At 68.9% G+C, this 49,997-nt stretch carries 47 protein-coding genes and 1 pseudogene; 28 read left to right on the forward strand and 20 right to left on the reverse strand.

The annotated features are described in order from the left end of the window. Window positions 1-530: DUF6542 domain-containing protein (locus tag H5J31_RS27700; protein WP_328701636.1), on the reverse strand; the 530-nt coding region annotated here is incomplete at its 3' end. 548 nt (window positions 531-1,078) lie between these two features. Then, window positions 1,079-1,993, reverse strand: a complete 915-nt coding sequence (rmuC, locus tag H5J31_RS27705; RefSeq protein ID WP_181775589.1) for a DNA recombination protein RmuC — start codon at window positions 1,991-1,993, stop codon at window positions 1,079-1,081. A gap of 236 nt (window positions 1,994-2,229) precedes the next feature. Here rmuC and H5J31_RS27710 point away from each other — a divergent pair, with 236 nt between their 5' ends. Together H5J31_RS27710 and H5J31_RS27715 are read left to right on the forward strand one after the other, a co-directional pair. After that, on the forward strand, window positions 2,230-3,381 hold the full coding sequence (locus H5J31_RS27710) for an exonuclease SbcCD subunit D (RefSeq protein ID WP_181775590.1): 1,152 nt from the start codon (window positions 2,230-2,232) through the stop codon (window positions 3,379-3,381). After that, window positions 3,378-6,329, forward strand: a complete 2,952-nt coding sequence (locus H5J31_RS27715; protein ID WP_181775591.1) for an AAA family ATPase — start codon at window positions 3,378-3,380, stop codon at window positions 6,327-6,329. Before H5J31_RS27710 ends, H5J31_RS27715 begins: the two co-directional genes overlap by 4 nt. An 83-nt stretch (window positions 6,330-6,412) precedes the next feature. Here the strand turns inward: H5J31_RS27715 and H5J31_RS27720 are convergent, their stop codons facing one another. Together H5J31_RS27720 and H5J31_RS27725 are read right to left on the reverse strand one after the other, a co-directional pair. Further along, window positions 6,413-6,913 carry a methylated-DNA--[protein]-cysteine S-methyltransferase gene (locus tag H5J31_RS27720; RefSeq protein ID WP_181775592.1) on the reverse strand — a complete coding sequence of 167 codons (501 nt, stop codon included), beginning with the start codon at window positions 6,911-6,913 and terminating at the stop codon, window positions 6,413-6,415. A 10-nt stretch (window positions 6,914-6,923) separates the two neighbouring features. Beyond that, complete coding sequence (locus H5J31_RS27725; RefSeq protein WP_181775593.1) at window positions 6,924-8,375, reverse strand: DNA-3-methyladenine glycosylase 2 family protein; 1,452 nt, start codon at window positions 8,373-8,375, stop codon at window positions 6,924-6,926. 114 nt (window positions 8,376-8,489) lie between these two features. Here H5J31_RS27725 and ychF point away from each other — a divergent pair, with 114 nt between their 5' ends. Then, window positions 8,490-9,572 (forward strand): redox-regulated ATPase YchF, encoded by a 1,083-nt coding sequence (gene ychF, locus H5J31_RS27730; protein ID WP_181775594.1) that lies wholly within the window; start codon window positions 8,490-8,492, stop codon window positions 9,570-9,572. 52 nt (window positions 9,573-9,624) lie between these two features. Further along, on the forward strand, window positions 9,625-10,719 hold the full coding sequence (locus H5J31_RS27735) for a transcriptional regulator (RefSeq protein ID WP_181775595.1): 1,095 nt from the start codon (window positions 9,625-9,627) through the stop codon (window positions 10,717-10,719). Window positions 10,720-11,614: 895 nt separating this feature from the next. On the opposite strand, the gene H5J31_RS27740 is transcribed toward H5J31_RS27735, so the two are convergent. Beyond that, window positions 11,615-12,010 carry a hypothetical protein gene (locus tag H5J31_RS27740; protein ID WP_181775596.1) on the reverse strand — a complete coding sequence of 132 codons (396 nt, stop codon included), beginning with the start codon at window positions 12,008-12,010 and terminating at the stop codon, window positions 11,615-11,617. Then, window positions 12,004-12,720, reverse strand: coding sequence for an SDR family oxidoreductase (locus H5J31_RS27745; protein ID WP_181775597.1), 717 nt, complete (start codon window positions 12,718-12,720; stop codon window positions 12,004-12,006). The genes H5J31_RS27740 and H5J31_RS27745 overlap by 7 nt, the downstream gene beginning before the upstream one ends. A gap of 101 nt (window positions 12,721-12,821) precedes the next feature. Between H5J31_RS27745 and H5J31_RS27750 the strand changes: the two genes are divergently transcribed. Further along, complete coding sequence (locus H5J31_RS27750; protein WP_181775598.1) at window positions 12,822-13,658, forward strand: helix-turn-helix transcriptional regulator; 837 nt, start codon at window positions 12,822-12,824, stop codon at window positions 13,656-13,658. Window positions 13,659-13,777: 119 nt separating this feature from the next. Then, window positions 13,778-14,575: a phosphatase PAP2 family protein gene (locus H5J31_RS27755; protein ID WP_181775599.1), complete on the forward strand. Its 798-nt coding sequence runs from the start codon at window positions 13,778-13,780 to the stop codon at window positions 14,573-14,575. Here the strand turns inward: H5J31_RS27755 and H5J31_RS27760 are convergent. The 4 genes from H5J31_RS27760 to H5J31_RS27775 form a co-directional block, all read right to left on the reverse strand. Next, a complete protein-coding gene (locus H5J31_RS27760) occupies window positions 14,572-14,910 on the reverse strand; it encodes a hypothetical protein (RefSeq protein WP_181775600.1) in 339 nt (112 codons plus the stop codon). The two genes, H5J31_RS27755 and H5J31_RS27760, sit on opposite strands and share 4 nt — an antisense overlap. Before the next feature lie 101 nt (window positions 14,911-15,011). After that, window positions 15,012-16,373, reverse strand: a complete 1,362-nt coding sequence (locus H5J31_RS27765; RefSeq protein ID WP_181775601.1) for a M20/M25/M40 family metallo-hydrolase — start codon at window positions 16,371-16,373, stop codon at window positions 15,012-15,014. 104 nt (window positions 16,374-16,477) lie between these two features. Then, window positions 16,478-16,852, reverse strand: a complete 375-nt coding sequence (locus tag H5J31_RS27770) for a hypothetical protein (protein WP_181775602.1) — start codon at window positions 16,850-16,852, stop codon at window positions 16,478-16,480. Window positions 16,853-16,935: 83 nt separating this feature from the next. After that, entirely contained in the window at window positions 16,936-17,400 is a 465-nt protein-coding gene (locus H5J31_RS27775; RefSeq protein WP_181775603.1) for a DUF2716 domain-containing protein, read from the reverse strand. 50 nt (window positions 17,401-17,450) lie between these two features. Between H5J31_RS27775 and H5J31_RS27780 the strand changes: the two genes are divergently transcribed. From H5J31_RS27780 to H5J31_RS27790, 3 genes are read left to right on the forward strand one after another with little or no spacing between them, the layout of a single operon-like run. Then, window positions 17,451-17,654 (forward strand): hypothetical protein, encoded by a 204-nt coding sequence (locus H5J31_RS27780; RefSeq protein WP_016337139.1) that lies wholly within the window; start codon window positions 17,451-17,453, stop codon window positions 17,652-17,654. Beyond that, window positions 17,651-18,025 (forward strand): type II toxin-antitoxin system death-on-curing family toxin, encoded by a 375-nt coding sequence (locus H5J31_RS27785; protein ID WP_181775604.1) that lies wholly within the window; start codon window positions 17,651-17,653, stop codon window positions 18,023-18,025. The genes H5J31_RS27780 and H5J31_RS27785 overlap by 4 nt, the downstream gene beginning before the upstream one ends. Window positions 18,026-18,056: 31 nt before the next feature. Continuing rightward, window positions 18,057-18,395, forward strand: a complete 339-nt coding sequence (locus tag H5J31_RS27790) for a winged helix-turn-helix transcriptional regulator (protein WP_181775625.1) — start codon at window positions 18,057-18,059, stop codon at window positions 18,393-18,395. Window positions 18,396-18,779: 384 nt separating this feature from the next. On the opposite strand, the gene H5J31_RS27795 is transcribed toward H5J31_RS27790, so the two are convergent. After that, window positions 18,780-19,070 carry a 4a-hydroxytetrahydrobiopterin dehydratase gene (locus H5J31_RS27795; protein ID WP_181775605.1) on the reverse strand — a complete coding sequence of 97 codons (291 nt, stop codon included), beginning with the start codon at window positions 19,068-19,070 and terminating at the stop codon, window positions 18,780-18,782. A 74-nt stretch (window positions 19,071-19,144) separates the two neighbouring features. Between H5J31_RS27795 and H5J31_RS27800 the strand changes: the two genes are divergently transcribed. The 4 genes from H5J31_RS27800 (at window position 19,145) to H5J31_RS27815 (ending at window position 24,024) form a co-directional block, all read left to right on the forward strand. Beyond that, a complete protein-coding gene (locus tag H5J31_RS27800) occupies window positions 19,145-20,197 on the forward strand; it encodes a thiamine ABC transporter substrate-binding protein (protein WP_181775606.1) in 1,053 nt (350 codons plus the stop codon). Between the two features lie 11 nt (window positions 20,198-20,208). Then, window positions 20,209-21,822 carry an ABC transporter permease gene (locus H5J31_RS27805; RefSeq protein WP_207898895.1) on the forward strand — a complete coding sequence of 538 codons (1,614 nt, stop codon included), beginning with the start codon at window positions 20,209-20,211 and terminating at the stop codon, window positions 21,820-21,822. Beyond that, window positions 21,822-22,844: an ABC transporter ATP-binding protein gene (locus H5J31_RS27810; protein WP_181775607.1), complete on the forward strand. Its 1,023-nt coding sequence runs from the start codon at window positions 21,822-21,824 to the stop codon at window positions 22,842-22,844. The genes H5J31_RS27805 and H5J31_RS27810 overlap by 1 nt, the downstream gene beginning before the upstream one ends. A 73-nt stretch (window positions 22,845-22,917) precedes the next feature. After that, window positions 22,918-24,024 (forward strand): serine hydrolase domain-containing protein, encoded by a 1,107-nt coding sequence (locus H5J31_RS27815; RefSeq protein WP_181775608.1) that lies wholly within the window; start codon window positions 22,918-22,920, stop codon window positions 24,022-24,024. Between the two features lie 495 nt (window positions 24,025-24,519). Here the strand turns inward: H5J31_RS27815 and H5J31_RS27820 are convergent, their stop codons facing one another. Further along, complete coding sequence (locus tag H5J31_RS27820; RefSeq protein WP_407925069.1) at window positions 24,520-24,678, reverse strand: hypothetical protein; 159 nt, start codon at window positions 24,676-24,678, stop codon at window positions 24,520-24,522. A 22-nt stretch (window positions 24,679-24,700) separates the two neighbouring features. Between H5J31_RS27820 and H5J31_RS27825 the strand changes: the two are divergent. Beyond that, window positions 24,701-24,922, forward strand: a pseudogene (locus tag H5J31_RS27825) (helix-turn-helix transcriptional regulator); the annotation flags it as partial. 69 nt (window positions 24,923-24,991) lie between these two features. On the opposite strand, the gene H5J31_RS27830 reads toward H5J31_RS27825, so the two are convergent. The 3 genes from H5J31_RS27830 to H5J31_RS27840 are packed head-to-tail and all read right to left on the reverse strand — an operon-like array spanning window position 24,992 to window position 27,959. Further along, window positions 24,992-25,879 carry an ABC transporter permease gene (locus H5J31_RS27830; RefSeq protein WP_181775609.1) on the reverse strand — a complete coding sequence of 296 codons (888 nt, stop codon included), beginning with the start codon at window positions 25,877-25,879 and terminating at the stop codon, window positions 24,992-24,994. Beyond that, on the reverse strand, window positions 25,876-26,871 hold the full coding sequence (locus tag H5J31_RS27835; protein WP_181775610.1) for an ABC transporter ATP-binding protein: 996 nt from the start codon (window positions 26,869-26,871) through the stop codon (window positions 25,876-25,878). The genes H5J31_RS27830 and H5J31_RS27835 overlap by 4 nt, the downstream gene beginning before the upstream one ends. Next, window positions 26,868-27,959 carry a LolA family protein gene (locus H5J31_RS27840; protein WP_181775611.1) on the reverse strand — a complete coding sequence of 364 codons (1,092 nt, stop codon included), beginning with the start codon at window positions 27,957-27,959 and terminating at the stop codon, window positions 26,868-26,870. Before H5J31_RS27840 ends, H5J31_RS27835 begins: the two co-directional genes overlap by 4 nt. Window positions 27,960-28,103: 144 nt before the next feature. Between H5J31_RS27840 and H5J31_RS27845 the strand changes: the two genes are divergently transcribed. Genes H5J31_RS27845 through H5J31_RS27855 form a run of 3 tightly spaced genes read left to right on the forward strand, consistent with a single transcriptional unit; the run spans window position 28,104 to window position 30,557 of the window. After that, window positions 28,104-28,832, forward strand: a complete 729-nt coding sequence (locus H5J31_RS27845; protein WP_181775612.1) for a response regulator transcription factor — start codon at window positions 28,104-28,106, stop codon at window positions 28,830-28,832. Beyond that, a complete protein-coding gene (locus tag H5J31_RS27850; protein WP_181775613.1) occupies window positions 28,829-30,157 on the forward strand; it encodes an ATP-binding protein in 1,329 nt (442 codons plus the stop codon). The genes H5J31_RS27845 and H5J31_RS27850 overlap by 4 nt, the downstream gene beginning before the upstream one ends. A gap of 10 nt (window positions 30,158-30,167) precedes the next feature. Further along, a complete protein-coding gene (locus H5J31_RS27855) occupies window positions 30,168-30,557 on the forward strand; it encodes a (deoxy)nucleoside triphosphate pyrophosphohydrolase (RefSeq protein WP_181775614.1) in 390 nt (129 codons plus the stop codon). 49 nt (window positions 30,558-30,606) lie between these two features. On the opposite strand, the gene trpS is transcribed toward H5J31_RS27855, so the two are convergent. Beyond that, on the reverse strand, window positions 30,607-31,572 hold the full coding sequence (gene trpS, locus H5J31_RS27860) for a tryptophan--tRNA ligase (RefSeq protein ID WP_181775615.1): 966 nt from the start codon (window positions 31,570-31,572) through the stop codon (window positions 30,607-30,609). A 270-nt stretch (window positions 31,573-31,842) separates the two neighbouring features. Between trpS and H5J31_RS27865 the strand changes: the two genes are divergently transcribed. After that, the gene (locus H5J31_RS27865) at window positions 31,843-32,142 is read left to right on the forward strand and encodes a YciI family protein (RefSeq protein WP_181775616.1); all 300 of its coding nucleotides are present in this window, start codon (window positions 31,843-31,845) and stop codon (window positions 32,140-32,142) included. Between the two features lie 7 nt (window positions 32,143-32,149). Here H5J31_RS27865 and H5J31_RS27870 read toward each other — a convergent pair whose 3' ends face one another. Then, the gene (locus tag H5J31_RS27870; protein WP_181775617.1) at window positions 32,150-32,308 is read right to left on the reverse strand and encodes a hypothetical protein; all 159 of its coding nucleotides are present in this window, start codon (window positions 32,306-32,308) and stop codon (window positions 32,150-32,152) included. A 206-nt stretch (window positions 32,309-32,514) separates the two neighbouring features. Between H5J31_RS27870 and typA the strand changes: the two genes are divergently transcribed. Then, complete coding sequence (gene typA, locus H5J31_RS27875; protein ID WP_181775618.1) at window positions 32,515-34,437, forward strand: translational GTPase TypA; 1,923 nt, start codon at window positions 32,515-32,517, stop codon at window positions 34,435-34,437. 240 nt (window positions 34,438-34,677) lie between these two features. Here the strand turns inward: typA and H5J31_RS27880 are convergent, their stop codons facing one another. Continuing rightward, window positions 34,678-36,051, reverse strand: a complete 1,374-nt coding sequence (locus tag H5J31_RS27880) for an MFS transporter (RefSeq protein ID WP_328701637.1) — start codon at window positions 36,049-36,051, stop codon at window positions 34,678-34,680. 229 nt (window positions 36,052-36,280) lie between these two features. On the opposite strand from H5J31_RS27880, the gene H5J31_RS27885 reads away from it, so the two are divergent. The 4 genes from H5J31_RS27885 (at window position 36,281) to H5J31_RS27900 (ending at window position 42,197) form a co-directional block, all read left to right on the forward strand. Beyond that, complete coding sequence (locus H5J31_RS27885) at window positions 36,281-37,990, forward strand: ABC transporter family substrate-binding protein (RefSeq protein WP_181775628.1); 1,710 nt, start codon at window positions 36,281-36,283, stop codon at window positions 37,988-37,990. 286 nt (window positions 37,991-38,276) lie between these two features. Beyond that, entirely contained in the window at window positions 38,277-40,082 is a 1,806-nt protein-coding gene (locus H5J31_RS27890) for an ABC transporter family substrate-binding protein (RefSeq protein WP_181775619.1), read from the forward strand. A 182-nt stretch (window positions 40,083-40,264) separates the two neighbouring features. After that, entirely contained in the window at window positions 40,265-41,281 is a 1,017-nt protein-coding gene (locus tag H5J31_RS27895; protein ID WP_181775620.1) for an ABC transporter permease, read from the forward strand. Next, window positions 41,274-42,197: an ABC transporter permease gene (locus H5J31_RS27900; RefSeq protein WP_407925070.1), complete on the forward strand. Its 924-nt coding sequence runs from the start codon at window positions 41,274-41,276 to the stop codon at window positions 42,195-42,197. The genes H5J31_RS27895 and H5J31_RS27900 overlap by 8 nt, the downstream gene beginning before the upstream one ends. A 158-nt stretch (window positions 42,198-42,355) precedes the next feature. Here the strand turns inward: H5J31_RS27900 and H5J31_RS27905 are convergent, their stop codons facing one another. Beyond that, window positions 42,356-44,137 carry an ABC transporter ATP-binding protein gene (locus H5J31_RS27905; protein ID WP_181775621.1) on the reverse strand — a complete coding sequence of 594 codons (1,782 nt, stop codon included), beginning with the start codon at window positions 44,135-44,137 and terminating at the stop codon, window positions 42,356-42,358. 157 nt (window positions 44,138-44,294) lie between these two features. On the opposite strand from H5J31_RS27905, the gene mshB reads away from it, so the two are divergent. From mshB to H5J31_RS27920, 3 genes are read left to right on the forward strand one after another with little or no spacing between them, the layout of a single operon-like run. Continuing rightward, window positions 44,295-45,137, forward strand: a complete 843-nt coding sequence (gene mshB, locus H5J31_RS27910; protein ID WP_181775622.1) for an N-acetyl-1-D-myo-inositol-2-amino-2-deoxy-alpha-D-glucopyranoside deacetylase — start codon at window positions 44,295-44,297, stop codon at window positions 45,135-45,137. Then, window positions 45,134-45,562, forward strand: coding sequence for a hypothetical protein (locus tag H5J31_RS27915; RefSeq protein WP_181775623.1), 429 nt, complete (start codon window positions 45,134-45,136; stop codon window positions 45,560-45,562). The genes mshB and H5J31_RS27915 overlap by 4 nt, the downstream gene beginning before the upstream one ends. After that, complete coding sequence (locus tag H5J31_RS27920) at window positions 45,555-46,346, forward strand: hypothetical protein (protein WP_181775624.1); 792 nt, start codon at window positions 45,555-45,557, stop codon at window positions 46,344-46,346. The genes H5J31_RS27915 and H5J31_RS27920 overlap by 8 nt, the downstream gene beginning before the upstream one ends. A gap of 1 nt (window position 46,347) precedes the next feature. Here the strand turns inward: H5J31_RS27920 and H5J31_RS27925 are convergent, their stop codons facing one another. Beyond that, on the reverse strand, window positions 46,348-47,109 hold the full coding sequence (locus H5J31_RS27925; RefSeq protein ID WP_181775630.1) for a site-2 protease family protein: 762 nt from the start codon (window positions 47,107-47,109) through the stop codon (window positions 46,348-46,350). 171 nt (window positions 47,110-47,280) lie between these two features. Here H5J31_RS27925 and H5J31_RS27930 point away from each other — a divergent pair, with 171 nt between their 5' ends. After that, window positions 47,281-47,664: a WhiB family transcriptional regulator gene (locus tag H5J31_RS27930; RefSeq protein WP_007028952.1), complete on the forward strand. Its 384-nt coding sequence runs from the start codon at window positions 47,281-47,283 to the stop codon at window positions 47,662-47,664. A gap of 132 nt (window positions 47,665-47,796) precedes the next feature. Further along, a partial coding sequence (locus H5J31_RS27935; RefSeq protein WP_207898889.1) for a glycosyltransferase occupies window positions 47,797-49,997 on the forward strand: 2,201 nt, incomplete at its 3' end.

Genomic DNA, 49,997 nt, shown 5'->3' on the forward strand with positions numbered 1-49,997 from the left:
CGGGCGGCGGCGGGTTTGGCCTCTTCACGACGTTCCGGCTTGGCGTTCGACTTCACCTTCGCCGGTGCGTCGGGATCGCGTTCGCGGTAGATGCGGAAGACACCGATCGCCAAGGTGACGCCGGTGGTGATGGCCATCGTCGGGAAGCCGTTGATCAACGGACCGCCGACGTCGACGGCTCTCGACAGCAGGTCGGTGCCCTTGCTGCCGTCCGAGGTCAGGAGGATGACCCCCGGGACGGTCACGGCCAGGACCAGGGGCGGCTGCACCATCGGGCCGAACAGCCCGCGGCGCTGGACGGCCACCACGGCGGCCACCGCGCCGAGCGCGTAGCACGCCTTGAACAGCAGCCCCAGGTCCTTCTGCATCATCATGTCGACGAAGGCGCCAAGGATGGCGAGCCCGAAGCCCACCAGGACGGCCGCCCACCAGGGCAGCCCGCGCCTGGCGCCGACGAGGGGACGCTCGTCCCAGGAAACGGGAACGTCGTCGGCATCAGGATCGCTCTGGCGATCGCGAATCGCGGTCACAGGCCCCACCGTATATCCAAGCTGCGGACATACCGCCAACAGGCGGTATGTCCATCGCCTGGTAGTGGTCATTCCGGATCACCCGAACGCTCCGCCCGGGTCCTTTCCAGAGGTAGTACGCGCGACCGGCCGACAAGGTTGTCAGGGGAGCCGAAGTGGAGCCTCTGGTTCCGGAAACCGCAGGTGGTGAAGGCTCCGTCCGAGTGGCTGAAGGTGGCGGCGGGTGGTGGGCCGGGGTTGTCGTGAGTGGCGATTCGGGTTCTGACGGACCCGTACTTGGTACCTGCTGGGTCCGTCACGTCGTCTGCCACTGAACGTCGACGGCATGGCCTTGAGCGGCCCGGCGCAGGTTGCGAAAGGCACTTTCGCAACGTTGAAGGTTGCGAAAGTGCCTTTCGCAACACGAGCACCACGTCTTAGCGGGCCTGACCCAGCGGTCCCGACACCACCCTCGCACAGGTCGGCGGCGGGTAGGCGAATGCCGGTCCGCTCCAACCCGAATCGCCACTCACGACCCAGACGCCCTCCTCGACCTTGGTCGCGTTCGGTCAGCTCGCGGGGAGTTCGTCCGCCTTCCGGATCAGCGGCACCGGCGCAGGACTGCCCGCGGCGTCCGTGAGCGGCGAGACGGTGCTCCGGAAGCTTTCGAGCGCTTCGAGTTCTCGTCGCCGTGCCGAGATGAAGCGCTGAAGGTGGGTACTCGACAGATTCACCGCGTCGACCGCGTTGCCCGCGGCCCGGTGCGCGGCCGCGGCTCCGGCACGGACCTGCTCGACGTCCTCGACCAGCGCGCGTTCGGTCGCCGCGAAGAGCGCGGCGGAGGCCAGGACGGCGAAGCCGGTCGGCCCGCAGACGAACACCCGCCGGTCAAGCATCCAGCGCAGCAGTTCCGGGTCGGTGTCCAGCGCGGCCACGACGGCGGCGTCGGACGGGACGAACATGATCGTGCCGTAGATCGCGTCCGCCCAGCGCTGATAGCCCTTGCCCGCCAGTTCGGCCGCGCGCGACCGCAGTTGCCGCACGTGGACGCGCAGCGCGTCCAGCCGTTCTTCGGGGTCGTTCGTCTCGACCGCTTCGGCCCAGCAGGCCATGCTCGCCTTGGCGTCGACCGGCACGGTGCGCCCGCCACCGACCCGCAGCACCATGTCGGGTTTCGCGGCGCCGCCGCCCGCCAGGTCCGTTTGCAGGGTGAAGTGCAGTTCCTCGCGGAGGCCGAGCGCGCGGGCGGTTTCGAGCAGCACCTGTTCACCCAGTTCGCCGCGGCCGCTGATCGAGGCGAACGCCACCTCGTACCGGCGCAGCGCGAGTTGTTGCTGATCCCCCTTGGCCCGTTCGGCGGCGACCAGTTTCGCCGCCGCGTCCGCCCTCCGCATGCCGTCGTTGTACAGCCGCCACAGCAGCGCGACGGCCGCGAGCAACAGCAACGCGAGCACGACGGCCGCGGTGGTGATCACCGTCGCCACCGGTACCTCCCCTCCGGATCCGAGTCGGGAACATCATGGCGGAACCCACCGACAAAAACGCCACGGTCCGGTCGCGCTCCGTATCTGACCTGCGCCGTCCCCGGCGTGTCGGAATCGCGTCACTCGAATGGCTCGCAGACACCGGCGAACGATCCTGATGTACTAGAACACGCGTTCGAGCAGGCTCTCGGCGCGCCTCCCCTCTTCGGTCGGTGCGCGGCCCTACCTTGGGCTGCGTGAAGCTCCTGCACACGTCCGACTGGCATATCGGCCGCACCTTCCACGGCGCCGATCTGCTCGCCGAGCAAGAAGCCGTGCTCGGTCATCTCGCCGACCTCGTGGTCGCCGAGTCGGTCGATGTCGTGCTCGTGTCCGGGGACATCTACGACCGCGCGGTGCCCTCGGCGGAGGCCGTCCGCGTGGCCACCACCGCGCTGGGCAGGCTCCGTCGGGCCGGCGCGCAACTCGTGATGACGCCCGGCAACCACGACTCCGCGCCGCGGCTGGGCGCGTTCGCCGACTTCGCCGCGGCGGGCGGGCTGCACCTGCGCGCCACGATCGACGGTCTCGCCGAGCCGGTGCTGCTGCCCGACGAGCACGGCGAAGTCGCCCTCTACGGCATCCCGTACCTCGAACCGGAGCCCGCGCGCCACGCCCTCGGCGTGCCCGAGAGCCGTGGCCACACCGGCGTCCTCACCGAAGCGATGCGTCGGATCCGGGAGGACCTCGCCGCGCGGCCGTCCGGAACGCGGTCGGTGGTGCTCGCGCACGCGTTCGTCACCGGCGGGGAGCCGACCGAATCCGAACGGACCATCGCGGTCGGCGGCGTCGAGCAGGTGCCGGGTTCGGTGTTCGACGGCGTCGATTACGTCGCACTCGGCCATCTGCACGGTCCGCAGACCCTCGCCGAGCACCTGCGCTATTCCGGCAGCCCGCTGGCGTACTCGTTCTCCGAGACGCGCCAACGGAAATCGGTCTGGCTGGTGGAGCTGGACGCCGCCGGGCTGGGCGAGGTCCGGCGGCACGAACTGCCGGTGCCGCGCCCGCTCGCGATGCTGCGCGGCGAGCTGGCGGAACTGCTGGAGGACCCGGAATACGACGGCCTCACCGAACACTTCCTCTCGTTCACGGTCACCGACCGGGTCCGCCCGATCGACGCCATGCGCAAGCTGCGCGAGCGGTTCCCCCACGCCGTGCACCTGGACTGGCAGCCCGAAGGCGGTCACGACGGAGCCGCGCTGAAGTACGCCGAAGCCGTCCGCGGCCGCTCCGATGTCGAGATCACCCGCAGCTTCCTTGAAGACTGCCGTGGCTCCGCGCCCTCGGAGAGCGAGGAGCGGCTGGTGCTGGCCGCCTTGGGCGCCGCGGGCAGGGAGCGCGAAGTATGAGGCTGCACCGGCTGGAGGTCGCCGCTTTCGGTCCGTACGCGGGCCGCGAGGTGGTGGACTTCGACGCGCTCGGCGCCGACGGTCTCTTCCTGCTCCACGGCGACACCGGGGCGGGCAAGACGACCTTGCTCGACGCCATCGCGTTCGCGCTGTTCGGCACCGTTCCCGGCGCGCGCGGTGAGGTCAAACGGCTGCGCTGCGATCTCGCCGACCACGACCAGGTCACCGAGGTGGTCCTCGAACTGACCGTGCAGGGCCAGCGGATGCGCATCGCGCGCAACCCCGAGTACCAGCGGCCGAAGCGGCGCGGCGAGGGAATGACCACGCAGCAGGCGAAAGCGGTGCTGAGCTGGGTCGGCACAGTACCCGCGGGGCACGTGGCCGAAGGCATCACGCGGATCGACGAGGTCGCGCGCACGGTCGAGCGGCTGATCGGGATGACGCACGAGCAGTTCTTCCAGGTGGTGTTGCTGCCACAGGGCGAATTCGCGCGGTTCCTGCGCGCGAACACCGCCGAGCGGGAAGAGCTGCTGGAGCGGCTGTTCGGGACCGAGCGGTTCTCCGACGTCGAGAACTGGTTCGCGAACCTGCGGGCCGAACGCGGTCGCGAACTGCACGCGCGGCAGCAGTCGTTGCGGGAGTGGGTCGCGCGGTTCGCGCAGGTCGCCCGGCAGGAGGCGCCCGAAGAGGGACAGGCCGAGTGGGTCGACGCGATCCTCGCCGAGTCGGCCGAGCGCGTCGCCAACGCACAGGAACGTGAGGAAAAGGCCCGCAAGGCGGCGAAAACCGCCGAGGCGATCTGGCAGGAGAACCAGTCCACCGCCGAACGCATCCGCCGGGTGCGCACCGCGTACACGCGACTGTCCGCGATCGCCGAGCAGGCGGGTCAGCGCGCGGAGTGGGCGGACGAGGTCGCGGCCGCCCGTCGCGCGGCGGGTGTGGTCGCGGAGGCGGATCTTCTCGAACGCCGGTTGGATCAGCTCGCCGAGGCCGAAGCCGTCGAAGCGCTCCGGGCTCAAGAAGTGCCTGATGCCGCCGACAGTCCCGCCGCCGAGCTTCGCGCTCGTGCCGGCGGCGTGCGCGAAGAAGCCGGAGCCCTCGCTGAACTGGTGTCGGAAAGCGAGCAGCAGCAACGGGATCTGGTTCGCCGCGAGGAGTTGAACGCCGCCGCCGAGAAGGCGAAGGAGCAGGCTGAGGAACTCGCCGACGAACTCGCCGCGGCGCCGGAGAAGGTCAGCGCGCTGCGTACCGAGGTGGCCGCGGCCGCCGAAGCCGAAGCGAAACTCGACGGTGCCCGCACCCGTGTCGACGAGCTGACCGCGCTGGTCCGGGACGCCGACGAGGTTCCGAAGGTGAAGCAGGCCGTCGAGCAGGCGCGTGTGAAGGTCAGCGAGGCCGTGGACGCCCACCAACTTGCCCGTCAGCATCGGCTGGACCTGCGGGAACGGCGTCTCGAAGGAATGGCGGCCGAACTCGCCGCCGGGCTCAACGCGGGTGACGACTGCCCGGTGTGCGGGTCGGCCGAGCATCCGGCGCCGGCCACGCATACCGGCGGCCTGGTCGATCCCGAGGACGAACGCCGCGCCGAAATCGCGGAGCAGCAGGCCGACGTCCGCCGCGAGAAGGCGAAAGCGGCGTTGCAGGAGGCCGAAAACCGGCTGACGACCTTGGTGGAACGGCTGGGCGTGCGCACCGCCGAAACACTGCGGTCCGAATTCGCCGAGGCGCGGCAAGTGGTCCTCTCGTTGTCGGAGAACGCCCGTCGCAAGCCCGCACTGGACAAGCAGTTGCTCGATCTGGAAACCACCATCGAGCGACTGGCCGAGCGGCGGCGTTCGTCCGAGCAGCGTGCCGTCGAGGTCGCGGCCGAGGTCCGCGGGCTCACCGACAGGCTGGCCGAACGGGAACGACGCCTGGAAGCCGCACGAGGTGAGTTCGCCGACGTGTCGACGAGACGGCGGCATCTGCTCGGCTTCGCGGCTCGCCTGGACTCGCTCGCCGAAGCGCGGCTCGCCGTCGCAGGCGCGGCCGAGCGGCGCGACGAGCAGGCGAAACTGGTCAAGGAAGCGTTGCGGGCCAAGGGTTTCGCGGATCTCGACGAGATGCGCGCCGCGTCGAGGCCCGACGAGCTCATCGTCAAACTGGAGAGCAGCCTCGCCGACGCGAAGGTGATGGAGGAGAGCGAGCGGCGTGCTCTCGCCGAACCCGAACTCTTCGGCATCTCGCCGGACGACGAGATCGACGTCGCCGCGTCGGCCGATGCCGCGCAGGACACCCGGGGCGAAGCCGAGCAGGCGCTCGTGGCGCTGCGGACGGCCACGTCCCGGCACGCCGACCTGACGAAGGTCGCCGACCGGATGACGTCCCTGATGGCGGACCTGGCCCCGGTCGAGGAGCGGTACCTCGAACTGAAGGCGCTCGCCGAGGTGGTCAACGGGCGCGGGCAGAACGCGCGGAAGATGTCGCTGCGCTCGTACGTCCTGGCCGCGCGGCTGGAGGAGGTCGCGGTGGCCGCGACCGCCCGTCTGCGGACGATGAGCCAGGGCCGCTACTCGTTCGTGCACTCCGACGCGGCAGGTGCCCGCGGCACTCGCGGTGGCCTCGGGCTCGACGTGCTCGACGACTACTCCGGCACCGTCAGGCCCGCGAAGACGCTGTCGGGCGGCGAGTCCTTCCTCGCGTCACTCTCGCTGGCCCTGGGCCTCGCGGACGTTGTCGCCGCCGAAACCGGCGGAGCGCTCCTGGACACCCTGTTCATCGACGAGGGCTTCGGGACGCTGGACGCCGAAACGCTCGACATCGTCATGAACATCCTCGACGAGCTTCGCGCCGGTGGGCGCGTCGTCGGCCTGGTTTCGCACGTCGAGGAACTGCGGCAGCGGATCCCGACCCGCCTGCGGGTCCGGAAGGCGCGCACCGGCTCGACCGTGGAGATCCACGCCGCCTGACCCGCTCCTCGGGTGTTATGAACGGACCTTTCATAACAGGATTTGTTATGAAAGGTCCGTTCATAACACGCGCGAGAGGGGGATCAGGCGGCTTCGTGGGTCAGCAGCCACTGCTTCGCCGGCATACCCCACCGGAAGTTCCCCAGCGCGCCACCGGTCCGCACCACCCGGTGGCACGGTACGAACAGCGCCGCGGCGTTCTTCGCGCACGCCGACGCGGCCGCCCGCACGGCCGACGGATTCCCCGCCATCGCCGCGTACTCCGCGTAGCTCACCGGCTCCCCGGCGGGCACCTTCCGCAGGATTTCCCAAGCGTGCTCACGGAAAGCGCCGGACCGCTGCCGCACTTCGATGTCGGCGACGACGTCGAGTTCGCCGTCGTGGTAGCGGCGGATCGCGGTGCTCACCGGCCCGAGATCCCGTCGGTGCTTCACTTCGCCGGGGGTCAGCGACGGCGAGATCAGCGGTGTCAGTTCGCCGACCTCACCGGTCCAGCCCGAGGCGAGCACGGCCCCGTCTCCCGCCACCACGGCGGTGAACGGCCCGATCTTAGTGTCCATTGTGGACCAATACGCGATGCTCATCGTCTCCCTTTCAAGCTCGCCACAGGTACATGCCGGCGTACGAGGACCAGGGCTGCCAGGCCCGCCCTCGTTCGGCCAGCGTCTTCTCGTCGTCGGCGATCCCCAGCGCGGTCGCGCCGCGGCGCAGCGCCGGATCGCCGGTCAGCAGGACGTCCGGCGCGCCCAGTACGCGCATCAGGACGTAGTCCGCGGTCCACGGCTCGATCCCGGGGAGATCCAGCAGCTCCGCCCGCAGTTCGTCGGGGTCGCGGCCGACGTGGACCGAAACACCGTCCGCCAGTGCGCGGGCCACCGCGGCCACCCGCTCGGGGCCGTGTTCGGTGACCTGGGCCGCCGTCGGGAACAGCGTGGTCAACCCTTCCAGTGACTCGTCGCAGCTGGGCATCCGCTCGCCGAGGGTGTCGGCGAGCGACGCGGCCTCGGCAGGGGACAACAGCGCGCGCAGCACGAGTTCGTCCCCGTCGACCGTGCCCGGCACCCGGATGCCGGGGATCGCCTCGACCAGCGGCGCGAGCGCCGGGTCGGCGCCGAGGACCCGCGTGACCGCCTCGGGATCGGCGTCGAGGTCGAGCAGCCGCCGCATCCTGGCCACCGCGCTGCTCAGGTCGCGCAGATCGGTGAGGCGCAGGTCGCAGAGGACGTGGTCGTCCTTGGCCGTCAGCCACACCACGCCGGAGCCGTGCGCGAGCCGCAGCGTGCGCCCGTAGCCGGTCACCCGGGCTTCGTCGCGCGTCACGTGCTCGACGCCGGGGACGGCCCGGTCGGCCAGGAAGCCCAGCACGCCGTCCGCGTCGAACGGTTTGCGGAACGGAAGCCGCAGGCTCAGCCGGGTCCCGGTCGGCGTCTCCTCGGCCTTGCGACGCCCGCGACGCAGGCTCGCGGCGCGTAGCTGCGAAGGCGTCGTCGCGAACACTTCGCGGATCGTTTCGTTGAACTGGCGGACGCTGGAGAAGCCGGCCGCGAACGCGACGTCGGTCAACGGGAGCCCGGACATCTCGATCAGCAGCCGCGCGGAATGCGCCCGGTGCGCGCGGGCCAGCGCGAGCGGTCCGGCGCCGAGTTCGGCGGTGAGGACGCGCCCCAGTTGCCGCTCGGAGTACCCGAGCCGCCGTGCGAGCCCCGGGACGCCGTCGCGTTCGACGGTGCCGTCCGAGATCAGCCGCATCGCCCGCGCGGCCAGGTCGGCCCGGATGTCCCAATCGGGCGAGCCGGGCACGGCGTCGGGGAGGCAGCGGCGGCAGGCGCGGAACCCGTTGGCCTGCGCGGCGGCCGACGTCGGGTAGAAACGGACGTTCTGCTGCTTCGGCGTCGACGCGGGGCAGGACGGACGGCAATAGATCCCGGTGGTGGCCACGGCCATGATGAACTGGCCGTCGAACCGGGAATCACGGGCGGCGACGGCGCGGTAACACCGCTCGGTGTCGCGCCACACGGCCCGTTCGGCCAGGATCTGCTGGGTCATGACATCGATCGTGCCACCAGGTCGCGGGCTCGGCTGGCGGAAAACCGACACGGCGATCCGGCCCCCGGCGACCGGCGCCGGTCCGCGCGCGGGCGGCACGTAGACTTCTGGCCCGTGAGTCTCACCCTCGGCATCGTCGGCCTGCCCAACGTCGGCAAGTCCACCCTGTTCAACGCGCTGACCCGCAACGACGTGCTCGCCGCGAACTACCCGTTCGCGACGATCGAGCCCAACGTCGGCGTCGTCCCGCTGCCGGACCCGCGGCTGGACAAGCTCGCCGAGGTCTTCGGCTCCGAGCGGACCGTGCCCGCCGTCGTGTCCTTTGTGGACATCGCGGGCATCGTGAAGGGTGCCTCCGAGGGCGCCGGACTCGGCAACAAGTTCCTCGCGAACATCCGCGAGGCCAACGCGATCTGCCAGGTCGTCCGGGTCTTCGACGACCCGGACGTGATCCACGTCGACGACCGGATCGACCCGGGCAGCGACATCGAGACGATCAACACCGAGCTCATCCTCGCCGACCTGCAGACGCTCGACAAGGCGCTGCACCGGCTCGAGAAGGAGGCGCGGACCAAGAAGGAAGCCAAGCCCGCCCTCGACAACGCGGTCAAGGCCAAGGAGATCCTCGACTCGGGCCGGACCCTGTTCCAGGCGCAGAAGGAGGTCGACTTCGAGGCGCTGCGCGAGCTGAGCCTGCTCACCACGAAGCCGTTCCTCTACGTCTTCAACGCCGACGAGGGCATCCTCACCGACGACGCCCGTCGCGAAGAACTGGCCAAGATGGTCGCCCCCGCGGACGCGGTGTTCCTCGACGCGAAGGTCGAATTCGAGCTGCTGGAGCTGGACGACGAAGACTCCGTGCGCGAGCTGCTGGAGTCCGTCGGCCAGCACGAGCCGGGCCTCTACTCGCTGGCCCGTGCCGGTTTCCACACCCTAGGTCTGCAGACCTACCTCACCGCCGGCCCCAAGGAATCCCGCGCCTGGACGATCCCGCAGGGCGCGACCGCCCCGCAGGCCGCCGGCGTCATCCACACCGACTTCGAGCGCGGCTTCATCAAGGCCGAGGTCGTCTCGTACGACGACCTGATCGAGAACGGTTCCATGGCCGCCGCCCGGTCCGCGGGCAAGGTGCGCATGGAGGGCAAGGACTACGTCATGTCCGACGGTGACGTGGTGGAGTTCCGCTTCAACGTCTGATCGATCGAGGCAACTTTGCGGTCTGCGGTTCACCGCATGGAGTGGCTGTTCGGTGTTCGGTATTGACCGAACGCCGAACAGTATGGAACATATGCTCGTGGATCCCCTTCAGCGAGCGCGGAATGCTCTGGATGCCCTGACCAGCGCGGTCGGGTCACTGGGGCTCTCCACACGTCAGGGAGATGTCGATGCGCCCCCCGGCCGCGATCTCGTCATCGCGTTTCCTGACGGCAGGGAAGTCGGCCTTCAGGTCAAGACGGTCGCGTTGATCACGACCGACAGCTTGCCCGGTCTGCTCCGTCGCTGGTCGACGAGCGAGATCGAGGGAGGCAGCGTGGTGGTGGCGGACAGGATTACGGCGGAGGCGCGGAGCACCCTCAACCAGGCTGGTTGGGGATGGCTGGACCTACGCGGCCATCTGAGGCTTACCGGTCCCGGGCTGTTCATAGACTCGGATGTTCCCGTCCTCGTAGGGCCGGAGACGGACCGGCAGGGGATCATCGGCCGGGTCGGTATCGAGCTCGCCGCTCTGCTGCTGCTCGACCCCGCTCGGCGGATCGGTGTTCGTGCGGCTGCTGCCGCGTTGTCTCGCGCGCCCAGTTCGATCTCCGAAACCTTCGCGGCATTGCGAGGCGCGGGACTCGTGGATGAAGACAACAAGCCGGTTCTGCCTGCACTTTTCTGGGAGCTCGCCGAGCACTGGAAGCCGGTCAGCCGTGATGTGGCGAGTGTCCCTGCTCCGGACGGAGGACGGGAAAACGCCGCGCTCCGGTTGGGCATGGACGACGTCGAATCGAACGTTGGATGGGCCTTGACCGACACTGTCGCGGCCGCGGCCTACGGTGCACCTGTATCCATCCGTGCTGATCACCCGCCGGATTTCTACGTTCCTGATCAGGGCACGCTGAGACGATCCGTGCAACTGCTGGGGACGGCCACGACGGCCACCATGCGGGCGGGTCGTGTCCGTATCGCCCCGGTGCCGCTGGTGTGCGCTCGTCGCATAGATGCCACAGAGTGGTCGGACGAGAAGTGGCCGCTGGCGAATCCGCTGTTCGTCGCCCTGGATCTGGCGCAGGATCCGGGGCGAGGTGCGGAAATCCTTGACGGCTGGACTCCTGAGACGGTCGGGGCCCGTGTCTGGTGAACCGGCGGTCGTGGTTCTCGCTGGCAGGTCGATGACCCAGATCGTCAGCGCGATACCCGTGGTCGCCGAGCAGACGGGACGTCCGGTAGTGCTTGTGGGCGGTCTTGCCGTCATGTGCCGGCTGACGACGCCGTACCGGGTGACAACCGACCTCGACACGGTTGATCGTCGGGCCGAGAACGAGGACTCTCAGCTGCAACTCCTCGTGGCGGCCGGTGCGACGCCGAGCGGGCCGGCCGGTGCTTTGGTCCGTACCCCGTGGGGTGAGGTGCAGGTCGACGTGCTTGAGGTTACCGACGCAGACATCGATGAACTTCCGGATGACCCGACCGATCGCCTTCATGTCCAAGCTCCTGCTCAGCGCGGAGGGGATTCCGCCCCTCGCAGTGCGAGTAGCCGAACCGGGTCCCATTATCGCGATGAAACTGCAGTCGATAATGAATCGCGGCGCCGCCAAAGAGGGGACGGATCTCCTGGACGTCGTGCGCATCACGCTTGACCGCACCTGCGGGCCGGTGTCGCGAGATCAGCTTGAGTCCGCTGAAGCGCAGTTACGCGCCGACGCACTCCTTCATACTCGACAATGGTTCGATCGGTTTGAAGCTCAATCGCTGAGAAGATCAGAGCCGTGCCCGAGGGTCGGGATGTGGAGATCGACGACTTGAGGTTGGTCGGTGACCTGCTCGCCGGGGCGCTCGACCGGCCATGAGACCGCTTGGTCGGTGGCCGGCTGACGCTGTTCCGGCGGGCAATTCGGTGGAGTTCCGCTTCAACGTCTAGTCGGGCGTTCCTGCCATCGAGCTCCCCAAGCCGGCGCATACGCGACCTCGAAGGTGACGACGAGTTCAGACGCTCGGCCTGTTCGCGGTGACTTCGAGGAATCTCTGATGGAGATTCACCGGCGTTCTGATCGAGAAGGCCGCACCCAGCGGCGCAGCGCGTCGATGGTGGTTTCCGGTGAGGTGTTGAAGCAGAACACGATCCCGGGGACGAGGTCGTTGAGCAGGTTCACGACCCGTTCGAACAGCAGGGTGTGCTCAGGCGCCATCCGCAGGCCCGCGCCGATCATCACCACCCCGACCGGGTCGGCGGCGACGGTTTCGCGGATCGTCTTCTCCGCCTCCTCCGGGTCGGCGGAGACCTGGCAGGACACGATGTCGAACCCCGCGTCGCGCAGAGCCGCCTCGCCCGCCGCGATCCGGGCTGTCAGCGCCGCTTCGTCGATGCCGGGGTAACGGCTGTAGTCGATGGCGCTCGGGTGCAGCCCGAGCGACAGGATGCCGGTCACCATGGGGCCGTCCCCTCTCTGTCGAAGAAACCGCCGGTCGGCCCGTCCGGGCCGATCCCGGCCAGCCGGACGATCGCGTCGCTGCCCTCGGTCACCGTCTGGAAGCCGGCGTGGCCGGTGAGGTCGGTCGCGGTGTAGCCGGGGTCTACGGCGTTGACCCGGATCCCGTCCAGGGCGCGGGCGTACTGCACGGTGATCATGTTCAGCGCGGCCTTCGAGGCGGGGTAACCGAGTTGCGGGGGCACCAAGCCGGACCAGCGTGGATCGTTCGACACGGTGAATGATCCCATCCCGCTGGTGACCATCACGATTCTGGGATTCTCGGCGGCGCGCAGAAGCGGCAGGAAGGCGTTCGTCACCCGGATCGGGCCGAAGACGTTCACCTCGAACACGTCACGCAGTGAACCGGCCGTCGTTTCCGCCGGCGGGCTCGTCGGGCCGCCGACACCGGCGTTGTTCACGAGCACGTCCAGGCGGCCGGCTTCTCTCTTCACGAAGTCCGCGGCCATCGCCACGGACTCGCCGGAGGTCACGTCGAGCGGAACGAACCGCACGTCCAACCCTTCCTCGGCCAGTTCCGCCACCGCCGAACCGCCGCGTCCGGGATCACGGGCCGCGAGGAACACGTCCCATCCCCGGGCCGCGAACCGGCGCACGGCTTCCCGGCCCAGTCCTTTGTTCGCCCCGGTGACCAGGGCGATCGTCGTTGTCATGGCCGTAGCCTCGCCGCCGCACCGCCTGGGTGCCAGGACCGCCGACGCATGGGATCGGCCGTACCACCCCGAGCGGCCGCCCGTCGGGCAGGATCGAGGTGATGGACAGATCCGAACTCGCCGCCGTGCTGCGTACGGCACGGTCACGCGTCAAACCCGCCGATGTCGGCCTGCCCGCCGGTCCGCGCAGGCAGGTGCCGGGACTGCGCCGCGAGGAGGTCGCCCAGCTCGCGGGCCTCGGTGTCGACTACGTGATCCGGCTCGAGCAGGGCCGGGGTCCCAGGCCGTCGACTCAGGTGCTCGGCGCGCTGGCCAGGGCACTGCGGCTGTCCGACGACGACCGCGACACGCTGTTCCGGCTCGCCGGCTCGGCGCCCCCGCAGGCCGGCCGTGTCCCGATGCATGTCCGGCCGAGTGTGCTGCGGCTGTTGGACCGGATGTCGGATCTGCCCGCCCTCGTCCTTTCGGCGAAATCCGACGTGCTCGCCTGGAACCCGCTCGCGACCGCGTTGTTCGGCGACTTCTCCGAGTTGCCGCCCGCGCGACGGAACCTCATCCGGCAGCGGTTTCTCGGCACCGGCGTCGGCCGCGTCACCCTGTCACCCGACTCCGACTCGGCCGCCGACTGCGTCGGCTGCCTGCGGACCGCCCGAGCCCGCTACCCGGACGACCCCGACCTCGCCCGCCTCATCGCCGACCTGCGCACCGGCAGCGCACCGTTCGACAGCCTGTGGCAAGCCGCGCGCTCCGGGCGGCTACGCGCCGGCAGTACCACCATCAAGCACTCGGAACTCGGCCCGCTCACCCTCGACTGCGACGTCCTCCTGGTTCCCGAGACCGACCAGACCGTCCTGGTCTACTCGGCCGAACCCGGTACGTCCTCGGCGTCGGCGCTGGAACTGCTCCGCGTCACCGGCCTCGAACAGTTCACCTACTGACGTTCGTCTCCGCGAGCTTGATCACAGTGGTGAGGACCATGTCGATCAGGCTCGTTCCAGCAGGATCCGCCCCCGTAACCTGTCGGGGTTCTCTTCTCTCTTCCGGAACCGGGGTCGTCTTGGTCAGCTTGGAAACCCGGCGGAAAACGCCGGGTCGTTCGTCGTGGGCGCTGTTCTCGGCCTTGGGGTTCCTGGCTCTGTACGCGCTGTCCAACCTGACGCCTTTCGGCCAGCGGGCCGAGAACCTGCTCCTCGACGGCACCACGGATCAGACCTTGATCTACGAGGTCTACCGGACCGGGTTCCTCCCCGCCTTGAGCCTCGAATACGAGACCATGGCCGTCGGTATCGGCGCCGCGGTGCTGATCGCCGCCTGGCGCCGCCGGTGGCGGGATCTGGCGACCGTGATCGTCGCGACCCCCGTCGCCGTCTACTCGACCCGGATCTTCAAGGACGCCGCGCCCCGGCCCGATCTCGTCGGCGCCGTCCACGGTCTCACCGAGCGGAGCTACCCGAGTGGACATTTCGCCGTCGCGGCCGCGGTTTCGGTCGCGTTGCTGATCGTCGTACCACGGACCTGGCTCCGGTGGGTCGCTCCGGTGCTCCTCAGCTGGACGTCGGCGGTCGGCGGCGCGGTGCTGACGATGATGTGGCACCGGCCCAGTGACGTCCTGGGCGGCGCGTTGCTGGTGGCGGCGGTCTTCCTGCTGGCCGGCGCGGTGCTCTCGAAGACGACCGAAGAACGGGAAAAGGTGTGGCGGCCGTCCGTCCCGGTCGTGGTGGTGGGTATCGGGATCACCGTCGCGAGCGCCTGGCGGGATCCGTACACCTGGACGGTCCCGTTCTCCGTGGTCACCGCGGTGCTCGCGACCGCGTTCCTGGGGTACGTCGCGCTGCGGTGTCGGACCGAGAGCTAGAGAACCGCCCGCAGGAGCGCCACGAAGCCGGCGATCCCGAAGAGCGCCAGCCCGCCGGTCCAGATCCGGTATGACCGCAGCCGGATCAGCCGACGGCGTGACTGGCCGGCGTTCCGCGCCCTGACTTCGCCCGTCGCGAAGATCTCTTGCCAGCCGTGGTTCTGCTCGATGCGATGCAGCACCACCGAGTCGGTTACCTCGTTCTGTCGCTGGCGAAGCAGTAGCTGGATCGACATCGCCGACACGATCATCGAGAGCAGCCCCGCGACGGCGGCGGCGAACGGCGTCGATCGTGCCCCGTAGGCGAGTGACAGCAGGAAGGACTGCGCTGTCAAGGAGAGCGTCGGAACCTGCCACTGGATCAGATTGGCACCTCGGGTGAGATCTCGTGAGTGGTAAGGACGGTTAGAACCGTCCTTACCACTCACGACGTCCGCTACTTCCGCAGCAGGCTGTACGCCGCCGACCCGATCAACTCCAGCGAAACCTGAAGCCGCTCAAGGGAGACGTTGTCCTTGATGGTGTCTTCCGGCGTGTGATAGGTCGGCTCCAGCAGCGCCGGGCCGCTCTCGCCGCGCCAGCTGAAGTTGCCCGACGCGATCCCGCGCTCGAAGAACGGCACGTGGTCGCTCGAACCGCGCGCGACCGGGCCCTTGACCCGCGGGTCGTACCCGAGTCGCTTGGCCGCGGCGTTGACGGCCGCGGTCGTGGCGTTGTCGGCGCCGTCGACCGAAAGCAGCCAGTAGGTGATCGCCGGGTCCCAGCTGGTGGCGACCATGTCGTTCTGGAAGCAGCCCGCGATCCGCTTCGCCTCCGGGTCGGTCAGGTTCGAGACGTAGTGCCGCGAACCGATCAGCCCGTACTCCTCCGAACCCCACAGCGCGAACCGCAGCGTCTTGTTCGTCGGCAGGTATCGCAGGACGCGCGCGAGTTCGAGGCACAGCACGGTTCCGCTGCCGTCGTCGTTGGCGCCGGGGGAGCCGGGGACGCTGTCGTAGTGCGCGGTCACCATGACCACACCGTCGTCCTTGCCGGGGAAGGTGGCCGGGCGTTCGGCGATGACGTTGTACGACGTCAGGTTCTTGTGGTGGACGGCTGACGCCTTCACCTTGACCGAGCCCTTGGCGAGCCGTTCGCGCAGGCGTTCCACCTGCACCTGGGCCAGGCCGAGCACCGGGACGGTGACCGGGGTGGTGAGGGTCGGGGAGAACGCCGACAGTTTGCGCGCGGGGTCGGCGCCGACCCGGCCGAGCAGGACCGCGACGGCGCCGCGCTGCGCGGCGGTGAGGTACGCGTCGGCCTTGTTCGTGACGGCCGCGATCAGCACGATCTTGCCGGTCAGATCATCCGGAAGGGTGGTCCCGTCACCGGCATCGACGACGACGGCCTCGCGCGTGACGTCCTGCGCGCCCTGCGGCGACGAGCCGGTCTGCCAGCTGTCGCGGCCGACGGTCAGGCCGCCGAGGAACTTGTCGGCGATCGGGAACGGCTGCAGCGTGACCTGGTAACGCAGCTCGCGCAGCACCTTCGCGATGTAGTCCCTGGCGCGCAACTCGCCTTCGGTACCGGCGATCCGGGGGCCGATCTTGTCGCTGAGCACCCGCAGGTGCTCCAGCGCCCGCCGCGACCGGACCCGCGCGATCACGGGGTAGTCGCCGAAGTCCAGCGACGGCGGGAACTGCGCGCCCGGACGCTGCTGCGTGGCCGCGGCGGCGGTGCCGGGGTTCAGCCCGATCGTCGCCGCGCCCGCCAGTGCCACCGCGCCCGCGAGCACCTCACGCCTGCGCAGACCAGCCATGGAAAACCCCTCACTTCTCGGAGAACCTTCGTTCGAGTAGCTAAGAGTCGCGCGGCGCGGAGAGCAACCTCCGATCGTCCCCTTTTTCCGGAACGTCCCCCGGTTCAGCGCACGGTCACCCGGCGGTAGGCCTGCGAGACGGCGACGCCGCCACAGGCGATGGCCGCGATCACCCCGCCGATCAGCAGCGCGGTCCCGATGAAGGGCCCGAAGTCGCCCGGGTCGGCGAGCCGTCCCCGGAACGAGCCTTCGAGCAGGGCACCGACCAGGATGAACGTCGGTGCGGCGATACCGGCGAACAGGATCCAGCGGAACCGGGCGGCCGACGTCAGTACGAGGATCGCGGTCAGGCCGAGGATGAACGGTCCGGGCGGGATGTCCGGGAAGCCGGGGACACCGGAGACGATCTGGACGAGCAGGCCGGCGACGCCGACGAGAAGGAAGGCGGCGTTGGCGACGACGGCGGCGGAACGGTTCATGACAGGACTCCTCACTGGTTATGACCCCTGAAGAGTCCCGCTCACGGTGGCGGCGGGCGTCGGCCCGGAGGCGGCAGTCCCGCCTACGCGGACCGGCGTAGTGGTTCCCCGAGGATCTCGGTCAGATCGGCCGAAATCGCCGTCACCAGTTGGTCGCCGAACACGCAGATCGTGTACTCCCAAGGGTGCCCGAACGTGCCGAGCCGGAAGTCCGATGTCAGGTAGATGTAGTAGTCGCCGTCCGGGAACGGGCTGAGCGGCCAGCGTTCCGCCGTGGTCGCGAACCGGTACGACTGGTGGTGCCAGTCGAGCGCGAACAGTTCGTCGGCGCAGGACGCCAGGCCCCGCTGAACCACGGAGACCAGCCGGTCGAGCAGTGCGTACTCCGGGTCGTCGTCGAGGGCTGTCAGGCTCCAGGTCGCCGATCCGGCCGGCTCCGCGATGCCCGGCCACGCGAACCGGTCCGTGCTGGGCCGGAAGGCGAACTCCGTGTGGAAACGGGCCCACACGCGCCGATATTCGGCGTGCCCCAGGGTCTCGATGCTCACCCCGGGAAAATACGCCCCAGGGAGTGATACCAGAGTGGTAGCATCGAAGTATGGCTATGACCCTGAGGCTGAACGACGAGCAGGAGCGCGCCCTCGCGCTGCTGGCCGAAGCCGACGGCGTGAGCAAGCACGAAGCGACCGTTCGCGCCATCACCGAGGCCGCCGCGCGCCGCGTCCGTGATGATCGCGTCCGGGCACTGTCGAAGGACGGCCGGGAGCGCTACGCCGCTCTGCTCGACCGTCTCGCCCAGTGATCGAGTATCTCGCCCTCGAAGACCTGCTGGCCCTCTCGGAGGATCTCGGCGTCCCCAAGATCCGCGATCTCGGGCTGCTCGACTCGGCCGCGCACCGGCCGCGGACGTCGTTGATGGGGCGGGACGCGTATCCGACGCTGCACGAGAAGGCCGCGGTGCTGCTGGAGTCGCTGGTGCGCAACCACGCGCTCATCGATGGCAACAAACGCCTGGCCTGGATGGCCACGTTCGTCTTCTACGGGCTGAACGGCCACGATCTCGACGCGCCGGAGGACGACGCGTACGACCTGGTGATCGCGATGTCCACCGGTTCGCGCACGTACGCCGACGCCGCCGCGGAACTCGCGGTGTGGACGAAGCCGCTCGGGTAACTTCGAACGGGTGAAGCCACTGGAAGCGGACATGTTCGCCCCCGGCTGTCCGTCGAACCTGACGCCGTTCCGGATCGGCGACAAATGGGCGGGTCTGGTCGTGCTGTGCCTGGAAGAGGGCCCGCGCCGGTTCTCCGAACTGCGGGTTCCTCTGAAGGGCGTCACCGCGAAGGTCCTGACGGAAACCCTCAGGGCCTTGGAGCGCGACGGCATGATCACGCGGACGGCGTACGACGAGACGCCGCCACGGGTGGAGTACGAGCTCACCTCGCTGGGCCGGACGTTGTTCGAGCCGATGGAGGCGTGCCGCGAGTGGGCGGCGAAGCACCTTCCGGAGCTTGTCGCCGCCCGCGAGGCGTACTCGAACTAGAAGGACTAGCCGAGCAGGCCCAGCACGACGATCGTCAGCAGCGTGACAGCGGTGGCGAACACGGCCACCCAGGTGCGCTGGGCGGCGGTGATGGAGGCGTTGTTCACGGCGGTTCCCCTGGGGAGAGAAGCGACAGTTCCGCCGGTACAGCGCGTTGATCAGGGCCGGCGTTACCGTCACCGCCCCGGTGTGGCCAAGATCACTGATCGTGCTGGTGGTGCCGGTCGCGCGCGGTGTACCAGAGCACTCCGGCAGCGGCGGCCACCATCGCGCCGAATGCGGAAAAGCCCACCACGATCGCCTGCGTCATCATTCGTCCTTTTCTCGTTGGTCGTACTGGGTAGACGTCCGAGAAGGGGAGACGTGGCGCGATCGTTGCGGACGTCACAGGGCGCTCAGTACCCCGTCGATCTGCGACGCGAGCGCGAAGTCCTTCTCCGTCAGCCCTCCGGCGGAGTGCGTACTGAGCCGGAACGTCACCGTCCGCCAGCGGATGTCGATGTCGGGATGGTGGTCGGCCGCCTCCGCCAGTTCCGCCACCTTGTCCACCGCTTCGATGGCCTTCGGGAAGCTCGGCAGCTTCGCCGTCCGCTCGATGGTGACGCCGTCGCGAGTCCAGTCTGAGAGCTTCGCCACGGCCTCGTCGGCCTGCGTGTCGTTCAAGATTTCCGCCATGACTCCATGGTGGTACGCCGTCGGCTACGCTGCACGTTTGCCACGGGTCCCCCCTTGAAAACGCAGGAGGCTAGATGAAACGCGCCCTCCGCACGGTGGTTGCGGCCGGCACGGTGGCCGCACTCGCCGCGGGCTGCTCGCTCTCCGGGACTTCGGGGAACGACCCGCAGGCGCCGGCGACGGTCACGCTCGTGACGCACGACTCGTGGCTCGCCCCGCAGGAGGTGCTCGACGCGTTCGAGCGCCAATCCGGGATCAAGATCGCCGTCCTCAAACAGGGCGACGCGGGCGCGCTGACCAACAAACTGGTGCTGACCAAGGCGAATCCGATCGGTGACGTCGCCTACGGCATCGACTCGACGTTCGCTTCCCGCGCGCTCACCGAGGGTGTCTTCGAGCAGTACACCAGCCCTGAGGCCGACCGCGGCCCGCAGCGCTACTCGGTCGACCCCGGGCACCGGCTTTCCGCGGTCGACCTCGGCGACGTCTGCGTCAACATCGACTCCCGGTACTTCGCGGACAAGGGGATCGCGGAGCCGAAGTCGTTCGCGGACCTCGCCGACGCCAAGTACAAGGACCTGATGGTCGCCGAGAGCCCCGCGACGTCGTCGCCGGGCCTGGCGTTCCTGCTCGGCACCGTCGCCCAGTTCGGCGAGCAGGGCTGGCAGGGGTACTGGACGCAGCTGAAGGCCAACGGGCTCAAGACGGTCAGCGGCTGGGAAGAGGCCTACACCAAGGAGTTCTCCGGTTCCTCGGGGAAGGGACCGCGCCCGATCGTCGTCTCCTACGCGTCGTCGCCCGCCGCCGAGCTCGGCGAAGACGGCAAGCCGCGCACCAAGGCGCTGCTGGACACCTGCTACCGCCAGGTCGAGTACGCGGGCGTGCTGGCGGGCGGCAAGCAGGTCGAGAAGGCCCGCAAGGTGGTGGACTTCCTGCTGTCCCAGCAGTTCCAGGTGACCGTGGCGAGCAACATGTACGTCTACCCGGCACGGCAGGGCGTCGAACTCCCGCAGGGCTGGGCGCAGGCCGCGCCGCTGCCGCAGCAGCCGAAGACGCTCGAACCGGCCAAGATCCAGGCCGGACGCGAGCAGTGGATCGCCCAGTGGCGCACGCTACTCGAAGGCTGAGTGCGCCGAGGCTGACTTCCCGAGGAGCCGGGCTGGCCGCACTCGCCGTGCTGCCGCTCGGGTTCCTCGTGGTCTTCTTCGCCTGGCCGGTCGCGGCGATCATCGCCCGCGGTTTCGGTTCCGGCGGGGTCGGCACGGCCATCGGCGACCCGCTGACCTGGAGGCTGGCGGGCTTCACCCTCGCCAGCGCCGGGGCTTCGACGGTGGTCGCGGTCCTCGCGGGCCTGCCGGTGGCGTTCCTCCTCGCCCGCGTGCGGCTTCCCGGCGTCTCGCTGGTCCGGACGCTCGTGCTGGTGCCGTTCGTGCTGCCGACGGTCGTGGTCGGTCTGGCGTTCCGCGCGCTCTGGCCGGACGGCGGGCTACTGCCCCTGGTGCTGGCCAACGCCTTCTTCAACGTCGCAGTCGTCGCGCGCACGGTTTCCGGGCTGTGGAGCCATCTCGACCCGCGCACCGTGGACGCGGCACGAGCGCTCGGCGCGTCGCCGTGGCGTGCTTTCCGCACGGTGACGCTGCCCGCGCTCGCACCGGCCGTCGCGTCTTCCGCGGCGGTGGTGTTCCTGTTCTGCGCCACCAGTTTCGGTGTCGTGCTGATCCTCGGCGGGGCGAAGTACCGGACGCTGGAGACCGAGATCTACCTGCGCACGGTCGAATTGCTCGACCTTTCCGGCGCGGCCGCGTTGTCGCTGGTGCAGTTCGCCGCCGTCGTCGCCGCGCTCGCGGTGGGCGCGCTGGCCAGGCGCCGCCGGGAGAACGCCGTCCGGCTGCGGTCCGGCAGCGAGACGGCGCGGCGGCCGAGGGGCGGCGAGTGGTGGGCCGTCTCCGCCGGTCTCGCGGTGATCGCGCTGCTGATGACGCCGATCGTCGCGTTGCTCGTCGAATCCGTGTCCACTTCGGACGGCTGGAGTCTCGCGGGGTACGCGGCTCTCGGCGGCCAGGGATCTCGTGGCGCGTTGCAGGTTTCCGGCTGGGACGCGGCGTCGATGTCGTTGCGGACGGCGTTCGACGCCACGATCCTGGCGATGATCGTCGGCGTGCTGGCCTCGGTCGTCCTGGTGGCGTTGCGGCGCACGCCGGGCAGGTTGGCGCGGGGGATGGGCGAGACGATGGACGCGGCGCTGATGTTGCCGCTGGGCGTGTCCGCGGTGACCGTCGGTTTCGGATACCTCATCACGCTCGACGCGCTCCCGGGCGACCTGCGGACGTCGCCGCTGCTGGTGCCGCTCGCGCAGGCCTTGGTGATCATCCCGTTGATCGTGCGGATGGTGCTGCCGGTGCTGCGGTCGGTCGACGTCCGGCTGAGGCAGGCGGCGTCGACGCTCGGCGCGAGTCCCGGCCGGGTATGGCGGGAGATCGACCTCCCGCTGACCGCGCGTTCGCTGGTCGCGGCGGCCGGTTTCGGTTACGTGGTCGCGCTCGGCGAGTTCGGCGCGACGAGTTTCCTGGCCAGGCCGGACGCGCCGACGCTGCCGGTCGCGGTCGCGACGCTGATCTCGCGGCCGGGTGAGCTCAACAACCAGATGGCCTACGCGGCCTGCGCGCTGCTCATGATCGTGACCGTGGTGGCGGTGGTGCTGATCGACCGGTTCGGCGCGGTCCGCGGGCAGAATTCGGTAGGGGAGTTCTAGTGTCGCTGTCGGTACGGGATCTGACCGTCCACTATGGATCTTTTGCGGCCGTGCGGGACGCCCGGCTGGACATCGCCGACGGCGAGGTGCTGGCCCTGCTCGGCCCGTCCGGTTCGGGGAAGTCGACGCTGCTGCGGGCCATCACCGGACTGGAGCCGCTGACCTCGGGCACCGTGCGCTGGGACGGCGAGGACCTCTCGGGCGTACCGGTGCACCGGCGGGGGTTCGGCCTGGTCTTCCAGGACGGGCAGCTGTTCCCGCACAAGGACGTCGCCTCGAACATCGCGTTCGGCCTGCGGATGCACGACGTCCCTCGCGCCGAGCACGCGGAGCGGGTCCGCACGCTGCTGGAACTGGTCGGCCTCAAGGGTTATGAACGGCGGCGGGTCACCGAGCTGTCCGGCGGGCAGGCGCAGCGGGTCGCGCTGGCCCGCGCGCTGGCGCCGGAACCCCGCTTGCTGCTGCTGGACGAACCGTTGTCCGGTTTGGACGCCGGACTGCGGGAGCAGCTGGCGATCGACCTCGCCGCGTTGCTGCGGCGCAGCAAGATCACCGCGCTGCTGGTCACGCACGACCAGGAAGAGGCGTTCACCCTCGCCGACCGGGTCGCCGTGCTCGACGACGGTGAGATCCGGCAGGAGGGCGCGGTGCGCCGCGTCTGGCGGCAGCCGGTGGACGAGGGAGTGGCACGCTTCCTCGGCGTCACGACGTTCGTCGACGGCGAGGCGTCCGGTGGCGTGGTGCGGACCGCGCTCGGCGACGTCACGCTCCCCGACGTCGCCGATGGCGCGGTGCGGCTGGGCCTGCGCCCACACGGTGTGCGTGTGGCGTCTTCCGGTGTGGTGGGCGAGGTCACGGCGGTGGTGCACCGGCGGGAACACGTCCGGCTGGTGGTCGCCCTCGACGACCGGTCCACTGTGGACGCCGTCGCGCCGGTGACCGCGGACCTCCGGCCCGGCGACACCGTGCGGCTCGCCCTGGACCCGGACGGCATCGCCCAACTCCCGCATTCAGTCCTCTAGTTGCGGTAATCCGGCCGGAACCCTGCGGTTTTCCCCAGGGCTCGCCAAGGCCCACCCGAATACCGTCGCCGCCATGCTCCTGAAGACGATCTTGTCCTTCGTTCTCGCCGTCAGCCCGGCCGCCGCACCGGCCACGCCGGACATCCCCGTCGCCGAGTTGCACAACCGGCTCGCCGCCCTCGCCGCCGACCGCCACATCACAGCCGGGCTGATCCACGTCCGGACCGGCACCGGCCAGTGGTCGCACGCGGTGGGCGTGCGTGACCTGGCATCAGGGGCCCCGGCCGCCGCCGACGGCCACTTCCGGATCGGCAGCGTCACCAAGACCTTCGCGGCGACGGTGCTCCTGCAGCTGACCGACGAGGGACGGCTGACACTCGACGATCCGATCGAGCGGCACCTGCCGGGTGTCGTGCCCGATGGCGAGCGCATCACCGTCCGGCACATCCTGCAGCACACCAGCGGCCTGCACGACTACATGAGCGAACCGGGCTACTCGACCAACCGTTGGCGAGCCGATGCCCGCTTCGACGACTACACGCCTTCGCAACTGCTGAAGGTGGCGTTCGCGGAAGGGCCGGACTTCGAGAACCCCGGCGAGTCCTGGCACTACTCGAACACCAACTACGTCGTGGCCGGCCTGCTGGTCGAGAGGCTGACCGGGCGCCCCTACGGCGAGGAGGTGGCGCGACGAATCCTTCGCCCGCTCGATCTCGGGCACACCAGCGTGCCGGGCCACCGCCCCTCCTTGCCCACCCCGCACGCCCGCGGCTACGAACCGCTGCCCGCGACCCCGCCGGCGATCGTGGACGCCACCGACATGGACCCGTCGCTGGACTGGGCGGCGGGCGAGATGATCTCCACCACGCGCGACCTGACGACGTTCGTCACCGCTCTGCTCAAGGGGCGGTTGACGAGCCGGGCGAGCCTCACGGAAATGCGGCGAACGCGGGAGGCGGTTCCGCTGTTCCGCTACGGCCTGGGACTGCAGGAGTTCGCGATCCCCTGTGCGGACGGCCCGAAGCCGGTGTGGGGGCACACAGGACAGCTGATCGGCTACGTCACCGTCGCCTTCACTGACGGAAAGGGCAAGTCGATGACCCTGTCGCTCAACCCGTACGAGCAGGACCCGCCCACTGAAGCGGTGCTCCCCATGGCGAAGGCGGTCTTCTGTCGCTGAGAAGACCCCAGTCCTCGGCGATTTCGCGTGACTGGATATAGAAGCGGTGGCGCGGCGGACTCGCCGGTGAGTCCAGGCACCCCTTTGCTGTCCACAAAGGACATCCTTCGCGACATTCGTGCCCGTTTTGAGCTGTTCGCACCATTTTAGAAAGGGGTCGTGAGTGATAAGGAGGGTTAGAACGACACTTGCCACTCACGACCCCGATCATGAATTGCACATTTCGGCATCAATCGGACATCTTCTCGGCGGAAATCGTCCTTTGTGGACATTCGGCGGTTGTGTGGACTCCACAGTCAGTCCGGACCCGCGCCGCGAAGAACTTCTGCAACGAAGCGCCGATGTGGGCCTTATGGCGGAGACCCTGCCCGCCGCATTTGTCTTGCCTCTCGATAGAACGACACTTGCCACTCACGACCCCGGCCGCGACCTGCAGATCAGGCGTCAATCGGACATCCGCCGGCCAGTCCGGGTCCGCACTGGGAAGACCCTCACTTACATCAGGTAGCGGCTGACGGTCCCCGGGTGGATAACGAGCCGTACCAGGTCCGTGGCCAGTATTCCGGCGAGGGTTTCCGCGTGGGCGGGGTCGCCGAGGTCCCAGTAGCGGGCGGCGAGACGGGACGCCAGTTCGTTCGCGCCGTCGGGTTCCACCGTGGTGCGGCCGACGATCGAGACCCAGCGGTTCGCCGAGCTGGTCGGCGAACCGCCGTTGACCTACCTGACCCGCTGGCGCATGACCCTCGCCGCGGACCTGCTGGTCGAGAAGGAGGCCGCGACCGTCGCGGACGTCGCCCGCACCGTCGGGTACTCCGACCCGTTCGGCTTCAGCGTGGCGTTCAAACGCGTCCGGGGCGTCAACCCGAGCGAGTTCCGGCGCACCGCGACCGCCCCCTGACGCGTTTCGTCCTCTGAATGCGGTAGTCGGCAGTGCGAACCACCGCATTCAGAGGACGAAACGCGGGGGTCAGCCGTCCCGGGTCGTCAGGCGTGCGTAGGCGACCGAGAGCCCGATGACGATGTAGCAAGCGGCGCGCAGCGCGCCTTCGCCTAGCAACGCCGTGTCGATCGGGTCCATCAGCACCGAAGCCGGTGTCTGGGACCAGTTCTCGTTGAGCAGGAACGGATGCAGCCATGAGACCGCGTCCAGGAAACCGAGGATGGTGAACACGATCGTCCCGGCCAGCACCGAGGCGACGACCAGCATCGGATGTTCGGTGAACGACGAGATCGCGAGCGCGACCGCGCCGACCGCCCACAGTTGCAGCGTCACCCACAGGGCCACGAGCAGGATCCGGCCCAGTGCGTCCCAGACGCTCAGCGTCGAGCCGGTGAGGGTGAACATCGAGTCGGTGCCGCTGATGGTGAGCCCGGTGACGAAACCGGTGAACGTCATGGCCAGCACCGCGATCACCGAAACCGTGGCGACGCCGAAGGCCTTGATCGCGAGCAGCCGTCCGCGGCCGACCGGGGCGACCAGCCAGCCCCGCAACGTCCCGTGCGCCGCCTCGCCGGCGATCGCGTCCGCCCCGGCCATCGCCGAAGCGAGGGGGAGCAGCAGCGCCAGCGTCATGGTCAGCGCCGCGACCGGCAGGATGAACCCGTTGTTGACGGCGGAGGCGAGGAGCGCGCCGTCCCCGCTGGGGCCACCGCCGGATCCGGCCGGTTCGTCGACGAGCGTCAGCGCGACGCCGATGATCACCGGGATCAGCGCGAGCAGTCCCAGCACCGCCAGGGTGCGGGGCCGCCGGAAGATCCAGCGCAGTTCGGCACGGTACAACCGAAGCAGGCCGACACTGTCGTGGCCGGTCCTAGCCGCGGGAGCCGCGGGTGCCGCGGCCAGAGCGTGGGTCACGACTCCCCCTCAGTATCCACAGTGGACTCCGGCTGGGTCAGGCGGGCGAACAGGTCTTCCAGACCGGTCCGCGCCCTGGCCGCCTCGTGGACGGCCACCCCGGCCGTCACCAGATGCCGCAGCACGTCGGGCGCTTCGGCGGCGGTGAGGTCCACGCGGACGCCGTCCGGCGTGAGCCTGCTGCCGATCCTGTTCTCCCGCAAAGTCTCCACCGCGAGTTCGGCGTCCGGCGTCCGGACCAGCAGTGCCGCGTTCCCCGACTCCAGCAGTTCGGAGAGCTCGCCCTGGGCGATCACGTTCCCCGACTGGAGTACCGCGACGTGCGTGCAGGTCGCTTCGACCTCGGCCAGCAGATGCGACGACACCAGCACGGTGACGCCGTCCGCGTGCAGTTCGGCGATGATCCGGCGGATCTCCCTGGTACCGGCCGGATCGAGACCGTTGGTCGGTTCGTCGAGGATGACCATCCGCCGCGGCACGAGCAACGCGCTCGCGAGCCCCATCCGCTGCTTCATGCCCAGCGAATAGCCCTTGTAGCGCCGGTTCGCGGCGTCGGTCAGGCCGACCCGCTCAAGCGCCGAGTCGACCGCGCCGGGGATCCCGGCCGAAGCCAGCCTCGGTTCGGCCGCGGCCACTCGCAGCAGGTTCTCCCGCCCGGAAAGAAAAGGGTGGAAACCGGGCCCTTCGACGAGCGCGCCGACGTCGGGCAGCGCGTGCGCCGCCTGATCCGGCATCCGCTTGCCGAACAGTTCGACCTCGCCCTCGGTGGGACGGACGAGTCCGAGCAGCATCCGGATGGTCGTCGTCTTGCCCGAACCGTTGGGGCCGAGCATCCCCAGCACGGCGCCTTCGGGAACGTCGAGGTCGACGTGGTCCACGGCCACCGTGCGGCCGTAGACCTTGCGCAGGCCCCTGGTGCGGGCCGCCATGGGTACCGCCGGAGCGGACGCCTCCTGGGAGACGTCCGCGCCGGCTTCGAACGTGGTGGTCACTTCGCGGCCAATGCCTCGAAGAGGACCTGCTCCGGCACCGCGCCGATGGCGTAGCGGCCGTCGTCGGTCAGCACGCCGCTGCCGACCTTGGTGGTCACCAGCCAGCCGCTGCCCCAGGCGCCGCTGACCGGCTTCGCGAACCGCGAAAGCATCGCCTTCGGGTCGACCTGGCGGCCTTCCTCGTCCTTGGCGCTACCGGCCTTGGCCAGCGCGTCGGCCGGGATCTTGCCGGTGACGGCGGTGTCCCAGCCGTCGCCGACGATCTTGACGTCGGACTTCGCCTGCTCCGCGAGTTCACGGTTCTTCGGGTCGGCCTCGGCGGTCTTCTCGGTCACCTTCGCGCCCTTCGGCGGGGTGAACTCGAAGTTCGACGCGGGCTGCCCGGTGAAGTTGATCTCGCTGAACGAAGCCTCGAAAGCGGGCGAGGACGTGCCGTTGGCCAGCACCGTCACCCGCAGCGGCATCCGCGTCTGCTCGTCGATCGCGACCCGGATCTCGCGCAGGAGGGTCCGCTCGGTCGGCTTCGGCGTCAGCACCAGCTCGTACGCCGAGCGGTTCGCCACCGAAGACGTCCCGTCGACGGCGATCGTGCTGCTCTCACGCACCTTGCCGAGCAGTTCCGAAGCCACCGTCGCCGGGTCGACGGCCTGGCCCTCGACCTTGTTCTGGTGCTCCTTGGCCAGTTCGGCCGGGATGGTGATCTTGGTGGCGGAGTTGTCCTTGGAGTTGTACTCCCAGACGGTCTCGCCGTTCTTGACGATGGTCTGCTGGCTGGAGCCCTCGGTGAGCGACACCTTGCTCTTGCCCGCACCGTCGGTCGAGACCTGCGCCGAGTCGATGCTGAGCGCGGACGCGCCGGGCAGTGTGCTGCCGACCTGCGGCAGGCCGAGGTCGTTGTTGACCTTGACCTTCCCGTCGAACGCCGACGGTTTGGCGTTGAGCGTGGACTGCACCAGCTCTTCGGCGCTGATCTGCGGCAAGACCGGCGCGTCACCCGCGGTGGCCGGCATCGCGACGACGGCGAGCCCGCCGACGCCCAGTGCCGTCCCCACCACCGCCGCGGTGATGGCCTTCCTCTTCGGTTCCATGCTGTCTCTCCCTGTTTTCCCCGGCACCAGTGTGCTCGGGTCCCGGCGACAACGCTTCACCGGAAACGCTGAGATACCACTCAGACTCCGCCTCCCAGCCTGAGATGGCGCTGAGAGCTCGCGCGTGAGCTGGTGAAACCGTGAATGATGAAAGGCGTGAAACCTCGAGTACTGGTGGTCGACGACGAGCCGGGTGTCCGCAAGGCGCTGCTGCGCGGGCTGCGCGCGGAGGACATGGACGTGGTCACCGCGCCCGACGGCCCCAGTGGCCTGCGGCTGGCGCAGACGGGCTCCTTCGACGTCGTCCTGCTCGACATCATGCTTCCGGGGCTTTCCGGCTACCGGGTGCTCGAACGGCTGCGCGCGCTCGGCGTCACCACGCCGGTGCTGATGATCTCCGCGAAGGACGGCGAGGTCGACCAGGCCGACGGCCTCGATCTCGGCGCGGACGGCTACCTCGTGAAGCCGTTCTCGTTCGTCGTGCTGGTCGCGCAGGTGCGCGCGGTACTGCGGCGGGCGTCGCCGGACGCGATCCGCGGGCCGCTGCGGATCGGCGCGCTCGAAGTCGACCGGAGCCTGCGGCAGGTCCGCTACGACGGCGTCGAGGTGGCGTTCAGCCCGCGCGAATTCGCGCTGCTTGAGGTCCTCGCGGGCCGGGCGGGCACGGTGGTGACGAAGGACGAGCTGCTGCGCGCGGTGTGGGGTGACGAGCAGGCCGCGACCCGCAACGTCGTCGAGGTCTACGTCGGTTACGTGCGCCGCAAACTCGACGCCGTCGGCGCGGGCGCCCTGGTCCGGACCGTGCGCGGGCACGGCTACCTGGCCTCGGATCCGCAGCTCGACGAAGTGATCGCCCCGGCGGGACAGGGGTGATCGGCTCGCCGTCCTGGTGGCGCCGCCGATCGCTGGGGGTCCGGATCACCCTCCTCACGGCCGCCGTCACGCTCGGCTTCCTGCTCGGGCTGGCCGCGGTCGCCGGGGACAACCTCCAGCCGCTGCTCATCGAATCGGTCGACGACGAACTCGGCGCCCAGCTGACCACCGCGAAGGCCGATGTCGCGGCGGGGAAGCCGCCGACGGCCTCCGCGGTGACCGTCCGCGTGCTCGACACCGGCGGTGGCCCGGTGGACGGTCTGCCGCCCGCGAATCTCGGGCCGGTGGACGTCCGCGCGCTGAAGGCGGGGGAATCGGTCACGACCGGCGGCGAGCACAGCTGGCGCTGGGTCGGGACCGTCGTCACGGCGCCCGACGGTCAGCAACGGCTGGTCGTCGCGGGCGCGGGTCTGGTCGGCTTCGCGACCGCGGTGCACTCCGGCGGCTATTGGCTGTTCGCGGTCGCGTCCGTCGGTGCGGTGGGCGCCGGCATCGCGACCTGGCTGCTGGTGCGGTTCGCGTTGCGACCGGTGGAGAGGATGCGCGGTTCCGTGCGCGCGCTCCCGCCGGGGGCGCGGCTGCCGCTGCCGGATTCGCACGACGAACTCCGCGCGCTGGCCGAAGAGTTCAACGCGCTTCTGGCGCGGCAAGAGGAGGCCACCGAGCGGCTGCGGCGGTTCACCGGCGACGCCGCGCACGAACTGCGGTCGCCGGTCGCGTCGATCCGCGTGCAGGCCGAGGTCGCCGTCACCAATCCCGACGCCGACCTCGCGCACGAGACGCTCGCCGACGTCCTCGAAGAGGCCGAACGGCTTTCCTCGCTGCTCGACGGGCTGCTGGCGCTGGCGAGGTCGGACGCGGGGGAGGTGCCGCCCGCGGAACCGGTCGAGCTGGTGAGCGAGGTGCGCGCGGCGGTCGCGCGGATGCCCGCCGGCGCTCCGGAGATCCGGGTGAGCGGCACGGTCGGGTCGGCGTGGGCGCTGGCCACGCACGCCGAGGTCGAACTGGTGCTGAGCAATCTGCTGCGCAACGCCTGCCGGTACGCGACCGGCGAGATCGTGGTGTCCGTGCTCGCGGCGCGGTCCACCGTGCGCGTGGTCGTCGACGACGACGGGCCGGGAATCGAGCCGGAGCATCGGGAGCGGGTCTTCGACAGGTTCTACCGCGTGTCCGATTCGCGGGCGCGGTCTTCCGGCGGCACCGGGCTGGGGCTGGCGATGGTCGCCGAGGCCGTCCGTCGTCGTGGTGGCCGTGTGCGCGTCGGGGAATCACCCGATGGCGGGGCGCGCTTCCAGATCGTCTGGCAGGCGGCGCGGCCTCAGTAGGGTGTGCCGCGTGGTGATCGTGGGCGCCGCCATCGTGCGGGACGGGAAGTTGCTGGCACAGCAGCGGGCTTGGCCCGCCGACCATGCCGGGCGATGGGAACTGCCGGGCGGGCGGATCGAGGACGGCGAAGGCGACGAAGCAGCTTTGGCACGTGAATGCCTGGAGGAACTCGACGTCGCGGTGACGGTCGGGGGCCGGGTCGGCGACGACGTCCCGCTGCCGGGCGGGAAGGTGCTGCGGATCTATGCCGCTTCGCTGGTCTCGGCGGGGGATGAGCCGCGAGCGGTCGAGCACAAGGATGTCCGGTGGATCTCTTCGGGCGACCTCGACGATCTCGACTGGCTACCGGCCGACCGGATCCTGCTGCCCGCCCTCCACACCCTGCTCGCAAGTCCGTGAAGGCCTCCTTCCCTACCCTCAAAGTAGGGAAGGAGGCCTTCACGGACCTTCAACCGGCGCCGATCAGCCGCAGGGCGGACTGGAGCCGGTGCTCGCCGCGCTCCGCGGCCCGGACGGCGCCCGCCTTGCGGACCCGGTCCAGCTCGCCCGGGTCGGCGAGCAGTGCCAGCGCGCCCTCCCGGACCGGCCGCAGTTCCTCGATGAGCGCCTCGGCCACGGCCTCTTTCACCTGGCCGTAGGACGAGAACCGGTCGGCCAGGACGTCCGGTTTCTCCTGGGTGCACGCGGCGAGGATGTCCAGCAGGTTCGCCATCCCCGGCCGGGTTTCCGGCGCGTAGACCGGCTTCGACCCGCCGTCGGTCTTCGCGCGTTTCACCTTGCGCCGGACCTGGTCGGCCTCGTCGAGGACGAACACGACCCCGGCTTCCTCCCGCGTCGACTTCGACATCTTCCGCGTCGGCTCGGCGAGGTCCATGATCCGCGCCCCGGCGGGCGGAAGCACCGCCTTCGGCATCGTGAAGACGTCGCCGTAGGTGGAGTTGAACCGCTTCGCCAGCGTTCTGGCCAGTTCGACGTGCTGCCGCTGGTCCTCGCCGACCGGGACCTCGCCCGCGCCCTGCAACAGGATGTCGGCCGCCATCAGCACCGGATAGGTCAGCAGGGACAGCCGGACCCCGGCGCGGCCCTTCGACTTCTCCTTGAACTGGATCATCCTGGCGGCCTCGCCGTAATTACAGGTGCACTCCAGGACCCAGTTGAGGGCGCCCAGCTCACGGGCCATGTCGGACTGCACGAACACGCGGTCCGGCTCGATCCCGGCCGCGATCAGCACGGCCAGTTGCTCCGACGCCATCGAGCGCAGCTTCGCCGGATTGTGCGAGGTCGTCATGGCGTGCAGGTCGGAGACGAAGTACAGGTCGTCCGGCCCGCCCTCGTCGGCCCAGCGCCGGATGGCCCCCAGGTGGTTCCCGACGTGGACGTGGCCGGACGGGGTGATCCCGGACAACCTGATCATCTGCCTTCTTCCTTCCGGATGAAGGCCGCCCCAGGGTCCGGGCACGAAAAAGGCCGCCCGGTGGGGCGGCCTGATGGATGCGCTGGTTTGTTCAGCGCACGACTGCGGGGCCGCCGGAGGGCGGCCACCACTGGGCGTGCTGCGTGCGCATGCCGACGATGCTAGCGCATCGAGGGGTCGGATCACCCATTCCGGGCACCTGCGTCAACACTTCGTATCGGCTTGCGCAGTACGCATGTCACATTGGTGATCCGGGTCTACCGTCGACTCATGTTCGTCGTGCTGCTGACCTATACCGCACCCATCGAAGAAATCGACTACGTGCTCCCGGATCACGCCGACTGGCTGACCAAACAGTACGAGCACGGGCATTTCCTCGCCTCCGGCAAGCGCAATCCGCGCATCGGCGGCGTCATCATCACCAGGCCCATGGCCAGGGGAAAGCTGGACGCGCTCCTCGCGACCGACCCCTTCTCGGTCAAGCACCTGGCCACCTACGAGGTGATCGAGTTCTCGCCGACCCGGACCGCTCCGGAACTGCGGGCGGTCAACGAGGCGGTGGTCCACTGACGATCTTCTAAGCCGCCTTCTCGACCTTCGCTTTCGCCTTTTTCAGGGCGAGAACGGGGCATTTGCCGCATCGCGACTTCGAGCGGCAGCATTTCTTCTTGACCTTGCCGGACTTCATCCACTTGCGCACGAGCTTGTGGGGGTCGTCGGGTTTCTTCTTGCCCACTCGCGCTCCTTGCCGGACTTCGTCGGCGACGTCCGCCCTGACCGTTCACGTTAGGTGAGCCTAACCGATCTTGGGGCGTGGGGCTGCTCACACTTGGGCTACAGGTATCCTGGTGTGGTCCGCGTATGGCCAAAGTCGGTCAGGCGTATCTCGAACTTGCGAGCGCGGGCACCACACCCGAACTTGAAACCCTTTGGAGTCTTCGCGTGCCCGCAGCCAGCGCCACCGCAGTCGATGCCGGCCGCTCGTCCGGCAAGACCCGGCCCGACCTGCGCAACGTCGCCATCGTCGCACACGTCGACCACGGCAAGACGACCCTCGTCGATGCGATGCTCCGGCAGTCCGGTGCCTTCGAGGAGCGCGCCGAACTCGTCGACCGCGTGATGGACTCCGGGGAGCTCGAGCGGGAAAAGGGCATCACCATTCTCGCGAAGAACACCTCCATCCACCGCGAGACCGAGAACGGCCCGGTGACCATCAACGTCATCGACACCCCCGGCCACGCCGACTTCGGCGGCGAGGTCGAACGCGGCCTGGCCATGGTCGACGGCGTCGTCCTGCTGGTGGACGCCAGCGAGGGCCCGCTCCCGCAGACCCGGTTCGTGCTTCGCAAGACCCTCGAAGCGGGCCTGCCGGTCATCCTCGTGGTCAACAAGACCGACCGCCCCGACGCCCGGATCTCCGAGGTCGTCGAGGAGACCCACGACCTGCTGCTGGACCTGGCGGGCGACATCGAGGACGCCGATCTCGACGCGATCCTCGACCTCCCGGTCGTGTTCGCCTCCGCGCGTGCCGGCAAGGCGAGCCTCGAACAGCCCGCAGACGGCGCGGTGCCCGAGAGCGACAACCTCGACCCGCTCTTCGACACCCTGCTGCGTCACGTGCCGCCGCCCTTCGCGGACCGCGAGGGCCCGCTGCGCGCGCTGGTCACCAACCTCGACGCGTCGAACTTCCTCGGCCGGATCGCGCTCATCCGCATCCACTCCGGCAACCTCCGCAAGGGCCAGACCGTGGCCTGGATGCGCGAGGACGGCACCATCCAGAACGTCCGGATCTCCGAACTGCTCGTCACCGAGGCGCTCACCCGCGTCCCGGCGACCGAGGCCAGCGCGGGCGAACTCGTCGCCATCGCCGGTATCCCCGAGATCACCATCGGCGACACGCTGGCCGACGTCGAGAACCCCGAGGCGCTGCCCCGGATCGCCGTCGACGAGCCCGCGATCTCGATGACCATCGGTGTGAACACCTCGCCGCTGGCCGGCCGCAGCGGCGGCGACAAGGTCACCGCGCGTCTGGTCAAGGCCCGCCTGGACCAGGAGCTGATCGGTAACGTCAGCATCAAGGTGCTGCCGACCGAGCGTCCCGACACCTGGGAGGTCCAGGGCCGTGGCGAGCTGGCGCTGGCGATCCTCGTCGAGCAGATGCGCCGCGAGGGTTTCGAGCTGACCGTCGGCAAGCCGCAGGTGGTCACCAAGATGATCGACGGCAAGCTGCACGAGCCGTTCGAGCGTCTGTCGATCGACGCCCCGGAGGAGCACCTCGGCGGCATCACGCAGCTCCTCGCCGCCCGTAAGGGCCGCATGGAGCACATGGGCGGGCACGGCTCGGGCCGGATCAAGCTCGACTACGTCCTCCCGGCGCGCGGCCTGATCGGCTTCCGCACCGACTTCCTCACCGAGACCCGCGGCACCGGTATCGCGAACCACGTGTTCGAGGGCTACTTCCCGTGGGCGGGCGAGATCCGCACCCGGCACTCCGGTTCCTTGGTCGCGGACCGGTCCGGCCCCATCACCGCGTACGCGATGATCCAGCTGGCCGACCGCGGCACCTTCTTCGTGGAGCCGGGCGCCGAGGTGTACGAGGGCATGGTCGTGGGCGAGAACCCGCGCGCCGAGGACCTCGACATCAACATCACCAAGGAGAAGAAGCTGACGAACATGCGTCAGTCCTCCGCCGACGTGATGGAGACGCTGGCCCGCCCGCGCAAGATGGGCCTCGAAGAGGCGCTGGAGTTCTGCTCCGTCGACGAGTGCGTCGAGGTCGCCCCGGACGTCGTCCGGATCCGCAAGGTCACGCTGGACGTCAACCAGCGCGCCAAGGAGCGGAACAAGATGAAGAACCGCGGCTGACCGCGCAGCTACCGCCTCAGGGGCGTCTTCTCACTCATCGTGAGGAGGCGCCCCTTCGGCGTTTCGCGGGGTCGTGAGTGGCGTTTCGGGTTAGAACCCGAAACGCCACTCACGACCACCCCGGCCCACCCCGCAGCGGCACTTCGACGAACGACGTCATAACTCTCAGTAGTCACTCGCGTTCTTAATGTGAAGAATCGTTTTTCCGGCGCCTTTTTCCCGCTCCTTTTTGGACGGTGTTCACATCGCCGGAACGGGTTCCCTTCGCGGCGAGAGGACGGCCACGCACACCGTCCCGAGAACGCCGACACAACCCAGCCCGAAACTGATGATCCGAAATGCGTCCGTATAGGACTCGCCGGAGAGGTTCCCTCCGGTAATCGACGCGAGAACGGCACCGACAACCGCGATGGCGATCGTTTCCGTCGCCAATCGTGCGGTGGTGAACATTCCGGCCGCCGTTCCGGAATGTTCCGGGCCCACGGAACCTATTGCCAAACCGTCGAGCAAACCCATCGTCAATCCGGTGCCCGCCCCGACCAGAACGAGCGGCGCGAGCAACGAGGACACCCCGGACGACGCGTTCATGGTCATCAGCAGAAAGGCGCCGGCACCGCTGACGGCGACGGCGCCCGCGACGAACCACGTCGACGGCAGTCGTCGCGCCAGCGCGGCGCCAACGGTCGGGAACAGCACGGTCGGCGCGGTCAGCATCAGCAGCCACAGACCGGCTTCCCCGGCGCTGAGCCCGACGACCTCGATCAGGTACGACGGCAGGTGGACCAGCAGCGGCACCAGGATCGTCACCAGCGCGCCCGCGGCGACCGCCAGTGAGGTGAAGCCGCGGTTGGTCAGCAGGGCGAGGTCGAACAGCGGATCCGCGCGCCGCCGTTCCACCAGGGGGAAGACCACCGCGAGGACGACGGCGAGCACCAGGCCGCCGACGACGAGCGGATGCCCGAAGCCGAGTTCGCCGGCTTCGACCAGTCCGAAGATCAGCAGCATGATCGCGCCCGTGAAGAGCGCGGCGCCCGCCCAGTCGATCCGGCGCCCGGCGGTACCGCGAACGGCCGGGAGAAGCGGTGTCAGGGCCAGTACGACGGCCGCCACGGCGGCCGGGGCGCCGAAGACGGCCCGCCAGCCCAGGAGATCGACCAGCAGGCCGCCGATCGACGGTCCGAACGCGAGCCCGATCCCGAGCACCGTCCCGACCAAGCCGAACGCTCGCGTCCGTGCCGCGCCCTGAAAGGTTTCGGTGAGGATCGCCAGCCCGCCGGTCACCGCCGCGGCCGCCCCGGTCCCGGCGATCAGGCGGACGACGTCGAGAACGACGATGTCCTGGGCCAGGGTGCAGGCGATCCCGCCGCCGACGAACAGCGCGAGCCCGGCCACGTAGATCCGGCGTCTGCCCAGTACGTCCGCCAGAGAGCCCGCGAAGACCAGGAAGCTCGCGAAGCAGGCGTTGTAGCCGTTGACGACCCATTGGGTGGCCGCGAGGCCGGCGTCCAGGTCGTCCGCGATGTCGGTCAGGGCGACCGACGCGCCCGTGATGGTCAGCGGGAAGGTGAACGTGGACATGAGCACGATCACGAGGACGAGCGCGCGTTTGGTCACCACCGCAAGCTATCGGCCGACTACTTCGCGCGGCTAAGCGTTTTCCGGGCCGCCGGGCAGGAACCTCCCAGGCCCGTCGCACGTCCACCAGAGGGGGAGGCGCATCCGGTCGGGCGCCGACCGGGCCGATATGGGAATCTCGCAGCGGCGGTACTGGTCATCGTGGCAGCATGGCGAGGGAACAAATCAGGAGGATTCAGGCGTGCGGGTAGCGAACACAGCGGCGCCCATGTTGGCGTGCGCGGCCGTGCTCCTCGCCGCTTGCAGCAATACCCCGCCTCCGCCCGTCGTGAGCTCCTCGGCGTCCCCCGTGAGCACCTCGACGGCGAAGGCGCCTTCGCAGGTCGTCGTGGGTGTCGACGACGTTCTCGGCGGCTACAACCCGCACAACCTCGCCGACGCCTCCCAGGTGACTTCGGCGCTCTCGCAGTTGCTGCTCCCGTCGGTGTTCCGGCCGAAGGACGACGGCAGCGTCGAGCTGGACAAGAGCCTGATGAAGTCGGCCGAGGTCGTCTCGCAGCAGCCGTTCACGGTCGCGTACACGATCCGGCCGGACGCCTCCTGGTCGGACAGCGCGCCGATCGCCGCCGAGGACTTCGCGTACCTGCGCGAGGCGATGCGCGACCAGCCCGGCGTCGTCGGCGCCGCGGGCTACCGGCTGATCTCCGACATCCAGTCGCGTGAAGGCGGCAAACGCGTCGAGGTCACCTTCGGCAAGCCGTATCCGGGCTGGCAGACGCTGTTCGCGAACCTCCTGCCCGCGCACCTGCTCAAAGACGCCCCGAGCGGATGGCAGGGCGCGCTCGCGACCACCTTCCCGGCCGTCGCCGGGCCCTACTCGATCAAGAGCCTCGACACCGCGCGCGGAGAGGTCATCCTGGAGCGCAACGAGCGCTACTGGGAGAAACCCTCCGCCCTCGACCGGATCGTGCTCCGTGCGGCCGATCAGGAGGGCACACTGGCCGCGCTGCGCAGCGGCAACGACCAGTTCGCGATGACCAGGACCGACGGCACCGGCCTCAAACGGCTCGGCGAGCTGGGTTCGGCCGTGCAGCTGCACACCGTCGCGCGCCCCACCGTCGCCCAGATCCTGCTGCGGCCGGTCAGCTCGACGCTCTCGGACGCGAAGGTGCGCGAAGGCGTCACGGCGCTCATAGACCGCGGCAAGCTGATCACCGAGGCCGCCGAGGGCGGGCCGTCGGACAAACTCCGCGCCGACGCCCAGGTCCGTGTCCCCTCCACGACCGGCTTCCAGCCGACGATCCCGGCGCCCGGCCCACCGTCCACCGCGGATCCGGCCAAGGGCGAGGACCTGCTCAGATCCGCCGGATACACCAAGGAAGCCGGGACCTGGCGCAAGAACGGGAAGAACCTTTCGCTCGTCGTCGCCTCGCCCGCCAAGCAGGAGCCGTACGCGACGATCGCCAAGGAGCTCACGGCGCAACTGGTGGCCGCGGGCATCGAGGTCAACGCGATCGCGCCGCAGCCCCGGGAGCTCTTCTCGACCCTGCTGGCCATGCCGGTGCTCAACGGCGTGCAGCAGACGACGCCGGAGGGCGCGGGCAACGTCGGCATCGACATCGCGGTGGTCGGCCAGGCCACCGGCGGCGCGGACGTCGCCTCGGTGCTGGCGTCCACCTTCGGCTGCCGCCCCGACCAGCTCACCGACAAGACCAAGGCCGTGGTCCCGGGGAACCCGCTGGGCTTCTGCGACCCCACCCTGCAGCCGTCGATCGACGCGGCGCTGACCGGCACCACCCCGGTCGCGGACGCGCTTTCGGCCCTCGAACCGGAATTGTGGCGTCGGAATGTTGCCATTCCGTTGTTCCAGCTGGCCGATACCCTCGCCATCGGCTCTGGTATTTCCGGAGTAACCGCTGGTCCTCCTATGGTGGGCCCTTTCGGGTCCGCGGTGAACTGGACGCGCGGACCGAAGTAGCCGATTCGGGTCCAAGTTCGACCCGGAGGGTGACCTTTCTCGGCACGTTCGAGTGGCGGACCGATTCCTCCAGGTAACCGATATATTTCTCGATGTCAGCCGCAAGTTACCCTTTGGTCACGATCGCCCCGTAACTGGTGACTGTTCGTGCATTTCCTTTCTAGCGTGCACCCGCAGTGCGCCAAATGAGTGTTGCTTGGCGTGTCATAGGCTCCGGGCCATCTCACCGGAGCGGTGTGGGGTCCTGTTCCGATCTCAGGAGCCCAGTGCTAGGAGGGCACACTTCATGAGGAAGTCCAAGGCAGTCTCCGCCTGGTCGCTGGTCGCGGCCTCCGCGCTTGTGCTGAGCGCATGCAGCGGTGGCGACAGCGGTAGCACCGACCAGAACGGGTCGTCGACCGACATCAAGAGCATGGCGGTCGGCAAGGCGCAGAACGGCGAAAACTTCAAGCTCGCGGACACCCCGGGGTACGAAGGCACCGTCACGGTGGGCATCGACGACGGGTACTCGGGCTACAACAACGACACCCCGGACACCAACTCGTCGTACAACACCTACATCCTGACCGCCGTGCTCGCCGGCGCCGATGTGCTCGACGGCAACAACAAGGTGCTGCTGAACAACGACGTGTTCGACTCCTGGGAGGTCACCTCCAAGGAGCCGCAGACCGTCGTCTACAAGATCAAGCCGAACGTCAAGTGGTCCGACAACGAGGCCTTCGACTGCGACGACATGTACCTGTCGTGGCTGTCGCACAGCGGCAAGGCGAAGACCGCGGACGGCAAGCAGGCCTTCCTCGCCGCTTCGACCACCGGTTACTCGCTGATCAACGAGGCGACCTGCAAGGACGACCTGACCTTCGAGACCAAGTACACCGAGCCGTACCTGGACTACAAGGGTCTGTTCAACTCGACCGCGATCATGCCCGCGCACATCGTCGAGAAGAACGCGAACATCCCCGACATCACGAAGCTCGCCCCGACCGGCGACGCCGCCCAGCTCAAGGCTGCCGGTGACTTCTGGACGAACAAGTTCAAGGGCTTCGACGCGGCCCTGATGCCGGCTTCCGGCCCGTACAAGATCACCGCGTTCGACGCCAACCAGAAGGCCGTCACGCTCGAGAAGAACCCGCTCTGGATCGGTGGCAAGGGTGGCCCCTCCAAGATCGTCGTGAGGGCGATGGAGGACACCAAGGCCATGGCGACCGCGCTGCAGAACGGTGAGATCGACGTCGCGGCGTCGACCCAGCCGGACGCCACCGCGGCGAACACCCTCAAGAGCCTTTCGGCGCAGGGTGTGACCTACGGTTCGGGCTCGCAGCTGACCTTCGAGCACTTCGACCTGAACTACAAGCGCATGTTCAAGGACAAGGCGCTGCGCAAGGCGTTCTTCGAGGTCGTCAACCGCCAGGAGATCACCGACAAGCTGCTCAAGGAAGTCCAGGCGGACGCCACGCCGCTGAACAGCATCGTGTTCTTCCCGGGTGAGCCCGGCTTCAAGGACCAGTACAGCAGCAAGGCCGGTCTCGGCGCCGAGGCCGCCGCCAAGACGCTGACCGAGGCCGGCTGGGCCAAGGGTCCCGACGGCATCTTCGCCAAGGACGGTCAGAAGGCCGCGTTCAAGATCTCGCACAACCAGAACGCCCGCCGTACCCAGACCGTCGAGATCGTGATCTCGCAGGCCAAGGCCGCCGGTATCCAGATCACCGACGAAACGGACGCCAACTTCCTGAAGGGTGGCCGTCTCGCGGCCGGCGACTACGACGTCGCGCTCTTCGGCTGGTCCTCCGCGCCGTTCAAGGCCGAGCAGAAGTCGATCTACATCACCCGTGTCGACGACAGCAGCCAGAACTACCAGGGTCTGTCCAACCCGACGATCGACTCCTCCTTCGAGGCGGCCGTGAAGGCCACCGACGAGGCGGTCCAGCTGGAGAACTACCAGAAGGCCGACGAGGCGATCGCGAGCGAGTACGCGACCCTGCCGCTGTTCCAGACCCCGTCCATGTGGGCGTTCAAGGGCATCGACCGCACCTACATGCAGTCGTACAACGGTGTCCTGTGGAACGTCGGTGAGTGGGAGCAGAAGAAGTAGGGTCTCTGACCCCGCTTTTTCACCACTCGCTTACGCGATCCTGGTGGTACGGGGGCCCGGCCACAAGCCGGGCCCCCGTACCCGCCGGAAGTAGCTGTTGACCGTAGGGTTACCGCCACTACGGTGACAACCGGGCGACGGTCCAGCACTTCGGCGACCAGGCCTGGATGAGGAGCAGTTCGTTGAACCTGGTGATCTACATTCTTCGCCGTCTGGCGATATCTATTCCCGTCCTGGTGGTCGGGACTTTTCTGTGTTTCATCATGGTCGCCGGCACGGGCGACCCGCTGGGTGAGCTGAGGAGCAACCCGGCCATGAGTCAGGAGACCTTGAATCAGGTCGCCAGTCAGCTCGGCCTGGACAAGAACATCGTCCTTCGGTACTTCGACTGGCTCGGCAGCTTCGTGACCGGGGACTGGGGCATCTCGATCGCCCAGGGCAACGCGTTGGCCCCGGTGTTCCCGAAGGTCATGGCCGCGTTCGAGGTCACCGCCAAGCTCGTCGTCGGCGCGGAACTGCTCGCGCTCGTCCTCGGCGTTCTCGTCGGTGTGGTCGCGGCGGTCAAGCAGTACTCGATCATCGACTACGTCGCCACCACGCTGGCCTTCCTGCTGTTCTCGATGCCGATCTTCTGTGTCGCCATCGTGCTGAAGGGCTACGCGATCCAGTTCAACGGCTGGGTCCGGGACCTGGGACTGTCCGATGTGCTCGGTAACCCGTGGATCCGCACCACCAGCCCGGAATCGCTGAACTTCGACGGTCCCGGCGGTTTCCTGGCCAGTTACGTGGGCGCCTATCTGCTGCCGACGTTGTCCATCATGGCGATCAGCTTCGCCGCGTACAGCCGGTTCCAGCGCGCCTCGATGCTGGACACGCTGAACGCGGACTACGTCCGGACCGCTCGTGCCAAGGGCCTCCCCAACGGGCGGGTCATCTTCCGGCACGCGTTCCGGAACGCCCTGATCCCGGTGACCACGTTGTTCTCCGTCAACTTCGGTGCCGTGCTCTCGGGCGCGATCATCACCGAGTCGGTGTTCAACTGGAACGGCATGGGTAAGTTGCTCGTCGAAGCCGTGACCAAGAGCGATCCCCAGGTGATGATGGGATGGCTGGTGGTCATCGCCACGAGCATCATCATCGCCAACCTGATCGCCGACCTGATGTACGGCATCCTGGACCCGAGGATTCGCGTTGGCTGACTTGAACTCCCTCATCGCGGCGGACTCCGCCGAAGGCAAGGTCGCTCCGGAAGCGCTGCCTGAGCCGCGCAGCCAGGGCAAGCTCGTGCTGCGCAAGTTCCTGCGGCACAAGCTGGCGATGGTCTGCACGGCTATCCTGCTGGTGCTCGTGCTGACCGTGATCATCATGCCGATCTTCTGGCCGTACAGCTACGAGGACAGCTCCTTCCCGTCCTTCGCCAAGCCCAGCGGGGAATTCCCGCTCGGGACGACGCAGGTCGGCAAGGAGATGGTGTCGCAGATCCTGCGCGGCACCCAGTACTCGTTGCTGATCGCGCTCATCGTGTCGATCGTCGCCACCACCATCGGCACCGTCTTCGGTGCCATGGCGGGCTATCTGCGCGGCTTCACCGACTCGGCGATCTCACGCGTGACGGACCTGTTCCTGATCGTCCCGCAGATCGCCGCCGCCGCCATCCTCGCGAAGGTGTTCGGTGGTGGCGCCTGGTACATCGTGGCGATGGTGCTGGCGGCCTTCGGCTGGATGTCGATCGCCCGTATCGCCAGGGCCGAGGCGATGTCGTTGTCCCAGCGGGAATTCGTGGACGCGTCACGCGCGTCCGGCGCCGGGACGTTCCACATCGTGTTCAAGCACCTGGTGCCGAACATGGTCGGCCTCATCACGGTGAACGCGACCCTCGCGGTCGCGCAGGCCGTGCTGATCGAGGCGGCGCTGTCCTTCATCGGGCTGGGGGTGCAGCTGCCGGACACCTCGCTCGGCCGCGTCATCCTCGAGAACTACTCGCAGCTGCAGAACCGGCCGGCGTTGTTCTTCGGCCCGTTCATCGTGCTGGTGCTGATCTCGCTGACGATCAACTTCATCGGCGACGGCCTGCGGGACGCTTTCGACCCGCGGCAGCGCCGGATGAAGGCGTAAGACCCCGCTATAACCGTGAAGGCCCCTTTCCCTCGGCTGACCGAGGGAAAGGGGCCTTCACGCGTTTCGGGCTCCCGCTTCCGGCTCCCGTAAGTCCGTGAAGGCCTCCTTGAGGGACCCAGGGTCCCTCAAGGAGGCCTTCACGGACGTCCAGAGGATCAGTCGGCCACCGGAGCGAGCTTGCCCGCTTCCCAGGCCGCGCGCCGCTCGGCCTGCAGCACCGGGTCCGCCACCGGGGCGGCCGAAAGCAGACGGCGGGTGTAGTCCTCGCGCGGCGAGTGCAGCACCTGGTCACGGGTGCCGACCTCGACCAGCTTGCCGTGCTGCATCACCGCGACGCGGTCGGCCAGCAGGTCGACGACGGCGAGGTCGTGGCTGATGAACAGGCAGGCGAACTGCAGCGAGCGCTGCAGGTCAAGGAACAGGTCCAGCACCCGGGCCTGCACCGACACGTCCAGCGCGGAGGTCGGCTCGTCCGCGATCAGCAGCGCCGGGTCGAGCGAGAGCGCCCGCGCGATGGCGACACGCTGACGCTGGCCGCCGGACAGCTCGTGCGGGTACCGGTTGCGGTAGTGGCCGCCGAGCTCGACCTTGTCCAAAAGGGACGCGACGCGCTCGTTCAGCGCCTTGCCCGACAGGAACTTGTGCAGCACCATCGGCTCCGCGATGGACTCGCCGATCGTCATCTTCGGGTCCAGGGTGGACGCCGGGTCCTGGAACACGATGGAGAAGTACCGGCGCAGCGGGCGCAGGTCCTTGTTGGACATGTTCGTGATGTCCTTGCCCGCGATGGCCACGGTGCCTTCGGTCGGCGTCAGCAGGCGGATCGCGCAGCGGCCGACGGTCGACTTACCGGAACCGGATTCGCCGACCAGGCCGACGATCTCGCCCTTGGCGATGCTCAGCGAGACGTCGTCCACCGCGCGGTTCTTCGCCTGGCCGCGACGGCCGGGGTACTCCAGCACGAGGTTCTTGATCTCGAGCGCCGGGGCGTCGGCCTCGATCACGGCCTCCAGCTCGGCGTCGGCGAGACGGATCTCCTCGGCGATCTTCGAGGCCTCGTCGCTGTCGGCGTCGATGCCCGAGTCGTCCAGCAGACGGCGGCCTTCGGGCCGCTGTCCCAGCACAGGGACGGCGGCGAGCAGCTTGCGGGTGTATTCGACCTGCGGCGACGCGAACAGCTCGCGCACCGGCGCCTCTTCGACGATGTTGCCCTGGTACATCACGACGACGCGGTCGGCGAGGTCGGCGACCACACCCATGTCGTGCGTGATCAGCACGATCGCGGTGTTGAGGGTGTCGCGCAGCTTGCGCAGCAGGCCGAGGATCTCCGCCTGCACGGTGACGTCCAGCGCCGTGGTCGGCTCGTCGGCGATGATCACCTTCGGGTCGCACGAGATCGCCATCGCGATGACGACGCGCTGGCGCAGACCGCCCGAGAGCTGGTGCGGGTACTGCTTGAAGCGCAGCGGCGGATTCGGGATGCCGACCATCTCCAGCAGCTCGATGGCGCGCTTGTCGGCGGCTTCCTTCGAGATGTCCTGGTGCGAGCGGAGTGCCTCGCGCAGCTGCCAGCCCACCGTGTAGACCGGGTTCAGCGCGGTCATCGGCTCCTGGAAGATCATCGCGACCTGGTTGCCGCGGATCTTCTGGAGATCCTTCTCCTTGAGGTCGGCCAGGTTGCGCTCGCCGAGGCGGAGTTCGCCGGCGATCCGGCTCGTCTTCGGGAGCAGCCCGAGCACCGACATCGAGGTCACCGACTTGCCGGAACCCGATTCGCCGACCACCGCGACGATCTCACCCGGTTTGACGTCGAAACCGATGCCCTTGACCGCGTCGACGACGCCGTCCTCGGTCGGGAACGACACGCTCAGGTCGGAGATGGACAGAACCGAACCCGACACGCCGCCGAGGTCCGACGATGCTGCTTCAGTGCTCACCAAGATGCCCTTCGTGGGGGTACTTATGGTCACGACGTTAAGCCCGTGACTCGCGCGAGGATAACCGAGAGTCGCCCGACTAAGGTCGGTGCTCGGGGCTTCCGTTCCCGACACCCTATAAAGGAATGCCCGCCGTGTTCGAATTAGTCTTCAAGCCGTGATCTCCGCCCAGACCAAATTGCTCCTGGTGCACGCTCATCCGGACGACGAAAGCATCACCACCGGCGGCACCATCGCGCGCTACGCGGCCGAAGGCGCCGAAGTGACCGTCGTCACGTGCACTCTCGGTGAGGAAGGCGAGATCATCCCGCCGTCCCTCGACGGACTCGGTTCGTGGGCCTCCGATCAGCTCGGCGGTTACCGCGCGGGCGAACTGGCGTCGGCGCTGGCCGCGCTCGGAGTCGCCCGGCACCGGTATCTCGGCGGCATCGGCCGCTGGCGGGATTCGGGGATGGCGGGGACGCCGTCCGCGGCCCATCCGCGCGCGTTCTCCGGTGGCGACCTCGAAGAGCAGGCGGCTCAGCTGACACAGATCCTCGACGAGGTCCGTCCTCAGGTCGTCGTCACCTATGACGCTTTCGGGGGTTATGGGCATCCCGACCACATCCGCGCGCACGAGATCACCATGGCCGCGGCGCCGAGGGCCGAGTCCGTCGAGCGGGTGTTCCACACGGTTTCTTCGCGCGACGCCGTCTCGGACGGGCTCGCCGCGCTTCGCGGTCGTTCGCCGTACCGGGTGCCGGACGACGGCGAGCTGCCCGTGACGCCGGACGAGACCATCACGACCGTCGTGGACGTCGGCGCGCACATCCCGGCGAAGGCCGCCGCGCTGCGGGCGCACGAGACACAGGTCAGTGTCCCGGCGCCGCCGCATCTCGCGGACCACTTCGCGCTGAGCAACGACATCGCGCAGCCGATCACCCCGAACGAGTACTTCGTGCTCGCCCACGGTCCGGCCGAGGGTGCCGCGGCCGACCTGTTCGGCGGACTCGCGAAGTGACGGCGCCGTCGCCGCCGCTCACGACGGGGCAGCGCTGGTTGCTGGCCCTGCTGTCTTTCGACGCCTTCCTGCTCGGTTTGCTCGAGTTGTTCTTCCTGCCGCTCCGGCTCGACGGCATCGTGCTGCCGAAACTCGGCGACGCGCCCTTCCCGGTGACGGTCGTGCTCGCCGTGGTCACGACGCCACTGCTCGTGAGGGCGACCGCCAAACTGGTCCGGCCGTCCTTTTCGGTGATTCCGCTGCTCATCTGGGTACTCGTCGTACTCGGGATGGGCATCGCCGGCCCCGGTGGTGATCTGGTGCTCATACAGGATTGGCGCGCGCTGCTGCTCATCGGCGGCGGGGCGCTGCCGGGCGCGCTGGCACTGGGCGGCGGATTCGGCACAGCTGCGGCGAAGGCCGCCAAGGGAGGCAACGATGGGTGAAGCGATTTCGGATCGCCAGGTCGTGGCGGTGCTACGGCCGTTCGTCCGCGCCTGCGGTCCGATGGTCGACGCGCTGCGGGACGCGGATCCGTTCGGCCTGCAGGCCAGGGGCCGTCGCGAGGACGCCTTGGAAGGCGTCGAACCCAAACTGAAGGACAAACTGCTCGACGGGATCACCTCGGTGAAGGTGCCCGGCACCGCGGCCTGGGCGGAGATGTCCAACTACCAGCGGACCGACTGGTGGGTGAACCGGGTCGGCCGGTTCACGTCGCTGATCACCGCGATCCCCGGGATCGGCGGCGCGCTCGCCGACCGGCTGCCGGTGCAGGACACGCTCGGCGCCGCGTCGCAGGGAGTGCTGCTGTGCGCGATCGCGGGTGAGTACGGCATGACCGACGTCGGCGCCCGCGTCCGGCTGATCGCGTGGGTGCTCTTCGAACGCGACATCGATCCGGTGATCGCGGCCGGAAAGCACGCGGAGCACGACAAGGCCGCCGAAGACGACGAAGCCGCGAAGCTCACCGAAGAACTCGACGAGTCCAAGAAGAAGCACGGCAAGATCACGCTGAAGGCGGCCGCGGGCACGCTGTGGCGACTCGGCCGCGGACTGCTCGGCATCGTCGAGGAACTGGAGAAGCGGCCTCGTGGCCGTCTCTTCCACCGCGCGCTCGGGAAGCTTCCCGTGGTCGGCATGGCGGGCGACTACCTCGGCGAGCGCTCCGGACTGAAGCGCGTCTGGAAGCGGGCGCACGAATGGTTCACCGAGCACCCCGACGGCACCTGAGCTACTTCCAGAACATGAACGCGTCCTGGCCGTACATGGCCGCGAGCTTGAATCCGCCCACGGAGTCGAAGATCGCGAACGACGCCTGCCACAGAAGCCGGTTCGCTTCGTCCACTAGGAACAGAACGGCGAACAGGACGAGCGGGGCCCACGGCCGCGCCTTCGCGCCGAACTCGCGCGCGCCGGGCGAGAGGTACGGCTCGATCGCGCCCCAGCCGTCGAGTCCCGGGATCGGCAGGATGTTCAGGATGAACGTGACGATCTGAAGCAGCGCCAGGAACGAGAGCCCGATCACGAGTCCGCTCGACATCGGCACCAGCGCGACGAGCAGCGTCAGCACCACGCCGACGGCGAGGTTGCTCAACGGTCCGGCGAGGGAGACCCACGACGAGACCGCGCGTGAGCGCAGACGCCCGCGTTCGATCCACACCGCACCGCCGGGCAGCGGGATGCCGCCGATGATGAGGAATACCAACGGCAGGATGATGGACAGTGCCGGATCCGTGTATTTCCGGACGTCCATAGACAGGTAACCCTTGTGGGCGACGCTGTGGTCGCCGCCGCGGAACGCCACGATCGCGTGACCGAACTCGTGCAGCGTCAGGGACGCGACCCAGCCGCCGGCGACGAGCAGGACCACGCCGGCGATGATCAGCGGGTCGTACTGCTGGCTGGAAATCGTGGTCGCATCACCGAAAGCCGCCAGTACACCGCCCAGGACGGTGACCGCGAGGATGCCGAGGAAGATCGGGCTTGGCCGCACTGCTGATCTCTGCACCCCACCAGTCTTCCGTATGCCCGATGTGAAGTTGTCGGCGTGTCCCCTTGCGCGATGAGGCGGAAGTATCCCCCGAACTCGCTACTCCGCTTGACCTGACCGCACTACACGGGTGTAATCACAGTGATGTCATTCGTCGCTGGAAGGGGGCGGCGGATGGTGTTTCAACACCGCCAGCCTGGGGAGTGCGTGGACAGCGAGGAGGCGGACGTGCGGTTGGAAGCAGATGGAAGGGAATGGGGGCAAGTCGTGGGTTGGGGTGAGGTCCCGGAGCAGCAACTGGGCGATCTCACCGAACTTTTCGACGATGCCTCCGCGGAAGAGCAGGACTGGCAGGAACGGGCCCTCTGCGCGCAGACGGACCCGGAGGCGTTCTTCCCCGAGAAGGGCGGCTCCACCCGTGAAGCCAAGCGGATCTGCCTCGGTTGCGAGGTCAAGGACGAGTGCCTCGAGTACGCCCTCGCGCATGACGAGCGGTTCGGTATTTGGGGCGGGCTCTCCGAACGCGAGCGTAGGAAACTGAAGAAACGAGCCGTGTGACGGCGATCTCCGGCACCCCCAGTGCGCCGGAGATCGCTTCCTGCACTCGTTCCAGACAGTGGGCCCACCATCGAGTGATGGGGCGAGGACATAGGGTGGCGGCACCTCGGCCGCCGTCCCACTGGAGTCCCGTTGTCGCGAACAGCCGCGCCGCCCGCAGTGCGCACGGTCCCCGTTCTGGCCATTGTGGTCTGTCACAACGGCGAAAACTGGTTGCCCCTGGCGCTTTCCGCGCTGAGGCGCAGCGGAATCCGGCCCAGGCACGTCCTCGCCGTCGACACCGGGTCCACCGATGGCACGGCGAAGATCCTCGCCGACGCGGCCGCGCCCGGTGCTGCGGTCGGCGGTCCGGACAGCTCCCCGATTCTTGATGGAATCCTCACACTTTCGAGTGACTTGGGCTTCGGTGCCGCCGTCGGGGAGGCCGTCGAGCACGCCGTCGAACGGTGGGGCGATCCCGGCGGTTGGCTCTGGCTGCTGCACGACGACTGCGCGCCGGAACCCGACTGTCTCGAAAACCTGTTGGCAGCGGCCGAAAACGAGGCCGAGGCCACCGTGCTCGGTCCGCTCGCGGTGGACTGGAGCGATCCGCGGCTGATCGTCGAAGCCGGCCTGTCGACCGACGCGATCGGTCACCGGCAGCAGATCTCACCCGACGAGACCGACACCGCGGTGCTCGCCGTACCGAGTGCGGGTTCGCTGGTGCGGCGGGAAGTCTGGCACTCGCTCGGCGGGTACGACCCCGGTTTTCCCTTACTGCGCGAGGATCTCGATTTCGGCTGGCGTGCCAACGCCGCCGGTGGCCGGGTGCTCTCGGTACCTTCGGCGCGGCTCCGGCACGCCCGCGCGCTCAGCACCGGGCAACGGGAACCGGACGCGCTCGGAATCTCGCTCGCGGCGGCGAACCGCGCGCACGGGCTGCGGGTGTTCCTCGTCAATTGCTCCCCGTTGTCGTTTTGGTTCGGCTTGATTCGAATTCCGCTCTTCGCGGTGTTGCGCGCGCTCGCGTTCCTGCTGTTGCGCCGCACCGGCGAGGCGGGGGCGGAACTCTCCGCCACCTGGTACCTGCTTCGCGGGCGAGGCGGATTGCGCGCGGCCCGCGCCGAACGCCGGAAGAGCGAGCGGCCCGGTGACGTCCGAGGCCTCTTCGTCGGACGGCTGACGCGGGTGCGGAACGCGGTCCGCGCCGGCGTCGTCGATCTCGTGCGGCGTGGCGTCGAACGGGACTACGCGCTCGGGACCGTGCCGGAGACCGCGGATCAGGAAGGCGCCTGGATCCCGCCGGAAGCGTTGCAGGCCGGGCAGGATCGTCCGGTCGGGCCGGGTGCGCTGCCCGCGGGCGCGATGCGCGGCGTCGGCTCGCGGGGGACGGGACTGCGGCGGCCCAGCGCGGTCGTGGCGGTCGCGGTCCCGGAAAAGGTCTCCGCACAACCGGCTTCGGGCCGGCCCAAACCGTCGCCGGTTCCGCGTGACGGCGGGCAGCGGCCCGAGCCGGAACTCGTGTTCGTCGAGGTCGACCGGAAACGGGTCCTCGGTGCGACGGTGTTCGCCCCGCCGGTGCTGATGCTCGTGGTGCTGACGGCGCTCGCGTTCGTGGTCAACGGTTCGCGGCTCGGACTGGACCTCTTCGGCGGGAAACTGCTGCCGGTCGGCGGGCTCGGCGAGATCTGGGCTTCCTACATCGCGCCGTGGCACGCGATCGCGGGCGGGACGGCGAGTCCCGCGCCCGCGACGTTGCCGGTGCTGGGCACCCTCGGCGCGATCTTCACGCCGATCGGGGGACCGGCCGCGCTGGTCGCGATCCTGTTGATCGCTGACATCCCGCTCGCCGCACTGAGCGCGTACGTGGCCACTCGACACCTTCGCGTGCGTCGCTGGGTGCGTGCCGTCGTCGCGGCGGCCTACGGCGTGCTGCCCGCCGCGACGGCTTCGGTCGCGCAAGGGCGTCTCGACGTCGTCGTCGTGCATCTGCTGCTGCCGCTGGTGATCGCGGGTCTCGTGGGTCTGCTGGTGCGCGCGGATTCGCGGTGGCTGCACGTATCCGCGCTGAGCGCGATCGGGCTGGCGCTGATCGGCGCCTTCTCGCCGCTGGCGCACGCGCTGGCACTCGTCGGCCTCGTGGTCGGGTTCGTCGTGCTGCCGTCGCCGACCGGGCTGGCGCGGCGGATCGCGTCGGTCGGGATCGTGGTCTTCCTGCCGCTGGCGCTTCTGCTGCCTTGGCCGAGTGTGCTGCTGAGGCATCCGGAACTGCTGCTGCACGGACTCGGGGGCGGCGCCACGGCCGCGTCCGGGGCCGACCTCGCCGGACTGGACCCGGGTGGGCCCGGGGCTTG

The sequence above is a fragment of the Amycolatopsis pittospori genome (assembly GCF_013870525.1).
GTDB lineage: Bacteria > Actinomycetota > Actinomycetes > Mycobacteriales > Pseudonocardiaceae > Amycolatopsis > Amycolatopsis pittospori.

Bases quoted from the DNA above. Each gene is read 5' to 3' on its own strand.
- H5J31_RS27715 (WP_181775591.1), top strand. From the start codon at position 3,378: ATGAGGCTGCACCGGCTGGAGGTCGCCGCTTTCGGTCCGTACGCGGGC.
- H5J31_RS27720 (WP_181775592.1), bottom strand. From the start codon at position 6,913: ATGAGCATCGCGTATTGGTCCACAATGGACACTAAGATCGGGCCGTTC.
- H5J31_RS27725 (WP_181775593.1), bottom strand. From the start codon at position 8,375: ATGACCCAGCAGATCCTGGCCGAACGGGCCGTGTGGCGCGACACCGAG.
- H5J31_RS27740 (WP_181775596.1), bottom strand. From the start codon at position 12,010: ATGGTGACCGGCATCCTGTCGCTCGGGCTGCACCCGAGCGCCATCGAC.
- H5J31_RS27745 (WP_181775597.1), bottom strand. From the start codon at position 12,720: ATGACAACGACGATCGCCCTGGTCACCGGGGCGAACAAAGGACTGGGC.
- H5J31_RS27750 (WP_181775598.1), top strand. From the start codon at position 12,822: ATGGACAGATCCGAACTCGCCGCCGTGCTGCGTACGGCACGGTCACGC.
- H5J31_RS27765 (WP_181775601.1), bottom strand. From the start codon at position 16,373: ATGGCTGGTCTGCGCAGGCGTGAGGTGCTCGCGGGCGCGGTGGCACTG.
- H5J31_RS27770 (WP_181775602.1), bottom strand. From the start codon at position 16,852: ATGAACCGTTCCGCCGCCGTCGTCGCCAACGCCGCCTTCCTTCTCGTC.
- H5J31_RS27780 (WP_016337139.1), top strand. From the start codon at position 17,451: ATGGCTATGACCCTGAGGCTGAACGACGAGCAGGAGCGCGCCCTCGCG.
- H5J31_RS27790 (WP_181775625.1), top strand. From the start codon at position 18,057: ATGTTCGCCCCCGGCTGTCCGTCGAACCTGACGCCGTTCCGGATCGGC.
- H5J31_RS27795 (WP_181775605.1), bottom strand. From the start codon at position 19,070: ATGGCGGAAATCTTGAACGACACGCAGGCCGACGAGGCCGTGGCGAAG.
- H5J31_RS27800 (WP_181775606.1), top strand. From the start codon at position 19,145: ATGAAACGCGCCCTCCGCACGGTGGTTGCGGCCGGCACGGTGGCCGCA.
- H5J31_RS27815 (WP_181775608.1), top strand. From the start codon at position 22,918: ATGCTCCTGAAGACGATCTTGTCCTTCGTTCTCGCCGTCAGCCCGGCC.
- H5J31_RS27840 (WP_181775611.1), bottom strand. From the start codon at position 27,959: ATGGAACCGAAGAGGAAGGCCATCACCGCGGCGGTGGTGGGGACGGCA.
- H5J31_RS27845 (WP_181775612.1), top strand. From the start codon at position 28,104: ATGATGAAAGGCGTGAAACCTCGAGTACTGGTGGTCGACGACGAGCCG.
- trpS (WP_181775615.1), bottom strand. From the start codon at position 31,572: ATGATCAGGTTGTCCGGGATCACCCCGTCCGGCCACGTCCACGTCGGG.
- H5J31_RS27865 (WP_181775616.1), top strand. From the start codon at position 31,843: ATGTTCGTCGTGCTGCTGACCTATACCGCACCCATCGAAGAAATCGAC.
- H5J31_RS27885 (WP_181775628.1), top strand. From the start codon at position 36,281: ATGTTGGCGTGCGCGGCCGTGCTCCTCGCCGCTTGCAGCAATACCCCG.
- H5J31_RS27890 (WP_181775619.1), top strand. From the start codon at position 38,277: ATGAGGAAGTCCAAGGCAGTCTCCGCCTGGTCGCTGGTCGCGGCCTCC.
- H5J31_RS27920 (WP_181775624.1), top strand. From the start codon at position 45,555: ATGGGTGAAGCGATTTCGGATCGCCAGGTCGTGGCGGTGCTACGGCCG.
- H5J31_RS27930 (WP_007028952.1), top strand. From the start codon at position 47,281: ATGGTGTTTCAACACCGCCAGCCTGGGGAGTGCGTGGACAGCGAGGAG.